The organism is Streptomyces sp. NPDC055239 (assembly GCF_053606205.1).
Map to the genome: position 1 here is coordinate 55301 of NZ_JBSGRD010000023.1, position 56803 is coordinate 112103.

A 56803-nucleotide genomic window follows, 5' to 3' on the forward strand; every position below is an offset into this window, starting at 1 on the left:
GGAACGAATCGGCTACCCCACTGCCACGGCATTCAGCGTGCGTGATGCCCCATGTCTGAGTACAGAAAGACGGTATCCAATAGTGACCATCCGCACTGCAGATACCCCTCACACACAAGGCCGGACGCCGAGCCGTTGGGGCCCGTCCACCAGCGGCTGACCTATCCGATCCCAGGTGCTCGCCCCCGCTGCCTGCCGCTTTTCAGCACATCGATTTCCCATGTGGTTTTAACCGGTAATTTCTCGTTTCCATGAAATTGGATTCGACTACCGAAATCCAGCACGTCACTGCACTCGCCGACCCCATGAAAGGTGTGTGCCATGTCCACCCCCACTACTGTCACGTGCGACACCTGCGGCACCGAACTGACCCGAACCAAGCAGTCCCGAACCTCGCAGCCCCGGGTTCGCTACTGTTCCAACGCCTGCCGTCAGCGCTCGTACCGGCTGCGGCAGAAGTCCGGCGGTGTGGAGGCTGGGCTGAGCAGCGAACTCCTGACCCAACTGAGCAGCTTCGTCGGCCGCACCGAGGAGCTCGTCGAGCTGACCCGCCTGCTGCACGAAGTACGGCTGCTGACGCTGACCGGGCCCGCTGGCGTGGGAAAGTCCCGGCTGGCGCTGGAAGTGGCCGGCCAGGAGGCGCGCGGCCGCCGGAGCGAGATCTCGGTGGTGCGGCTCAGTACGGTCACCGACGCCGGCGAGGTGCGCCGCCGCATCCTCGACGCGCTCGGCGATGAAACCGAAGAGGGCCCGGCGGCCTCCGTCCAGGACAGGCTGCTCGTCCTGGACGACTGCGACCATGTGCTGTACGCGTGCGGAACCCTGCTGACCGAGCTGCTCCCCGGACGGCCGCGGCTGAGTGTGCTCGCCACCAGCAGGGAGCCGCTGCGGCTGCCCGGCGAGTCGGTGTTCTCCGTGACGGGTCTGGCGCTGAGCGACCCGGAGTCCGTCAACTCGCTCGCCGACGGTCTGCGTTCCGACGCCGTCGCTCTCTTCATGGACCGGGCCCGTGCGGTCGCCCCGGACTCCCGGCTCACCCGGGACAACGCCGCAGACGTGGCCGAGATCTGCGTACGCCTGGACGGGCTACCGCTGCCCATCGAGATGGCCGCCCGGCTGATCCGCGTCTTCCCGCCGGCCGAGATCCGCTCGCGGCTCCACGACCGGTTGACACTCCTGACGAACGGCTGGCGGCTCGCCGACGACCGCCACCAGAGTCTGCGCGCCTCGCTGGAGTGGGGGTACGCGCTGCTGGGCCCGGTGGAACAGGCTCTGCTGCGCAGGCTGTCGATCCTGCCGGGCGGGTTCGGGCCGGACGCGGTCTCGGCGGTCACGGCGGACGTGCCGGAGGCGGCGGTGGTGCTGCCGGAGCTCTTGGTCGCCCTGGAGTCGAAGTCCGTCATCACCCCGCCGGCGGACAGGGACGGCGGCGCCTCGCGCTTCCGGATGCTGGAGTCCACGCAGTGTTTCGGGCAGGAGCGACTCGTTGCCGAGGGCGAGGACACGGCGACGTACGAACGGCTGGTCGCCTGGCTGACAACGATGTCCCTGCCGTTGCGGAGCGAGGCCGTGGTGCCGGTCGCGACGCTGGACCGGCTGGCCGAAGAGCGTGTCAATCTCGCGCACGCGGTCCGGCGACTGGGAGAAGGATCCGACGAACGGCAGTTGCTCCTGGTCGCGGGGTTGGCCACGGTGGAGGCGGCACAGGGGCGGGACGCCGAGGTGGCCGGACTCGTGGAGCACGCCCTGGAGCAGACCTCGCCGCACTCCGACTACCGCGCCCTCGCGCTGGAAGCGGCGGCTCTGGTCGGCAGGGGCGACGGGGCGGCACGGTTGATCGACCAGGCAGTGCGGGAGGAGCGACAGCGGGGCCGTTCACCATTGCTGGGGCGGCTGCTGCTGGGCCGCGGGATCCTGTACCAGGCACGAGACGAGTGCCGGGCGTCGGTCGACGACCTGCAGGAAACCCTGGACATCGGGCTGCGGGCGCAGCACGACACCCTCGTGGCGCTGAGCCGGGGCGCCCTCGCCCGGAACCGGCTGGAGGACGGTGATCCGGCAGGTGCGGAGCATGAGCTCGAACGAGCCCTCCCCGTACTCCGTGGTGGGGTGCCCCCGCAGTGGCTGAGCTCCGTCCTGTCCACCGCCGGCGCGCTGGCGGTGGAAAAGGGCGACTTGAAACGGGCGGAGGAGCACTTCGCCGAGGCCCTGCGCTGCCGCGCCCATCATCACGCGGACGCCGCACGGGCGTTGGAAGGCCTGGCACTGGTCGCGGCCCGCGGCTACCGGTTCGACCGGGGATTACGGCTGCTGGGCGTGGCGGAAGGGGTGCGTGGCGGCGGACTCGGGGAGAGCGGCTGGTGGCGGCAGCGTGTCCAGGAGGCGCGTGACACCGCGCTGCGGGCACTGCCCGTGGGCCGGGCCGAGTCCTGGCTGGAGGCCGGTCGTACGATGCCGTGGCGGCAGGCGCTGGCTCTGGCGCTCGGCGACGAAGCGACGGAGCCCCGGAGCGAGGGGCCCGCACATCCACTGAGCAGGCGGGAGCGGGACGTGGCCGCGCTGATCGTGGAGGGCCTGACGAACCGTCAGATAGCGGCGCGGATCCACGTGTCCGTGCGTACCGTCGAGACGCACATCCGCCATATCCGCACCACGCTGGGGCTGCGGTCCCGAGCACACATCGCGGCCTGGGAGGCGCAGCAGCAGGCAGGTGCCCCGACGGCGCCTGCGGTGATGTCCCCCTCTGCGTCCCCGTCGACGGCTGCGGTGGGGCTGCGACGCCTACCCGATACCCGGGAGGCACTGCGAGGTGTGCGGATCGGGGGCGGTGCCGTCCGGCCGGAGCTGCGGGGCGCGTAGCCGCCGTACGGCGGGTCGCCGTGGCATGACCGTCGCGCGAGCGGTGGCCATGCCACGGCGCCCCGCCACGGACGTGGCGGGCGCGGGCCATGGGGTACCGGTCTGCGCCCGTGCCGCGCCGGCCCAGCAGGGGCAGTCCGGCGGATCGTGCCTCAGAGGCGGGCTCCGGCACGTCCTCCTCACTGCCCTGGAAAGCGTGGGAGTCCCCCAGCGGCGTTGCCGACGCTCGCCGGGGCTCCGCCCTGCCGCCTTCCTCCGCCGTGCGGCCGCACGCTCCCCCACGCGGCCAAGCCCGCGGGACACGCCCATCACCCCGTCCGCCGGCACGAAGACGTACCACGGCTTCCCCGCGAAGTGATCCGCCGGACAGGCCGTTGCAGCAGCCCCTCCCCTGGCGCACCTCGCGGCGTCCGGGTCCGGGGCTTCGGGGCCGGGACGGGCGGCGTGCTTCACGACCGGTCGGCGGCGAGTCCTCAGGGCTCCCGGACGGTCTCCACACGCATCAGTGCCGTCGCGGTCTCCAGGGAGGTCTCGACCTCCTGCGGTGTGGCTCCGACGGCGATGACATGGCCCAGGCGGTCGTAGGCGTCCTGGGGCGGGTGGACCGTGCGGCCGAGGACTCCGGTGGTGACGACGGATTCGACGCCGGGGACGCGGAGAGCCTCCGCGGCACCGGCGATGCCGGTCAGCCGGCCGGTCTCCGTCGCGGTCAGAAACCGCAGTCCGGCGTGCCGCGCACGGTCCGCGGTCAGCGCGAGGGGGCGCCCGGTGGCGGCGCGGAGCTGTCCATCCAGCAGGTCGATGCCGGTCGCGGCGCGGACCAGTTCGGGAATCATGCCGCCGGCCAGGCGTCCGTTGATCTCGATGACGACGGGTCCCGCCGGGGTGAGCCTGACCTCGACGTGGGCGGGGCCGAGTTCGAAGCCGACCGCCTTGAGCGCCTGCCGGGCGCACTGCGCGATCTCCGCCCCCACCGCGGTGGACAGTGCGGCCGGGAAGACGTGCCCGGTCTCGACGAAGTACGGCAGTGCGGTGGTCGTCCGCCCGGTGACCCCCACGCACAAGGCCTCGCCGTCGGCGCAGAACATCTCCGCGCTGTACTCGGGAGCGTCCACGAACTCCTCGACGAGTACCCTGCCGACGCGCGCCTGTCCCCGGACGTTCTCGGTGGCGGCGAGGATGTGCGCGGCCTGCGTGAGGGCGCTCGCCTCGTCGGCGCACCAACGCACGTCCTGCGAGCCGGAGCCGTCCGCCGGTTTGACCACGCAGGGCAGTCCGACGCGGGCGACCGCGGCCGCGACATCCTCTGCGGATCCGACGACGACGTGGGCGGGCTGTGGTATCCCCGCTTCGCTCAGGGCGGCGCGGGTCAGGGACTTGTCACGGCAGAGTGCGGCGGTGCCGGGAGCGTGCCCGGGCCGTTCGAACGCCCGGGCCAGGGCCGCCGCGTGGACGAGGTAGAAGTCGCTGGTGGTAGTGACTCCCGCGACGGTGCGTCCCGCCGCGGCCGAGTCGGCGGCGGCGCGGACGGCCGCCTCGTCCTCGGTGTCGCACAGGACGGTGGAACAGCCCGTCTCGTCCATTCCCGGGTAGCGGGCGGGGTCTTTGGTGAGGAGGACCGGGTCCAGGCCGAGCCGGGTCGCGGTGCGCAGGGCCAGCATGCCGGTGCCCGTGGTGTTGGACTCGACGAAAAGGAGGACAGGGCGGTCCCTGCGCGGAAGCGCCGCACAGGACCAGGTGTGGACGGTCGTGCCGAAGGCCACCTCGGTGGGGGCGGCGGCGATCGGGCCCGCGGCCTCGTGCCGGTAGACGGTGTCGGCGTATCGGTCCCCGCGGTCCGGCATGATGCCCACGAGCCGGGTCCCCGGGGCGGCACGGGCAGCGAGGTGGGTGAGGACGCGGTAGACCGAGCCGGAGCTGTTGCCGGCGAAGATCTTCTGTTCCCGTGCGAGCCTCTTGGTCGCGTCGAAGGCCTCGTCGTCGGAGAGCCAGTGGACCTCGTCGACGAGCCGGTAGTCGATGTTGTCGGGGTGGAGGCTGTTGCCGAGGCCGCTCTGTTTACGGGTGGCGACGTCGGGCTGGCCGAACAGCACGCTGCCGACGCAGTCGACGCCGACCACCTTCAGGTCGGGCAGGTGTTCCAGGAGCGCGGCGGAGGTGCCGCAGAGCGAGCCGCCGCTGCCGACCGAGCCGACCAGGACGTTCACGGTGCCCAGGTCATCGAGGAGTTCGGCGGCGAGAGTGCGGTAGGCGGCCGGGTTGTCCGGGTTGCTGTACTGCTGCGGCCACCAGGAGCCCGGCAGCTCACGCATCAGGTCGGCGAGGCGTTCGAGGCGGGCGCTCTGCCAGCCCTGCGCGGTCATGGCCTTCACGATGTGCACACTGCAGCCCATCGCCTCGAGCTTGGCGAGGGTGACGGGGTCGATGCGGGGGTCGGTGACGATGTGCACGGGGTGCCCGAGGTAAGTGCCGACGAGGGCGACTCCGAGGGCCATGGTGCCGGAGGAGCTCTCCACGATGGGGGCGCCCTCTCGCAGCGCACCGGTGCGGCGTGCCTCGAGGATGACGCGGCGGGCGACGCGGTCCTTCATGGCGTAAGGGTTGAGCAGTTCGAGTTTGCCGTAGACCTCGACGCCGTCGGGAGCGTCCACCCGCAGCCGGACGACCGGGGTGTTTCCGATGGCGTCGACGAGGGTGTCGTGTCGCATGCGCGCTCCTCGGGGGTGTGCCGCGGTCAGCCTTCCATGGCCTCGATCAGGCTCCTGGGCCGAAGGTCGGTCCAGTTCTTCTCGATGTAGTTCATGCACGCCTCGCGGCTGTCCTCGTCGTGCGCGACCCACCAGCCGTCGGGGACCTCCACGAACGCGGGCCACAACGAGTGCTGTCCCTCGTCGTTGACGAGGACCTGGAAGGTGGCGTCCGGGTCGTCGAACGGGTTCACCTGTCCCACCGCCCTTTCCCATGTCGTCGCGCGATGGCCGGTCCACCGCAGCGCCGCCATCCTCACGGCGCGCGTCGGGCCGGTCCTCGGTGGGATCCACCGTTACGGCGACTCAGGGGCCGCCGACGCTCAACACCCCTGCTAGGACTGGGTTCTGCGTTCCGGGAGTTCACCCCCGTGGGGACTGCCGGACACGAGTTGGGTACGTACAGCGACGCGACACCCCTGTTCAGCTCCTGGGAGGAGCGGATTCGGCCACCGGGCGAAGTCCGCGTTCCCCCTCCCCCACCGCACCGCCGTCCCCCGGTGCCGCCGTCCGCGGACAGGCCGGTCGCCGTGCACGACCTGGAAGAGAACATGCGCCTGTTACCACCAACCTGAGGACACGATGTATAGGGAACTGCCGTCCCGCCCCGTACACGGCCGCACCTTCACCCAGGACGCACGGAGGACACAGATCGTCGAGGCGACGATCGAGACGCTGGCCGAGAACGGCTACACGAAGACGTCGTTCACGGCGATCTGCAGACATGCCCATCTGAGCAGCACCGGTCTGATCTCCTACCATTTCGCGGGAAAACCTCAACTATTGCGAGAAGTCACGCGGACCATCCTGGAGAAGGCGGGAACGCTGCGGACCAGCCGGCTCGCGCAGGAGACGACGTATCGCGGGAGACTGGGCGCCTACATCTCCTCTCACTTCGAGTTCATGGCCACGCATCCGGCGCACGCCCGGGCGCTCACCGAGATCGCCGAACTCGTCCGCGAACAGCCGGCCCTGGGACTGGACGACGTCGCGCGCAGCGCCCTGTCGGTGGAGCCCCTGGTCGCGCTGCTCGAAGAGGGCTGCCGTGCGGGCGAGTTCCGCATTCCGGACCCGCCGGTGCTGGCGCTGGCGGTGCAGGGCGCCCTCGACAACATGGTCCGCCATCACGAGTTGTTCGCCGTGACCGACCTGGGCCGCCAGGCGCGGGAGCTGACGGACATCTTCACCCGTTGCGTCCTGGCCACGTAGTGGACCGGCCCGGTACGCGAGCCCTCTGTCCGACTAGTGCCTACTGGAATCCGGGCCGGTGGCGGGCCGGGTGATGTCCCGGCGCTCGGCAGCCCGAAGCTGGGTAGGAATACGTACGGCGACGGCCGCCGAGGGTCGCACGGGAACAGGACCGCACTGGTGCTACTGGAACGCGAGGCCGAACTGACGCTGGCAGCTGCCTGTCTGCGACGGGCCGCGGCAGGACACGGATCTCTGCTCCTGGTCGAGGGGCCGCTCGGCACGGGCAGATCATCGTTCCTGGAGGCCCTCTCGCAGCGGGCGTGGGACGAGCGGTTCTTGGTGCTCCGGGCCCAGGCGTCCCGCTCGGATCGATGGCTGGCGGGTGGTGTGGTGGACCAGTTGATGGGGTCCACGGGCTGCGACCACGCGGCGGAGTCCGGCGAGGGGCGAGGGGCCTGCGGCGACTCGCACCCCGGACCGGCCGGTGGACGGGTGCCGTCGGCGTCCGTCCTGGAGGGTCTGCCCATCGACGACCCGGTGCTCGTCGTCGTCGATGACCTGCAATGGTCCGACGCGGAGTCGCTGACGGAGCTCTCGAAGTGCCTGGCCGGCCGACATGGCCGCCGTATGGTGTTCGCCCTCTCACTGCCGTCCGGTGTCGTGCCGGGTACGGGCTCCGTCCTGCACAGGCTGGTGGACGCGGCGGACCACAGGATCCGGCTGGGTGCTCTCGGCCCCGAGTCCGTGCGCCGGTGGGTCGACGCGGCGTTGGGCGGTGCCGCGGACGCGGAGTTCGTGGCGGCCGTGCAGGTGCGTTCCGCCGGCAGTCCGCTGCTGCTGCGGTCCCTGTTGGACGAGGCGTACTCCCGCGGTCTGAGACCCCGGGCCGAGCACGCCGAACTCGCGCGTACGCTCCGCTCGGACGTTCTCTGCCAGTACCTGTCGGCGTTCCTGCGTCCCCAGCCCGACCCGGTCCGCCGCGTCGTGCACGCGCTGTGCGTCCTGGGCGGCGACGCGCACCAGCAGGTCGTGGCACAGCTGGCGGGCCTGGACGCGCCCGGGTACGCAAAGGCGGTCGGCGCACTGGACCTCTGGGACCTGGGCCGGCCGGGGGCCGGGGAACACGGCACGCTGCTGTGGGACGCACTGGCGGACGGCATCCCGGCGGACGAGCTCACCGTCATGCGCAACCGCGCCGCGGTGCTGCTGCACCGGGCGGGGCACTCGGTGGAGGCAGCGGCCGGGCACCTCATGTCGGTGCACACCCTGCAAGATCCCCAGGCCGTGAGGATTCTGCGTGCCGCGGCCGACAGCGCGCTGGCGCGGGGGGCTTCGCGCGACGCGGCCCGTTATCTGCGCAAGGCCCTGCTGGACGACTCGTGCACGGGACTTCTCCGAGCCCGGATACTGACCGATCTGGCCACGGCGGAACGAGGATTCGCGACGCGCGCCGCGCTGCGGCACGTGGTCGAGGCGCTGCCGTTGTTCGACTCCCCCCTGGACCGTGCCGCCGCCGCGGTCCAGCTGGGCCCGCTGCTCTACCAGCCGTCGGAGTCCGGTATCGCCGTCCTGACCCATGACCTGGCCGCGGAGCTGCGAGCCCTGGGCTCGGCCGATGCCGCCGCGGCCGAGCTCGCGCTGCGCCTGGAGGCCCGCCACTACGTCCTGGGCGACCAGGACCCCGCGATCCACCCGTCCGCTCTGCGCAGGCTCGAAGAGCTGGGCCCCCGGCCGCCCGTGGGGACGGTGGGGGAACGGGAACTGCTCGCCGCGCTGATCCACATCGCGTTCGTCACCAACACCGCACCGGCGAAGCGCGTGGCAGACCTCGGGGCGCCCCTGCTGGCCCTGGAACCGCCGGATCCGCGACACGCCCACACCCCGCTGCCGCTGGCGGTGAACGCCCTGGCCGCCGCGGAGCACACCGAGGAGACCGTCCCCTGGCTGGACGCGGTCGGCCGACTCGTCGACCACCGGGGTACGGACGCGGAGGCGGCGGTGCTGCGGGCCGAGCGCACCGTGGTGGCCCTCTCCCACGGCCGGATCGCCGAGGCCAGGCAGACGATCGTACGGACCGATGCCGTGGTGGACCCCGAGGCCAATGCCCTTTCGGCCATCCGCTCCGCCGTCCTGGCCATCGTCACCCTGCACAGCGGAGAGCCCGAGCTGGCCGAGGAGTATCTCACCGGCGACCTGCCCCACCACCAGGACCAGTACCACGCCGCCCTCCTGCACATGGCGCGCGGCCTGCTCGCTGCCCGCCGCCGGCAGGACCTCATCGCCCTCCACCACTTCCGTACGGCGGGCGAGCGGCTGGAGCGGATCGGCTGGTCGAATCCGGCCGTGCTGCCGTGGTCGTCCCGCGCCGCCCTGATGCACCACCGGCTCGGGGATCAGGACCGGGCGCTGGCCGTGGGACGACGTGAGGTGGAACAGGCCCGAAAGTGGGGGGCGCCGTCCGTGGAGGGGCGGGCATTGGTGGCGCTCGGGCGCGTCACGCCCGGCCGCCGGGGAACGGAGCTGTTGGCGGAGGCGGTGTCCGTACTGGAGGGATCCACGAATCTCGACGAGCTGTGCCGGGCGCTCTACGCGTACGGCAGCCGGGAGGGCGTCGACGGACTGCGGGCCGATAAAGCCCTGGAACGGGCCCGAGCGTTGTCCGTCGACTGCGGTGCGGAGCGCCTGACTCAGCAGATCGAGGCGCAGATCGGCCGGCTCCCCGCCGCCCAGGAGCAGCGGTCCGAGCTCACCCCGTCCGAGGTACGGGTCGCCCGCCTTGCGGCGTCAGGTCTGCGCAACGCGGACATCGCGCAGCGGCTCCAGGTGTCGAAGCGGATGATCGAGCGGAACCTGACCAACGCGTACCGCAAGCTGGACATCAGCGGGCGTGATGCCCTGCCGTCGAGCATCGAGACGAAATGACCGGCACACCGAACCCCGGACCACAACGCCCTCGCACCGAACAGAGGTTTGCTTGACCGCACAGGATTCCGCTTCCTAAGGTCGAAAATGCTTTTTGGTGGTGCGATCGGGGCCGGGAGCACGCCCCAGGGAGGCGGTCGGTATCGCTACGTCGGGCGCCCACGACCAAGAGCCGGCGGCCGGGCAGGACTTGCCGCGGCTAGTCGAACGCGAGCGTGAGACGGCGGTCCTGCGCGACCTCGTCCGGCGGACCGCCGCGGGGCGCTCCGGTCTCGTCATGATCAAGGGGCCGGGCGGCATCGGCAAGACGGCCCTCCTGCGGGCCCTGGCCCAAACGGCACAGCGACGTGGCCTGCGCGTCGTGGAGATGGCGGGGGCCGGTAAACGGATACTCCGCTTCGGCGCTCCGGGGGCCCCGTCGGACCCCACGGCCGTCGGCGGTCACGCATTCGAGGGGGCAGGCTGGTCCCGGGCCACGGCCGGGCAGGCACGTGTTCCGTTCTCCTGGCCCGACGTCGCCGCGCCGACCCTGCACGGTCCGCTCCTGTCGTATCGGCAAGTGGTGGGTTCCGCTACGGCGACGCGTCCCACGCTTCTGTCGATCGACGACGCCGACCGGGCCGACCTCGAGTCGATCCGGGCGCTCGTGCGTCTCCTGCGCACCCGGCACGATCTGCCGGTCCTGCTGGCCCTCGGCTGGCGTGACAGCGAGGAGCCGGCCGCGCCCATGGAATGGGTGACCCGCTCGATGCTCGAGGCCGTCAGGCCCCGGCCCTTGACCGAGCCTGGCATAGGTACAGTCGTGGGCCGGCTGACGGGGAGCGCCGTCGAGGCCGGGTTCCGGGCGGACTGCCTGGCTGCGACCGGCGGCAACCCCGCATTGGTGACGGGGCTGGTCGCCGGGTTGCGCAGGCTGGGCCGGCCGCTGACGAGCGCAGGACTGGCGGCCGCGAGCGAAGGCGACATCCCGGTGTTCGGTCGGCGGGTGAGACGTCTCCTGCACGGGCAGTCCCCCGTCTCCGTACGTGCCGCGCGGGCCGTGGCCGTTCTGGGCGAGCGGACACCGACCACGACCGGGGCCGGTCTGGCGCAGGTGGAGACGACCGCGTTCACCCGTTCCCTTCGCCGGCTGGAGGCGGTCGGGCTGGCACAGGCGTCCGCCGCGGACGCCTGGTCCCTCGCGCACCGCGCCGTCCGGAACGCGGTCCTGACGGGCACCCCACCCCGGATCCGCGCGGACCTGCACGGCCGCGCCGCCCGGCTGTTGCACGACAGCGGAGCACCGGCCGCCGGCATCGCCGAGCACCTGCTCGAGTCCCCGGCCGCAACACGAGAGCCGTGGGCGCGGACCGTACTGCGGGAGGAGGCCCGCACGGCGATGCTCCAGGGGGCGGCGGACCGCGCGGTGGAACTACTGAGGTCCTGTGTCCCGCACGGCCACGAGGACACCTGCGACCCGACCCTGGTGATGGAACTGGGCGTCGCCGAGGGCCGGGTGGACGCGCAAGCCTGTATCGGTCACCTGACGTCCGTACTGGACCGCCCGACCGATCCCGACCTGCGTCTGACGGCGCTCAGCACACTCGTCGGCGCCTTGACCCGCACGGGCCGGATGGGACGCGCGGCAGAGCTGCTGGCGATGCAGGACACCGGTTCGCCCTCCGGACGGGCGCGTCTCCAACTGCTGGAGGCGGACATGCTCATAGCCGCGACCGACAACCTCGACGCCTGCACGAGCCTCCTCGAAACGGCCTCCCCGCGCCTGGACCTGCCCGGCGCGACCCCGGAGGAGCGAGCCCTCCTCGCGGGCCGTGCCTTCATCGCGATGAACCGGACGGAGCACCTTCCGCAGGCCCTGGCCGCGGCGAACCGGGTGGTGCAGGCCGCCACTCCCCTCACCGACTCCGCCCTCACCCTGGCCGCTGCGGCCGCCACGCTGACGTACGCGGACCGGCCCGCCGACGGCGCCCACATCTACCAGCAGCTTCTGGAAGGCGCCGACACCGTGCCCGACCGACTGCGCGCCGGGCTGCTCGCCCTCGACGGTGAGGCCGCCCAGCGGCTGGGGCGACTCGACCGCGCGCTCCGATCCACGGCCGAAGCCCTGGAGTCGACGCCCGGCGCGCAGGTCACCCACCACCAGGCGCTGGCGCTGGCGATCCGGCTGCACGCGCTGCTCGACCGGGGTGACGTAGCGGCGGCCGACGCCCTGGCCGGCACGGTGCCGCCGGACACGGTCGACGACGCCTGGCAGTGGAGCGAGTTCCTTGGTGCCCGCGGGCGCCTTCGGCTGGTCCAGGACGATCCCTGGGCCGCAGTGGCGGATCTTACGGAGTGCGGCCGCCGACAGGACCTGTGGCAGCGGACGAACCCGGCCGCTTCCCCATGGTGGTACTGGGCCGGACACGCCCACCTGGCGGTCGGCGACCGTGCCGAGGCCCGGCGTCTCGCCACCAGGGCTGTGGATCTGGCACACGCCGCCGACTTCCCCGTCGCCCTGGGCACGGCACTGGAGTTGCTGGCCTCCGCGGGCGACGAGCAGGGGCGGCTGCAGTTGTTCGCGGACGCGGAGAGCGTGCTGGCTCGCAGCGGCGCCGCGCTGTCGCTGGCGCGGACCCGTGTGGCCCGCGGTCGTGCACTGCTGCGGGCCGGGCATACGAACCAGGCCCGGACGGTGCTGCGCCGGGGGTGGGAGGAGTCCCACGCGCTCGGGGCCCGCAGTCTCCACGACGAGGCGCACGGTCTTCTGCTCAGCGCGGGGGCGCGGCCCAGGAGCGCGGCGTCCCGCAGGTCGGGCGAACTCACCCGCAGCGAGAAGCAGGTGGCGCGGCTGGCGGCGACGGGGCGGACCAACCTGCAGATCGCGGAGGTGCTCTTCGTGACGCGCCGCACGGTGGAGCTACACCTCACCTCCGTCTATCGCAAGCTCGGCCTGTCGGGGCGCAAGGAGTTGAGGAGCGCGCTGAGTCGGCTGCAGACCGCCGCCCGCAGCGAGACGAGGGCCTGAGGGCCGACGAGCGAGACGAAGGCCTGAGGGCCGACGCCGGTGTGAACGCCCGCCGTCACGGACCGTAACTTCCTGCCCGCCGGACTGCCCGAACGCAGCGAACGGTGTCTACTTTTCCAGGAGTCGCGGAGCCAGGCCGTTCGCCTGCTGCCCTCCGGGTCCGCCCCCGCACAGGAGTCGGGACCCCGCTCTCCCCCACCCCAGGCGCCGGTTCGGCTCCCCGTCGCACGGAGCGCTGAGCGCCTTCGACCGGAAGGAAACGGCATGACCGCTTTCGAGGTGGAGCAGATCGCCGAACGGGTCCACCGCTACTACGCGTTGGTGGACGACGGAGACGTACAGGGAGTCGTCGGGCTCTTCGCCGAGCGTGCGGTGTACGAGCGGCCGGGTTACGACCCCATCGTCGGCCGGGAGGAGCTCGACGCCTTCTACAGAGGTCAGCGGGTCATCGACAGCGGGAGTCACACGGTGGTCAAGCTCGTGGTCGGCCCTCACGACGCCGCTGTCGAGGGCGGGTTCCGCGGAACGCTGAAGGACGGCAGCGAGGTGGATCTCAGGTTCGCCGACTTCTTCCGGCTGGACGACGACCTGCTCTTCGAGGTCCGCAACACGTACTTCTTCTCGCCGATGGTGTGAGCGCGGGGCGCCCCGCGTAACGGTGGCTCACACCGATGCTCCACCGGTGACGGCCCGCGAGGCTTCCGTGCGGACGACCTCGTAGTGGTCGCCGCCGGCCGTTCACGTCGGCCGGTTCCCCTCGGTCGGAAGGCCCCCCTATGAGCAGTACCGGCGATTCGGAATCGGCAGAGTCGTTCGATGTGATCGTCGTCGGAGGCGGCCCCGCCGGGTCGTCGGCCGCGACGTTCGTGGCCATGCAGGGCCACCGGGTCCTGCTTCTGGAGAAGGAGAGTTTCCCCCGGCACCAGATCGGCGAGTCCCTGCTGCCGTCCACGGTGCACGGGATATGCGCCCTCCTCGGTGTCTCCGATGAGCTGCACAGTGCCGGGTTCACGAAGAAGCGTGGCGGCACGTTCCGTTGGGGCTCCAACACCGAACCGTGGTCCTTCGACTTCGCGCTCTCCGAGAAGTTCGCGGGCCCCACCTCGTTCGCCTACCAGGTCGAGCGCATGAAGTTCGACCAGTTGCTCCTCGACAACGCCCGGCGCAAGGGCGTCGTGGTCCGTGAGCGCTGCGCGGTCCGCGACGTCCTAGAAGACGACGGCCGGGTGTCCGGGGTCCGTTACCAGGGCGAGGACGGCGTCGAACGTGAGACGCGCGCCCTGTTCGTCGTCGACGCCTCCGGCAACCAGAGCCGGCTGCAGGGGCGCATCGGCGGCCAGCGACGCTACTCGGATTTCTTCCAGAACATCGCGCTCTACGGCTACTTCGAGGGCGGCAAGCGGTCCCCCGGGCCGAACAAGGGCAACATCACGTGCGTCGCCTTCGAGTCGGGATGGTTCTGGTACATCCCGCTGACCGAGACGCTCACCTCGGTGGGCGCGGTGGTGCGCAAGGAGTGCGCGGACCGGGTCCGGGGCGATGGCGGCGAGGCGCTGGCCGCGATGATCGCCGACTGTCCTCTCGTCGCCGACTACCTGTCCGAGGCCGAGCGCGTGACCGAGGGGCCCTACGGCGAGGTCCGCGTGCGCAAGGACTACTCGTACCTGCACGAGACCTTCTGGCGCCCGGGCATGACGCTGGTGGGCGACTCGGTGGGCTTCATCGACCCCCTGTTCTCCTCGGGCGTGCACATGGCCACCTTCAGCGCGCTGCTGGCCGCGCGTTCGATCAACACCGTGCTCCGTGGCGAACTGGAAGAGGAGGAGTGCTTTGGAGAGTACGAGGCCAGGTACCGCGCGGAGTACCAGACCTTCCACGACTTCCTCGTCAGCTTCTACGACGTCACCCGCGACGAGCAGCAGTACTTCAGCGATGCCCGGCGCGTCACCCACGACCCCGCGCCCGGTGCCGGGGCATTCGTCGGTCTGGTCGGCGGCGGCGCCTCGGACGACACGGCGCTGACCTCCAGCTCCTACCGGGACCAGCGCAAGAAGGACCTGCGCCAGCAGTCACGCGACGTCCACTGGGAGGGACACCGCATCCAGATGCAGGCCGCCTTCGGCGAGCCGGCCGACGACGCTCCAGCCGTCAAGGACGGTCTTGTCGTCTCCCAGGACGGCATGCACTGGACGAAGAGCGCGGAGTCCGCTCCGGTGTGACCGGTCCGGTCCCCCCTCTCCGTCTACCGGTCCGCGGCGGCCGACCGGTAGACGGAGAGGGTTCCGGGGAGCGCGGCGCAGGCGGAGCGCGCCGCTTCGAGCCTCTCCTGGTGCCCTTCGTCCGTGGCGTCCAGCAGGAGGCCGAGCATGGTGCCGCTGTGCGTGCAGACCACGCCGGGCGCGCCCAGGCGTTCGGCGATGCTGGTCATGGCGTCGAGATTGCGCTTGGGCAGCCGGCGCTGGTTGAGTACCGCGCTGCGTGTGGTGACGGCGCCGACGGCGCGCAGGTCCGCGGCGCGGACGGCGTCGGCGAGCTCGCCGACGAGCCGCGCGTATTCGTGCCCCAGCGCGGAAGGAACGTGCCAGGGGCGCCGGTTGTGGGCAACGGTGTCGAGATGTCCGCCCTCGTCGACGGCGACGACGGTGACGGGCGGCAGCACACCGAGGCGCGCGCGGAGCCGAACGGCCCGGTGTTCGAAGACGACGACGCCCGAGTGCATGACCCCGTCAGTGGGTTCGACGGGGCGCAGCCAGTCCTCGACGGCGGCCGGCGAGGTGTCGAGGCCGAGTACGGCGCCGACACTGCGGGCCGTCGCGACAAGGTCGGCGGAGGAGCTGGCGAGGCCCTTGCCGACGAGCAGGTCGCTGTCCAGGAGGAGGGTCCCTCCTCCGCCGGCTCCGTGCGTGTCGAGCATGGCCCGCGCCAGCGTGAGCGACTTGGTCTTGTGCGCGGGGTAGACGTGCAGCGGGCCGTGCCGGTCGTAGCGGAACCGGGCGCGGCTGCCGAGGCTGATGGGGAGGGTGACGAGGAAGGCCGTGCCGTCGGGCAGGACACCCTGGAGGAGTTCCCCGAAGGTGCCGGGGGCGGATCCGGCGTCCTCGTCGATGTCCACGGCCACCCGGCGGGCGACCGCCTGCGGCCCGGTCATACGGGGCTCCGCGCGGTCATGGGGGTGTCGAGCAGCCCTGCCGCCGCGTTCCGGCGCGCGGTCCGGCGCGCCCACTCGGCGTCGAGCCGGTCGAGTTCGCGCTCCTCGTCGGCGAGGAGTTCCCCGACCCGGTCGGGGTGGGTGGAGCCCGCCGATTTCTTGGCGTGCAGTCCGCGGTCGACGTCGAAGGACTCGGCGAGCAGTTCGGCGGCCGGTTCCGCCTCGTACCCGGACTCGGCGGCGCAGGCGCGCAGCAGGTCGGCGTCGGGCCGGTCGGCGCGCAGCCCCTGTTCGACGGCGCGCTTGACGTAGCGTCCGGCGACGATCTGGGCGGTGCGCCAGGGGATGCGGCAGTCCAGGGTGAGGCGGTTGGCGAGGGTGAAGCCTCCGAGGTGGTCCTCGGCGCAGGCGGTGCGCATCCGGTCGGTGTGGTAGGTGACGCCGGTGACGACGGCGTGGGTCAGGCGCAGCAGGGAGCGCATGGCTGCGGCTTGGGTGTGCAGGTGGGCGCCGGTCTCCTTGGACACCTCGACGGTGTTGCTGTAGGGGGTGTTGCGCTGTCCGGCGACGAGGTCGGCGGCCCGGCCGACGACGTGGGCGCAGCGTCCGCGGATGCGTTCGAGTACGGGGAAGTTACGTTTCTGCGGCATGGCGGCGGAGATGCCGGCGAGGTCGTCGGGCAGGTCGAGGAATCCGAGGCCGCTGCCGCTCCAGGTCATGAGGTCGGTGGTGAAGCGGCTCAGGACGGCGGCGTAGCCGGCGAGGTCCGTGGCCATGGCTGTGGTCCAGGTGCGGGAGGCGACGCCGACCAGCGCGTGCGGCTGGGCGCGGGCGAAGCCGAGGTGGGCGGCGAGTCGGGCGCGGTCCCAGGGCAGTTCCTGCCCGGCCATGGCACCGGATCCCAGGGGGCAGGAGTCCGTCTCGTCGTAGGTGTGCAGCATGCGGCGCAGTGCGGCGTTGGTCTCGGCGGCGAGGGCGGCGAGGTGGTAGCCGGGGGTGATGATCTGTGCGGCCTGGCCGTGGGTGTAGCCGGGCATGGGTGTGTCGGTGTGGCGGGCGGCGAGGGCGGTGACGGCCCGTCCGAGTTCCAGGAGGTCCGCCGCGATGGCGGTTAAGTTGGTGCGGGCGGCCATGAGTTGGGCGCATACCTGGGCGTCGTTGCGGCTGCGGTCGACGTGCCAGGCGGCGAACGGCGGGGTGGGGCCGGACTGGACGTGGTGTTCCAGCGCGAAGGAGATGTCGGACATGTTCTGCCGGGGGTCGGCGCGTACCGCGTCGGCGTCGAGCGAGCCGAGGCGGGCGTCGAGGGCTGCCGCGCCGGGGGTGTCGACCAGTCCCATCCGCAGGTACTCGCGCAGGAGGGCTCGTTCGACGGCGACGTAGTGGGGCAGCAGGTGTTCGGCTTCGTAGGCGAACTGCGGGGCGAGCACCTCCTCGTGCCACACGTCGCTCGGTGTGCCGTCGATCCGGCCGGTCACCGCCATGCTGTCCTCCCGGGAAGGGTGCGTTTCAGGGCGGTGGCGAGTCCGGCCACCGTCGGGTCGGCGAAGAAGGTCCGCAGCGTGATGCCGCTTTCCTGTTCCGGGGCGAGGCGGGCGAGCAGGCGCAGGGCCTGGAGCGAGTGGCCGCCTGCGGTGAAGAAGTCCTCGTGGACGTCTACGGCGCCGGTGCCGAGCAGGGTCCGCCAGACGGCCGCCACCCGTTCTTCGAACGCGTCGCGAGGATCCGTCCCCGCGGGCGGCGGAATGTCCGCGGGGCGGGGGGTGTACCGCGGGGGCGTGCCGGAGAGCAGCGCGGAGAGGCGGGTGCCGGGCGCGTCCAGGAGGGTGGCGAGCAGCCGGAGGTAGTCGGCGAGCAGGGTGTCGGCGGTGGAACGGTCGAAGAGGGCGGCGTCGTAGACGAGGCGGACGCCGGTGCCGGCGACGTCGAGAAGGAGGTCCTCCTCGCAGGAGGAGACGGGCGGGCCGAGAGCGCCGTCCGGTGTGTGGTTGAACGCCAGCTGGTAGAGGGGCGGTACGCCGGGCAGGCGCGGCGCCGCGAGGAGCTCGACGAGGCTCTGGAAGGCGATGTCGTACGGTTCGTCGGCCCGGACGGCGGTGGTGGTGCGGCGGACGAGTTCGGTGCCGTCGGGGTCGCCGGAGAGGTCGGTCCGCAGGACGCGCATGTTGACGAAGGTGCCGACCATCGAGCGGGTCGCGGGGTCGTCGCGCCCTGCGACAGGCAGGCCCACAGCGACGTCGTCGCTGGCGGAGTGGTGGTGGAGCAGGGCGGTCCAGGCGGCGAGGAACAGCATCACGGGCCGGGTGCCGTGGTGACGGGCGACGCCGGTCAGGGCGGCGGCGGTGCCGACCGGCAGGGCGGTGCGTACCTCGGCGCCTCGGAAGGTGCGGGAGGACGGGCGCGGTCTGTCCAGCGGCACGGTGTGCACGGGCGGCAGTCCGTGCAGCCGGGCCCGCCAGTGGTCGGCGGGCGCGTCGGCTCCGGTCCGCCCGCGTTCGCGCCGTGCGTAGGCGCCGTAACCGAAAGGGAGCCGGGGCAGGCGGGGGTCGCGTCCTTCCTCGGCGGCGGCGCAGAGTTCGGTGAGTTCGGCGTGGACGTGGAACCCGGAGGCGGTGTCGTACACCGTGTGGTGGGCGGCGAACACCACCGACCAGGCTCCCTCCCCCAGGTCGAGGACGGCCGCGCGCCACTGGGGTGCCCGGTGCGGGTCGAACGGGCCGCGGGCCAACCGGGCGCGCAGGGAGCACCGTTCCTCGGCCTGTGCGGCGTGGTCGTACCCGCTCAGGTCGATCAGCTCGATCTGCGGCTCCGGGCAGGGGTGCACCTCCTGGCAGAGCCGTCCGTCCACGGTGCGCAGGACGGTGCGCAGGGGCTCGTGGCGGTTCATGACCACGTGGAGGGCGTGCACGAGGTCGTTCCCGGTCACGGCCGCGTGCAGGGGAAACTCGTCGACGGCGCAGTAGGTGGGCGGGTCGTGGGCCAGGCGGGAGGCCAGCCAGGCGCGTTCCTGGGCGTACGTCGCCGGCAGGACGACCGGCCCGGCCGGGTCGCCGGGTGCGGACCGGTCGTCGCGGACGGCGGGGCCGGGACGCGTCACGACGCTCCGCCGTCGCCGAGCGGCAGGACGTGGCCGGGCAGTTGTACCGGGTCGCCGAGGACGACGGCGATCTCTCGGTCGCCCTCGTACGGTTCCCGGGCGTGGGCGGTGCGGATGTTGTCGACGAGGAGGACGTCGCCCTCCTGCCAGGGCTCCCCCACGGTGAACCGGTCGTATACGGCGTTGATCTTCTCGATCGTGTCGTCGGTGACGGGGGTGCTGTCGCCCGCGGCGGTGTCGAAGGGCAGTCCGTCGGGGCCGTACACGTCGGTGAGGTACTCCCGGATCGCGGGTTCCAGGGTGCGGCCGTTGAGGAAGGCGATCTGGTTGAACCAGCCGGGCACCCCTGTGCGGGGATGGGCCACCACGGCGGTGCGGCGCTGGCGGGTGACCAGGCGGCCGTCAGGGAGCCAGGTGTTGTCGACGGCAGCTTCGGCGCAGTAGGCGTCGACCGACGTCCGGTCGGTGCTGCCGAACGCCTCGGGCCAGGAAAGCCCGACGTCGTGGTAGGCGCGGCGCAGCAGCCAGCCGTGCTCGGCGAAGGGGGCGGTGAGGTCGGTCGGGAGCGCGGTGAGGACCTGCTGGGAGTCGGCGACGGTGGTGCGGCCGCCGCTGTCGGGTGCGGTGAGGCACGCGAAGAGCAGGGTGCCGGGGACGGTGGCGGCGTGGCTCAGCTCGTGGTGCATGCACATCGGATCCTCGGCGGGCCAGTGGCTGCCGGAGTACACGCCGGGTGCGAGGGCGGTGCGGGGCGCGAAGCCCTCCCGCTCCGTCAGTGGTTCGATGCCGAGCGCGGTGGCGACGCGTACGACGTCGGCGGGGGTGCGGGCGCCGACGCCGCGGAGCATGACGGCGCCAGAGGCGGCGAGGGCGTCCAGGGCAGCGGCGCGGTGCACGGCGGCGCGCGCGGCGGGGTCGGGGTCGGCGGTGCGGGCGTCGAGGACGGGCAGCGGGGCAGGACCCTCGGCGGGGCGGGCCAGGGCGGGGGCGGACTTGCTGTCCAGCAGGGCAGCGACGTCGGCGACCGTGGGGGTGTCACGAAGTTCGGCGACGGTGACCCGGCGTTCGAGCTCGATGGCGAGGCGGATCGCGGAGAGCGAGGTGCCGCCGAGGTCGGTGAAGCGGCTGTCGCGTCCGATGCGCTCCTTAGGCACGCGCAGCAGCCGTGCCCATACGTCCGCGACCCGCCGTTCGGTGGCGGTGTCGAGCTTCGGCGCGCCGGTACCGCCGCTCCCCCGGGCATGCGCACTGTCGCGGGCGCGGGCGGTGAGGGCCTTCTTGTCGATCTTCCCGTTGCCGGACAGCGGGAGTTCGCGGAGGTGGTGGAGCCTGGACGGCACCATGTAGTGGGGCAGGGAGGTGCCGAGGACCCGTGCGGTCTCTTCGCCGTCGGGGGCCTCCTCGCCCGTGTAGTAGGCGACGAGTTGGGGGTCGTCGTCGGTGCCGGCGACGACGACGGCGCCGTCGCGGACGCCGGGGGCCTGGAGCAGGCGGTCCTCGATCTCGCCGATCTCTATGCGGAAACCGCTGATCTTCACCTGGTCGTCGCGCCGCCCGAGGTACTCCAGTTCGCCGGACGGGACCCTGCGGCCGAAGTCGCCGGACCGGTAGAGGCGTTCGGCGGGACGCAGGGGGTCCTGGCGGTAGACGGCGGCAGTGCGGTCGGGGTCGTTGACGTAGCCGCGGCCGACGCAGACGCCGGCGATGACGATCTCGCCCGGGGCGCCGTCGGGGACGAGGTGGAGCTGCTCGTCCATGACGTAGACGCGGCAGTTGCGGATGGTGTCGCCGAGCGGCACGGAGGGGTGGTCCGGCACACTGCGCATGACGCCGTGGTGGGAGTCGTCGCTCACCTCGGTGAGGCCGTAGCAGTTGACGAGGGGAACGCCGGGGGCCCTCTCGAACCAGCGGCGGACCAACTCCTTCTTGAGCGCCTCCCCGGTCACGGCCATGACCCGCAGGTACGGGAGAAAGGCACGGTCCCGGGCGACCTCGGCGAGCACGAGTTCGAGGTAGGTGGGCACGAGTTGGAGCACCTGGACACCGTGGTGGTCGACGAGGTCCACGAACCGGCCGACGTCGAGCACGACCTCCTGCTCGACCAGCAGCACGCGGCCGCCGACGAGGAGGGGCGAGACGAGCTGCCACAGGGAGATGTCGAAGCACTGCGGTGCCGTCTGCCCGACGGTGTCGCCCTCCTGGATTCCGAGGTCCTCGATCTTGGCGTACAGGTGGTTGAGGAAGCCGTCGTGCTCGCACATGGCGCCCTTGGGCTCGCCGGTGGACCCCGAGGTGAAGTACACGTAGGCCAGGTGGTCACCCGCCACGGCCACTCCGGGGTCGTGCGTGGGTCCGTCGCCTCGGGCGAGATCCTCGACGCTCATCCGGCAGACCACCGTGTCGCGGCCGCTCAGTGCCTCGTCGAGGGACGGCACGCCGGAGTCGGCGAGCACCCAGCGGCACCCGCTGCGGTCGAGGGTCCTCGCGATGCGCGAGGCGGGGAATCCCGGTTCGAGCGGCAGGTAACAGCCACCTGCCTTGAACACGGCGAGCACCGCGGCGGGCCACTGCGCGTGGCGTTCGGTGACGACGGCCACCACGTCCTGCGGGGCCAGTCCCTCCCGCAGCAGCGCCCAGGCGATCCGGTTGGCCTCGTCGTTGAGTTCGCGGTAGGTGCGGGTGGTGGTCCCGTGCACGACGGCCACGGCGTCGGGATGCTGCCGGACGCGCTCCTCGAAGAGTTCGTGGAAGCGGCGTCCGGGCAGCGGCCGTACGGGGCCCGCGCCGCGTGCGACGACGGCCTCGGTCTCCTCGGGCGAGAGGAGTCCGTGCCGGGTGTGCGGCTGGTCGGGATCCGCCGCCATCAGGTACAGCGCGCGCGTTTCGTACCGGCCGAGGCGCTCCGCGGTCGTACCGGCCGTCGCCGACGCGTTCGCCCAGGCCTCCTCCGCCTCCGCACGTCCCGCGTCGGTGCCCACGTGGCGCACCAGGTCGCGCCAGGAGGCGTCGGGGACCGGCGAGGCCATGCCCAGCAGCACCGAGGCGACCTTCAGGCGTACAGCGAGCCGTACCGAGGCACCGTCCGCCGCGCACGCGTGGGCGAGAGCCGCGACGGCATCCTCCGGCCGGGCGGGCGGCGCCGGCTGCCCGGCGACCGGGTCGGGTGCTGTTTCCTGCATCGGGACGCTCCTGCTGATCGATGAACCGGTACACGGACGGGGCGGCATGCTCAGGCCAGGTAGTCCTCGGCGCCGCCGGTGCGCACCGTGTCGAGGGTGAAGCAGTGGAAGCCGCCGCCGAACAGACGCCGGTGCCGGTGGCGGACGGGGACGACGGTGAAGCCGTGCTTCTCCAGGGTGGCCATGAGGGTCTTGCAGGCGTCGTTGACCATGACGGTGTCCTCGTCGACGGAGAGCACGTTCAGGTCGATGTAGGGGCTTGCCGGGATCGGGTCGTCGTTGGCGTACTGGGGGTAGTCGTCGGTGCCGGGCGGCGGCGGGACCACGACGTCCCAGCCGCGCAGGGCCTCGGGCAGGTAGTCGACGACGCCCGGGTCGCGCAGCAGCAGAGTGCCGGGACGCAGCGGGACCACGACGGAGTCGATGTGGCTCTGGGTCAGTTGGTCCATGCGGTGCACGCGGAACCGTCCTTCGAGGTGGCGTCGGAGCCAGTCGAAGGCGAGGGCGTGGTTGGCGTTGGAGACGTTGACGATCAGGTCGCGCCCCAGCCGCAGGCAGTTGGCCCCGTCGATCATCGGCTCGAGGCCGACGTCGTACGGCGACGGCTTCGGGTCGAGGGGGACTTCGATGTTCGGGGCGGCGTGGGCGACGTTGGCCGGGTCGAAGGAGTGGTCGGTCATCATCGGGCGCGGCATGACCGTCCAGCGGGCGCCGCCGCGGAAATACTCCAGGAAGACCGGTTTGAGGAACTGGGTCTCGAAGTAGCGGTCGTGCAGCATGGGCGGGGTCTCGATGATCTCGTCGCCCATGATCAGGGTGTTGTCGCGCAGGTTGAGCGGGGGTGTGACAGCGGCCTCGAAGGCGGGGGTGGCGACCCGGGTCGCCTCCGGGGCGGGCGGCAGCGGCCGGTGCACCGTGACGCCGAGCGCGGTGAGTTGTGCGGCGATGCCTTCGACGTCCTCGACGAGTTCGCCGAGGAAGTGCTCCTTCTGCGCGAGACGGTGGGGGCTGTTGCGGTCGCGGCGTTCCTTGCTGTCGCGCCAGGTGGAGATGGAGGGGTAGTAGCCGCGGGCTCCGGAGAGGTTGTCGCTGATGAACATGTCGAACGACATGTCGCGCACCCGGTCGAGGTAGCCGTCCGCCGAGCCCAGGACGACCTCCTTCAGCGGGGTGAAGTCGTCGTAACTGTTCAGGCGCATCGGCGGGGGCCTTTCGTGGGGCGTTGGGGGGTGACGGCCCGCGTGCGGTGACCGCCCGTCATCCTGCGGCCTCCTTGGTCAGGAAGCCCGCGAGGCGCCGCACGCCGGTCTCGATCCGGTCGGGCTCCAGGTAGCTGCACGACAGCCGGATCTGCCGGTCGCCGCTGTCGGTGAGGGAGAACTGCCGCATCGGCGTCCACAGCACGCCGTACTGGGCCGCAGAAACCTCCAGGAGCGCATGGTCGGCGGGCACGGGCAGGTCGACGCGGACGAAGAAGCCGCCGGGCGGCCGGTGCCAGGAGACTCCCGGCGGCATGCCGTCGGCCAGGTGGCGTTCCAGGGCGTCGGTCAGCCGGGCGAGGTTGGCCCGGTAGCGTTCGGCCTTGCGCCGGGCCAGCGCCCGCAGGGAGCGCCCGTGTTCCAGGAGCAGGCCGCCGACGACGGCCTGGGAAAGCGGTGAGGTGTTGACGGTGACCATCGTCTTGAGGTCGGCGAGTTCCTGTGCGAGTGACCGTTCGCCGGTGTGGTGGCAGACCCGCTGGTCGGCGACGGCGTAGCCGACGCGTGCGCCGGGGAACCCGACCTTGGCGAACGTGCCCACGTGTACGACGCGGCGCCGGGTGTCGAGAGCCTTGAGGGCGGGCAGGACGTGGTCCTCGCGAGCGGTGAAGGCGTAGGCGTTGTCCTCGATCAGGAAGAGGTCCTCGCGCTCGGCCAGGTCGAGCAGGGCGAGCCGGGCGGCGAGGGGCATGCGGGCGCCGCCGGGGTTGGAGAAGTCGGGGGCGACGTAGCAGGCGCGGACGCGGCGGCCTTGGGCGCGGGCCTGGCTGCAGCGCGCGGCGAGGTGGTCCACGTCGAGTCCGGCGGCACCTTCGCGGACGTCGGTCACGGGGATCTCGAGGAGCCGTGCGGCGCCGACAACGCCCGGGTAGCACGGGTCGGCCACGGCGAGCAGGTCGTCGGCGCCCCGGTACAGCGCCCGCAGGGTGAGCAGAATGGCCTCCTGGGCGCCCACGGTGATCACAACGTCGCCCGGTGCGGCGTCGATGTCCTGGTCGGTGCGCAGCGCCTCGGTCACGAGGTCGTTGATGAGGCCTTGGGCGGGCCCGTACTCGTAAAGCATCCGCTCGGCGCGGGAGGGGTCGAGGCCGCGGTCGGTGCGCAGGTGGGAGAGGAAGCGGTCGGTCAGGGCACGCAGGTCCAGGCCCTGGGCGAAGTCGGGGTGGGGGGCGCCGGGTGCGAAGGAGATGGCGTCGGGGTGACGGCCCATCACCTCGTTGAGGAAGCCGATGGCGCCGAGCACCGGGTCCTCGAGGGAGCCGTGCAGGTCCGCCTCGTAGAGGTCGGGGGCGCCTGTCATGTCCGGCTCCCTCGTGCGGCGCGCCGCCGTTCACGCTCCTGCCAGCGCCGTTCGACCTTGTCGAGGACGTCGGGGGCGTAGGCGCGGTCCGCCTGGGCGAAGGCGAACTCGGCGAGGTACGTGCGGAAGTGGTCGAGGGGTTCCTCGGCGAGGGTGAGCATGCGCCGGTTGGCGGCGACCGCAGGGGCGCAAAGGCCCGCCACGGCACGTTCGACCGCCTCGTCCATGCGGTCGGCGGGCACGACCTCGTCGTAGACCGTGGCGGCCTCCGGGTCGGTGGTGGCGATCCTGCGTCCGCCGAGCACGATCTGCCGGGCGAGGCGGGCTCCCGTCTGCCGGGTGAGGCGGAGGTTGCCCACGCCGGGCACGATGCCCTCCTCGGCGGCGGGCAGGCTGACGTAGGCGCCTTCCTCGGCGACGACGTGGTCGAGGGCGAGCAGAAGTTGCATGCCGCCGCCGATGGCGAAGGTGTCGACGGCCCCGATCCACGGTTTGGTGACGCCCCGTTCGCTCCCGGCGCCGGGGGCCGGGTCGGTCAGAAGGCCGTGGAGGAGCTTGTTGACGTAGCCGAGTTCGCGGCCGAGGAGGAAGTCGACCAACGGGATCCGGCCGTCGCGCAGGTCGGTGAGGTCGACGCCGGCGCTGAAGACGCGCCGCCCGCGGTAGGCGGGGTGGTCGACGATGCCGCCGCGCAGGACGCCGACACGGACCGTGTCGTCGAGCAGGACGAGGTCGACGGCGGTGTCGAGGTCGGCGATGAGCCGGGCGTTCTCGGCGTTGAGCCGGCGGGGGTTGCGGAACTCGACGTGGGCGGCGGTGCCGCGGCGTTCGACGTGGACGGTGTCCAGTTCGGCTCGGCCCTCGGCGCGGAAGCCGTCCAGGAGCTCCAGGGCGCGGGGGGTGGGTCCGAGCATCGTCTCCACGAGGTGCCTGCCGGCGGTGGGCGAGCGCAGTACGGCACTGCAGAACCGGCCCTGGTCGATCTCGCGGCCTTCCTTCTCCGCCTGGGCGAAGCGGCGTTCGACGGCCATCTGCTCACGGGTCGGCACCAGTCCGGGCACCCGGCCGGCGGCGGCGTCCACGAGCTCCGGCAGCCTGCGTCGGCGAGTCAGGCCGTCGGTGAGCAGGTCGTAGACGGTCTCGGAGTGCCGGGAGAGGAAGTCGCGGCGGACGCGGCGCACCTCGGCGTGGACGGTTGCGGCGCGGGCCCGCTCGCCGGTGGACCGCCTCGGTACCGACGGCAGTGCCGCGAGGGCCTGTTCGGCTTCGGCGGCGCACTCGGCGAGCTGTCGTGCGTCGTCGTCGAAAACGCCGGTGAGACCGGCGGGAGTGCCGGTGGAGGCGCGGTGGGAGGCCTGGGTGGTCATTCCGCCGCCTCCGTGCGCTCAGGGCCGTCATGGCCACTGCCGGACAAGCGCCGCAACTCGCGGTCGCAGGCGGCCAGATGGATGCCGAGCGCGTCGTCGTACTCGGCGGTGGCGGCCTCCTCCAGGAGTCGCCGACGGATGCGGGTCTCCCGGTCGGAGAGCCGGCCGCGCAGCACGGCCGCGGTGTGGACGGCTTCGTCGAGGTCCTCGCTGACCTGGTCGACGATGCCGAGTTCCGTGGCGTCGTGGAGTTCGATGGCGGAGTCCCACAGCACGATGCGGCGGGCGCGGGCCAGCCCGATGTGCTGCACGAGCCGGTACAGGGTCATGCCGGGCCAGAAGTGCCCCTCGTTCACCGGCAGCATCAACCGCAGGTCGGGGCCCGCGATCCGGTAGTCCGCAGCCAGCAGCAGGTCGAGCACCGGTCCGCCGCACGTGCCCTCGACGACGGCGATGTTGACGTGGTCGAGCTGCTCCAGCCTGCGCAGGGCGCGCTCCCAGCGTTTGACCTCCTGGATGGAGGCTGCGCCGGGCCACTCGCGGGGCTGGAGGGGCGACGGCGTGTACCGCACGACCACAACCGCCCGTTCGCGCTGTTCCGCTGCCTGTTCGCAGACCGCGTCCAGTGCCGCGGTCAGCTCGGGCAGCGCACTGCCGCCGTCAAGACGGACCAGGATGCCCAGTTCCTCGGGCAGTCCCGTCCGGTCGCGTCCCGTCTTCATGGTCGCAACAGCTCCTTTCCTCACCAGCGCACCAGGGCCGTCTCGATGGTCGAGCCCGGCCCCATCGTCATCAGGACACCGAGGTCGCCCGCAGCGGCGGCCTTCTCGTCGCGCAGCCGCTCGTAGGAGAACAGGAACGATCCGCTGGAAAGGTTGCCGTGGTCGCGCAGCACCCCGGTGGTGTGCCGCACGTCGTGCCGGGACAGTTCGAGGTTCACCCGGATCGCGTCGATGACCTTCTTGCCGCCGGAGTGCACCACCCAGTGGGCGATGTCCCCGGTGCGCAGTCCGGTGCCGTCGAGGAGGCGGGAGACCGCGGTCTCGGCGTGGGCGCCGACGACGTAGGGCACGTCGGCGTCGAGGTAGAAGCTGAACTTGCCGTGCGCGTCGTCCCAGTCGTAGCGCATCGCGGCGACGGCCTCGGGAATGATGTGGCTGGTGAACCTCAGCAGTTCCGGGCCGGGCGGCGGCGCCTCGTCGTCGGGGCACGCGGGTGCGCGGACGGCGACGGCGGCCGCACCGTCCCCGAACAGGCTGTTGACCACCGAGGAGCGCATCGTGCCGTCGAAGACGTAGGCGGCGGAGCATGCCTCGACGCAGACCATGAGGGCGAGTTCACCGGGGTGTCCGCCGGTCCAGCCCGCGACGGCGTTGAGCGCGTTGAGCCCGGCGTTGCAGCCCATGCCGACGACGTCGAGGCGCTGGCAGGACGGATGGATGCCGAGGTCCCTGATGAGCAGCGCGGACAGGCCGGGCGTCAGCAGTCCGGTGGAGGTGACGCAGCACAGGTAGCGGATGTCGGCGAGCTCCGCGCCGGAGTCGGCCAGGCAGCGTTCGACGGCCTCCCGGCCCATTCTCAGCCCTGTCTCGGTGTGTTTGCGCAGCAGGTCGCCCTGGGACTCCTCGACAGGCCTCCCGTCGGGGCCGATCGGCGGCAGGGTGAGGTTGCGGCGCTCGATGTTGCCGCCGAGGAAGACGGAGCGGATGCGGCGGTCGGTGATGCCGAAGGTGTCGAGGACCTCCCGCTGGGTGTACGAGACGGGCGGCACGGCGGTACCGACACCGACCAGTCCCGGTGTTCCGGCCGCTGCTCGCCCCGGCGGCTGCCGGGGTGCCCGGTCGACCGGTTGTTGGGTTCCGCGCACGTCTTCCTCCGTGGGGCGGGTGGGCTGGTGGCGATGGCCGAGAGGGCTCGCTCAGTAGCCGACCTTGGCGTTGATGCGGCGCGGGTAGTAGCGCTCGTCGCCGTTGCGCCGGTACTCGGGCCGGCGCTGGGCGTTGCTCGACGGCAGGTCCCCGTTGACCGTGACGCGCTGGCCGCGGCGGTGTTCCTGGTAGTCGTTGATGGCGATGTGCTGGGTGACGCGGTTGTCCCAGAGGGCCACGGTGTGCGGGTTCCAGCGGTACCGGAGGGTGAAGGCCGGCTGCTCGGAGTGCTCGAACAGGTGCTGCAGGACGGTGTCGCTCTCCTGCCGGGTGAGTTGCGGGATGTGCGAGGTCCACATCCGGGTGACGTAGAGCGACTTGCGTCCGGTCACCGGGTGGACGCGCACGACGGGATGCTCGGCGGACATCTCGACGACCGGCGGGATCTTCAGGACGTGGACGGCGGTGAGGCCTTCGAGCAGCTCGCGGAACGGCTCGGAGAGCGTCTCGTACGCCCGGTACTGGTTGCTCCACATGGTGTCGCCGCCCGCGGAGGGGGTGTCGATGAGGTGCAGGATCGACGCGATCGGCGGGCTGGGGCTGAAGCTGACGTCGATGTGCCACTCGTCGGCCTTGCCGCCCTTGTCGGGCTGGATGACCGTGATCTCGGGGTGATCCTCGAGCTTGGGCAGGAAGGGGTGGACCTCCACCTCGCCGAAGCGCCGGCCGAACGCCACGTGCCCCTTGGGGGTCAGCTTCTCCTGGTCCGGGAAGAACAGCACGAGGTGTTCGAGCATGAGCTCGTGGATGCGGTCGAACTGGGCGTCGGTGAGGTCGTTGAGCTCGATGCCGCGGACCTCGGCGCCGAGGGCGCCGGCGACGCGGCGGATGTCGAGGTCGGTGGCGGGCTGCGGTGCTGCGGACGAGGGCACAGCGGGGGTCTCCTTCGAGCGGTGACGGGGGCGGCGGGGCGACGCGTCGGCGGGGAGCCGTCGGGGGCTCACGGGCGGGCGCCCGCCGCTGCGCCGTGCAGCCAGTCCAGGAACGGCTTCGGGGCGAGGGCGCCGACGCGCTCGTGGTAGGCGTCGAGGTCGTCCTCGGTCAGGACGTCGCGGGCGCCGCCGGATTGTCCGGCCCGGAAGAACTGCACGGGGTCCGCGAGGATCTCCTTGTCCGGCGCCAGGTGGGCGGCCTTCCCCTTCATCTCGTCGAAGGTCGCCGCCCGTACCAGCTCGGGCCGGGCGGACTCGTCCACGGTGATGCCCAGCCACTCGGCAAGGGCCGACATCTGGCCCTCCAGGTCGGCGCACAGGTCGTCGTAGTGCAGCAGCCTGACGTTCGGCTCCTCGCGCCGGTTCCAGGCGTCGAGCGGGTGGTGGAGTTCGGCGGCGGCCACGTCCTGTTCCCAGGCGTCGGATTCGCCGGCGCGGCACCAGTTGAGCAGGTACTCGCGGGCCGGCGGGAGCGTGAGGGAGGCCGGGCCGGAGTACTCGGTGGAGTCCTGGTCGCTGTTGAAGGCGTGCAGCCACTCGGCGCGGACGTTGGCGGCCTGGTGGTACATGGACAGGGCCCGGTCGAGGGGGTGCCGGGCGACGACGAGGTAGCTGACGCGCGGGTCGAGCGGGAGCCCGTCGAGCGGGACGTGCGTCTTGAGGACGCGGCGGTGCTCCTGCTCGGCGAGCTGCGCGTACATCTGGTCCTGCGGGGTGAAGAGCTGGTCCAGCCACGGCGACAGGGTCGACAGCGGCTTGGGGAGTTCGGGGGTCTGGAAGATGAGAAGCGCGCAGATCATCTGCACCCAGGTCGTGCCGGACTTCGCCGGGCTGCTGACGACGATGTCTCCCTCGCGCAGCGGGAAGTCGTTCCAGCGGGCACTGTCCTGTTGCGGCGACTTGTACCGGAGCGGCACTTGAGTCTGAGTTTGATCACCCATGGCGACATCCCTCACAAGGGAACGGAGAGGCAGCGGATTCGGTCACAATCTGCCGTGGCGGGCCGTCGAACGGCATCCACGTTCACCACAGTTACGCGTCCCAGGTGACGGGGAGGCTCTTCACGCCGTAGACGTCCGCGATCTCCGCCTCGGGGCGCAGGGCGATCTCTTCGGCGGGTACGGCGAGCCGGAGCGTGGGAAAGCGCTCGACCAGTGCGGGGAACGCCACCCGCATCTGGACGCGGGCCAGTTGCTGGCCCAGGCACTGGTGGATGCCGTGTCCGAAGGCGATGTGGACGCCCTCCCGGCGGCGCAGGTCCAGGACGTGGGGGTCGGTGAAGCGGTCGGGGTCCCGGTTGGCGGTGTTGTAGGACAGGATCAGCGAGGTGCCTGCCTTGATGGTGTGCCCGCCGAGGTCCACGTCCTGCAGTGCCGTCCGCATGAAGGTCTTGCCGACGCTCAGGTAGCGCAGCAGTTCCTCCACCGCCAGGTCGGCGAGTGCGGGCTCGGCGCGCAACGCGTCGAACTGCTCGGGGTGGCGCAGCAGTGCGAAGGTGCCGAGACCGATCATGTGCATGGTGGTGTCGAGCCCCGCGGCGAGCAGGAAGAGGGACATCCCGATCAGTTCCTCGTCGGTGAGGTCGCTGTCGGTCAGTTCGCTGAGCACGTCGTCGGTGGGGCGGGATCGTTTGGCGGCGATCAGTGCGCCGAGGTGGACGCGGGTCGCGTGGTAGGCCGCGATGAGGTCGTCGCGGTCGGACTCCAGGTCCCGGAAGGCGTCGACCTGTTTCTGGAAGGAGTCGCGTTCGTCGTGCGGAACGCCAAGGAGTTCGCAGATGGTGACCGCGGGGATGGGTTTGGCGTACGCGGTCACCAGGTCGGTGGGCGGTCCGGCCAGTTCCATGGCGTCGAGGTGCCTGGCGGTGATCTCCTTGATGCCTTCGGTGAGCAGCCGCATGCGCCGTACGGTGAACTTGCCCATCAGCGGCTTGCGGTAGCGGCCGTGGCGGGGCTCGTCCATGAAGAGGAACTCGCCCGGGGGCGCCGGTTCCAGTTCGACGTCTCCGTGGTCGACGGTCGGGTGGCGCAGGAGTTCCCACCGTGAGCTGAACCGCGGGTCGGCCAGTACCGACCTGATGAGGTCGTATCCGGTGACCAGCCAGCCGTCCACCCCACCGGGGAAGACGTAACGGCTGATGGGGCCATGGCGGCGGGCTTCGAGCAGTTCGGCCGGCGGGTCGAACGGCCGGTCGGGCCGGCGCCGCGTCGGCATGGTGGTGACGGTGTACAGGGGGTCGCCCACGGCCATCCTCGTCTCACAGGGGCTGCTGTCCGCCGGACCGGCCATCACGCCGGGTCCGGGTCGGTCTCGGTCGGTTCCAGTTCGCCCGCCGCGATGTCCCAGATCCGCCGGACGACGTCCGGGTTCAGGAGCATCTCGCGGTGGGCGCAGTCGAGCGTGTGCTCCCGCACCTCGCCGGAGACCAAGGGGCGCCAGAGTGCGGCCTTCGCCTGGGAGTCGGCGGAGATCAGCAGCAGGGTGCCGGACGTCTTGCGGGTCCGGTGCGCCAGGAGGATGCGGGTGTTGTTGCGGACGACGCGGAGGTACGCCTCGTGCTCCTCGCCGGTGAGTGCGCCGGCCACCGTCTCCTCCTGTTCGGCGAAGCCCGCCCGCTGCTCGGCGGTGACGGGGCCGTCCACGGGGCTGGAGTCAAGGAGGATCAGAGCGGCCACCTCTTCTCCCTCGTCCTGGAGTTGGGCCGCCATCTCCTGGACGACGTTGCCGCCGAAGGACCAACCGAGCAGGTGGTAGGGACCGGTGGGCTGCACGCCACGGATCTGCGCGACGTAGTCGGCGGCCATCCGGGACAGCGAGTCGGGCAGTTCCGCCGCGCCGGTGTCCATGCCGCGGGGGCGCAGGGCGTAGAGCGGCTGCTCCCCGGGGGCGGCGTCGGCGAGCCAGCCGTACTCCCAGCCGAGGCCAAGGACGGTGTGGGCGCAGAAGAGCGGAGGCCGACCGCCGGAGGACCGCATCGGCACCAGCACGTCCGTGGTCCCCTGCCGTCCCTCGCGGGAGATCCAGGCCAGCAGGCCGACGACGGTGGGTGCCTCGAACACGGCGCGGACGGGAACGTCGGCGCCGATCACCACCTTGATGCGGTTGACGAGCCGTACGGCGAGCAGGGAGTGGCCGCCGAGGTCGAAGAAGCTCACGTCGACGCCGACGGGCGAGACGCCGAGCACCTGCTCGAAGACGGAGCACAGCAGTTGTTCGCGGAGCGTGCCGGGCCGCCGGCCGCCGGTCGCGAGGGCGGTGTGGTCGGGGGCGGGCAGGGCGGCCCGGTCCAGCTTTCCGTTGAGGGTGAGCGGCAGCGTGTCCAGCGGCATCAGGACGGGCGGCACCAGGTGTTCCGGGAGCCGGTCGGTCAGGTACTCCCTGACCTGCGTCACGAGGTCCGCGCCGTCGTCGACGGCGGTGTCCGCCGGGACCAGGTAGCCGGCCAGGGCGGGTTCGCCGCCGGGGTCCTCGCGGGTGACGACGGCCGCCTGGGCGACCTTGGGGTGTGCGGCCAGTGTCGCCTCGATCTCGCCCGGTTCGATGCGGAAGCCGCGGATCTTCACCTGGTCGTCCGCGCGATCGAGGAATTCCAGCTGCCCTCCGGCCGTCCACCGCACGATGTCGCCGGTGCGGTACATCCGTTCGCCCGCCTGCCCGTACGGGCAGGCCACGAAGCGCTCGGAGGTGAGCATCGGCCGGCCCAGGTAGCCGCGGGCCAGGCCGTCGCCGGCCACGTACAGCTCGCCGGCCGTGCCGGGGGGCACGGGCAGCAGGCCGTCGTCGAGGACGTACGCCCGGATGTTGCGCAGGGGGCGTCCGATGGGCACCGTGTCGCCGTCCTGGGCCGCGTCGCAGGGCCAGGAGGTGACGGCGATGGACGCCTCGGTGGGGCCGTAGAGGTTGTGCAGCGGCACGCCCAGGGCCTCACGGAAGCGGTCGCGCACGGCGGCCGGGAGCGCCTCGCCGAGGCAGAGGACCATCCGCAGGCCGGTACACCGCTCGGTGGCGCCGCCGTCGAGGAACGTCCGCAGCACGGAGGGGACGAACTGGGCGACGGTCACCCGTTCCCGGTCGATGAGTTCGGCGAGGTACGCGGGGTCCGCGTGCGCGCCGGGTCCGCTCAGCACCACCGACGCGCCGTTCAGCAGCGGCCAGAAGATCTCCCACACCGAGGCGTCGAATCCGAACGACGCCCGCTGCAGCATGCGGTCGGTCGGTTCGAGGCGGTACTCCTCCTGCATCCACGCCAGTTGGTTGACCACGCCGTGGTGCGGGACACAGACGCCCTTGGGGGTGCCCGTGGAGCCGGAGGTGTACATCACGTAGGCCGGGTGGTGCGGCAGCAGCGGCGTCCCGCGGTCGGCGTCGGTCACCGGCGCGGGCGCCGGAGCGTCCTGGAGGCCCCTCACCGCGGGACCGTCGAGGTCGATCCACCGTGCCGGCGTCGCCGCCTCCGTGCCGCCGAGCCGGGCGGTGGTCTCCGCGCTGCTCAGCACCAGGACCGGGGAGGCGTCGGCGAGCACGAGGTCGGTGCGCCGCCGCGGCTGGCCGGGGTCGACGGGCAGGTAGGCGGCGCCGGTCTTGACGACGGCCAGGAGCGCGACGATCTGTTCCACGGACCGGTCGAGGGCCACGCCCACCAGGGTCTCCGGCGCGGCTCCGAGGCCGATCAGGTGCCGGGCGAGCCGGTCGGACCGCTCGTCGAGTTCGGCGTAGGTGACCTGCGCGCCGTCGGACACCAGGGCGACGCCGTCGGGGGTGCGGGCGGCCTGGCGGCCGAAGAGTCCGGCGAGGGTGCCGTCCGGGAGGGGGCCGACGGTGTCGTTCCACTCCTCGAGCACGCGCCGCCGTTCGGCGTCGTCCAGGAGGTCGACGCGCGCCACCGGCAGGGTGGGGTCGGCGGCCACCTCTTCCAGGACCCTGACGAGCCGGGCCGCGAGCGTCTCCACGGTGGCGCGGTCGAAGAGTTCGGCCGCGAAGACGACCTCGCCGTCGAGTCCGCCGGGCGCACCGGTCTCGTCGAAGCTCTCCCGGACCTCGAAGTCCAGGTCGAACCGGGCCGTCAGGGCACCGGCCGGCTCCTCGCTCACGTGCACGCCGGGCAGGCTGAGCGTGCCCCTGTGGTTGTTCTGTACGGCGAGCATCACCTGGAACAGCGGATTACGAGCCATGGAACGGGCCGGGGCCAGCTCCTCCACCAGGCGCTCGAAGGGCACGTCCTGGTGCTCGAACGCGTCGAGTCCGGCCTTGCGTACCCGGTCGAGCAGTTCCAGGAAGTCGGGGTCGCCCGACAGATCGGTGCGCAGCACCAGGGTGCCCGCGAAAAAGCCGACGAGGTCGTCGAGGGCCTGGTCCGTGCGTCCGGCGACGGGGCTGCCCATCACGATGTCCCGTCCGGCGCCGCTCTTCGACAGCAGGACCGCGACAGCCGCGTGCAGCAGCATGAACATGGTCACGCCCTGTCCGAGCGCCAGCTCGGCAAGCCGTGCGTGCAAAGGTGCCGGGACGTTCAGCGGCACCAGTCCGGCCCGGTGGCCCGGCACGGCCGGACGGGTCCGGTCCACCGGGAGGCTGAGCTCCTGGGGTGCGCCCCGGAGCCGGTCCTTCCAGTGGGCGACCTGGGTGGCGAGCACGCTGTCCGGGTCGTTCACGTCGCCGAGGAAGTCCCGCTGCCACAGGGTGTGGTCGGCGTACTGCACGGAGAGCGGCCCCCACTCCGGGGCCCGCCCGCCGGCGCGGGCCCGGTAGGCCTGCGACAGGTCCCTCCAGAGCGGGCCCATCGACCACCCGTCGCCGGCGATGTGGTGGACGGTCAGCGAGAACACCCACTCGCCGGGGCGCAGCGAGAACAGCGCGGTCCTCAGCGGCAGTTCCGAAGCCAGGTCGAAGGGGTGGGCGGCGAGCACGCCGAGTCCTTCCGCCAGTTCCTCTTCGGTGACGGCGGTGACGGGCAGGTCCACGGCCGCCTCGTCGACGGGCAGGACGTGCTGGCTCGGCTCGTCGTCGACCAGGGGGAAGGTGGTGCGCAGGCTCTCGTGCCGGGCGACCACGTCGGCAAGGGCCGTGCGCAGGATCTCCGGGTCCAGGTCTCCGTTGAGCCGCAGGGCGAGGCAGATGTTGTAGAGGTGGTTGGGTCCTTCGATGCGGTCCACGAACCAGAGGCGGCTCTGGCCGTAGGACAGAGGCAACACGGGCGGCCGCGGCATCGGCACGACGACCGGCCGGGCGCGGCCCCCGTCCCGGGTCAGCTGCCGTGCCAGGCCGGAGACGGTCGGGTTCTCGAAGACGGCGGCCACGGAGGTCTCGGCGCCCAGTACGGAACGGATGCGGCTGACCAGCCGTACCGCGAGCAGGGAGTGCCCGCCCAGGGCGAAGAAGTCGTCGTCGATGCCGACGCGGGGCAGGCGCAGCACGTCGGCGAAGACGACTCCGAGCAACTCCTCGTACGGCGATGCGGGGCCGCGTCCGACGCTGACGGCGGCCATCGGGTCGGGGGTGGGCAGGCCGGCCCGGTCGACCTTGCCGTTCTCGGTGAGCGGCAGTCGGTCCAGGACGGTCACGAAGGGCGGCACCAGGTGGTCCGGCAGCCGGTCGGCGACGAACTCCCTTATCCGGTATGCCAGTTCACGGCCGGACACGGCGGGGTCCGCAGGTACCGCGTAGGCGGCGAGGCGCTTGTCGCCGGGGGTGTCCTCCCGGACCACGACCACGGCCTGGGCCACGTCGGGGTGGGCACAGACGGTGGCCTCCACCTCTCCGGGTTCGACGCGGAAGCCGCCGATCTTGGCCTGGTCGTCGGCCCTGCCGACGAACTCCAGCACGCCGTCGGACCGCCACCGCACCAGGTCGCCGGTGCGGTACATCCGGGCGCCGCCGTCCTCGAACGGGCAGGCCGTGAACCGCTCGGCGCTCAGGCCAGGACGGTGCGTGTAGCCGCGGGCGAGACCGTCGCCTGCGATGTACAGCTCGCCGGGCACGCCCACGGGGACAGGCTGCAGGGCGGTGTCGAGGACGTAGGCGCGGGTGCGGGCCAGCGGACGGCCGAGCGGGATCGCCCGGCCGCTGTCGACGTCCTCGCGGGTGACGGCGTGGGTGTGGGTGTAGGTGACGCTCTCGGTGGGTCCGTAGCCGTTCATCAGCCGCGTGCCGGGCAGGGCGTCGAGCAAGGTGCGGCAGTGTTCGACGGAGAGCGCTTCGCCCCCGGTCAGCACGGAGCGGACACCGCGCAGCGCCTCGACGTCGAGGTCAATCACCTGATGCAGCAGTCCGGTGGGCAGCAGCGCGACGGTGACCCGGTGCTGGGCGAGGAAGTCGCGGATCCCCGCGACGGAAGGGGAGCCCGCGGGTCCTACGGCGAGGGTGGCGCCGTTGAGCAGGGTGGCCCAGATGTCGAAGGTGGTGGAGTCGAAGGAGACCGACCCCAGGTGGGAGACCACGTCCTCGGCGCGCACGTCGGCGTAGTCGGCGGGGCGCACGAGGCGGTCGACGGCACGGTGGGTGGCGACGACGCCCTTGGGAGTGCCGGTGGAGCCGGAGGTGTAGATGGTGTAGGCGGCGGAGTCCAGGTGCGGCGGTGTGGCCGTGAGCACGGCGTTCTCCGCGGCCACCGCGTCCCGGGTCCGCGGGTCGTCGAGGACGATACGGGGCGGGCCCTCGCTCGTCCCGGGCAGCCGGTCCGCGATGTCGCCGGTGGTGAGGAGGGCGATGGGGGCGGCGTCGCGCAGCATCAGTTCGATGCGGGCGGTGGGGTAGCCGACGTCGACGGGGAGGTAGGCGCCGCCGGTCTTCAGGACGGCGAGGAGGGCGACGATCGTCTCCGGCGAGCGTTCCATGGCGACGGCGACGAGGTGCCCGGGGCCGGCGCCGTGCCGGGTCAGGTACTGGGCCAGCCGGTCGGATGCGGCGTCGAGTTCGGCGTACGTCATGCGTGCCCCGTCGGCGACCAGGGCGGGGGTGTGCGGAGTGCGGGCGGCCTGGGCCCGGAAGTGGTCGGGCACGGTGGCCGCCGGTGCGGCCCGTTCGGTGCTGTTCCACTCGGTGAGGACGCGGTGGCGTGCGGCGGTGTCGAGCAGCGCGACGTCACGGACGCGCACGGCGGGGTCGGCGACGACAGCGTGCAGAACGAGCAGGAGGCGGTCGATGAGGGACTCGACGGTCGTGCGGTCGAAGAGGTCGGCGGCGTAGGTGATCCCGCCGTCGATGCCTGCGGGTCGCCCCTCGTCGTCGAACTGTTCGGCGACGTGGATGTCGAGGTCGAACTTGGCGCGGCCCAGTTCGGTCGGGAGGGCCTCGACGTGCAGGCCCGGCAGGTCGACGGAGGCGCTGGGCACGTTCTGCACGGCGAGCAGGATCTGGAAGAGGGGGTGGCGGGCGCGGGACCGTGTCGGTGCCAACTCCTCCACCAGTCGCTCGAACGGTACGTCCTGGTGTCCCAGGGCTCCCAGCGCCGACCTGCGGACCCTGCCGAGCACCTCGGTGAAGGTGGGATCGCCGGAGAGGTCGGTCCGCAGCACGAGGGTGTTGACGAAGAAGCCGATCAGATCCTCGGCGGCCTCGTCGGTGCGGCCCGCGACGGGGCTGCCGACGGGGATGTCCTGGCCCGCGCCGAGGCGGGAGAGCAGGACGGCGAGCGCCGCCTGCCACACCATGAAGGTGGTGGCTCCCTGGGCGACGGCGAGTTCCGTCAGGCGTGCGTGCAGGTCGGCCGGTGTGGCCATCGGTACCCAGCCGCCCTCGCGGCTCGCCACGGCGGGCCGCTGCCGGTCGGTGGGCAGGGTCAGCTCCTCGGGGCTGTCGCTCAGCGCGTCCCGCCAGAAGGCGACCTGCCTGCCGAGGATGCTGTCGGGGTCGTCGCCGTCGCCGAGCAGGTCGCGCTGCCACAGGGTGTGGTCGGCGTACTGCACGGGCAGCGGTTCCCAGGCGGGTGCGCGGCCTGCCCGGCGGGCGGTGTAGGCGGTGGAGAGGTCGCGCAGCAACGGGACCATCGACCAGCCGTCGGCGACGATGTGGTGGGTGACCAGGACGAGGACCGTTTCGTCGGTGTCCTCTCCGTCCACGTCGAGAAGGGTGGCCCGGACGGGCGGCCCGGCGGTGAGGTCGAAGACGTGGCCGGCGGCCTCGTTGATCCTGGCGTCCAGTTCCTCGCGGCCCACGGACTCGACGGCGAAGTACGGGGGGAAGTCGTCGAGGGAGACGATGTCCTGGTAGGGGTCGCCGTCGGCGTGCAGGAACCGGGTGCGCAGGCTCTCGTGGCGGGTCAGCAGGTCGGTCCAGGCCGCACGGAGCGCACCGGTGTCCAGCGTGCCGGTCAGCCGCAGCGCGAGCGGAATGTTGTAGAGGGGCCCGGCGGCCTCGAGCCGGTCCACGAACCACAGGCGGCGCTGGGCGTACGAGAGCGGCACCCGCCGGGGCCGGACGCCGGGGGCGAGGGCGGGCCGCAGGGTGCCGGTGGAGCCCGCGTCCTCGACGGCGACAGCGAGACCGGCGACGGTGGACGTCTCGAAGACCGCCTGCAGGGGGATCTCGACGCCGAGGACGGAGCGGATCCGGCTGACGAGGCGCACGGCCAGCAGCGAGTGACCCCCGAGCGCGAAGAAGTCGTCGTCCACACCGACCCGGGGCACGTCCAGGACCTGCGCGAAGACGGAGCACAGGAGTTCCTCGCGCAGGGACGGCGGCCGGCGCAGCGCACCGGCGCTCACCGCCTCGGGGGCGGGCAGGGCCGCGCGGTCCACCTTGCCGTTGGCGGTCAGCGGCAGCCGGTCCAGTACGACAACGGCGTCCGGCACCAGGTACTCGGGCATGCGTCCGGCGACGAACTCGCGGACGTCGGGGAGGGATTCACCGGGCGTTTGCGTCACGTGGGCCACGAGGCGCTTGTCCCCCGGGGTGTCCTCGCGGACGGTGACGACGGCCTGGGCGACGGCGGGGTGAGCGGCCAGGAGCTTCTCGACCTCGCCGGGCTCGACCCGGAAGCCGCGGATCTTCACCTGGTCGTCGGCCCGCGACACGAACTCCAGTGCGCCGTCGGCCCGTCGGCGCACGATGTCGCCGGTGCGGTACATGCGGGCGCCGGCTACGTCGAACGGGCAGGCCACGAACCGTTCGGCGGTGAGTCCCGCGCGGGCGACGTAGCCGCGGGCCAGTCCGGCACCGGCGATGTACGCCTCGCCGGCGATGCCCGCCGGGACAGGTTCCAGGCTGTCGTCGAGCACGTACACGCTGGTGTTGTCCATGGGGCGGCCGATCGACACGACGTCGCCCAGGGTGTCGGGGTCGGTGAGCGCGATCTGCGTGGAGATGACGGTCGACTCGGTCGGTCCGTAGCTGCTGCGGACGACGATGCCGGGGACTGCTTCGAGGACTCGGCGGACCGCCTCCTTGGGGACGATGTCGGCGCCGGTGAGCACGTCGTGGACGCCGGTGAAGGCGGCGGGGTCCTCCTCGGCGATGACCCGGAACAGGCCTGCGGTCAGGTGGGCGTGGGTGAGTCCGTGATCGGCGACGAGTCCGCGCAGGCGGGCGGCGTCGGTCCGCCCGGGCGGGGTGACGACGAGGGCGCCGCCGGTGAGCAGCCGCACCCACACCTCGACCGTGGAGCCGTCGAAGGTGTGCGGCGCGGCGAACATGCCGCGGGCGGTGCCGGAGAACTGCCAGCAGCGGTCGCCGGCGAGGTCCACGATGTCGCGGTGGGTGATGCCGATGCCCTTGGGTTCGCCGGTGGAGCCGGAGGTGAACATGATGTAGGCGAGCTGGTCGGGCAGGCTGCGTCCGGCGACGGTGCCGGCCGGCCGGTCGGCCCATTCGGCGTCTCCCGCGTCGGCGACGACGACGGTGGCGAACATGCCGCGTGCCTCATCGGCGTACCGCCCGTCGGCCAGGCACACCTCGGCCCCGGCGCGGGCGACCATCTCGGCGGTGCGGGCGGCCGGTTGGGCGGGGTCGAGCGTGAGGTAGGCGCCGCCCGCCTTGAGGACCGCAAGGAGGGTGGTGACCACGTCCGGGGAACGGTCCATGACGACGGCGACCACGGTCTCCGGGCCTACGCCGAGATCCATGAGGTGGTGGGCGAGCCGGTTGGAGCGGGCCTCCACCTGTCCGTAGGTGATCTGTTCGGCGCCGGTATCGAGGGCGATCGCCTTCGGGGCGCGGGAGGCCCGGATGGTGAACACCTCGGGCACTGTGAGCGCCAGGATGTCGCTGCGGGCGCCGTTCGACTCGGTGAGCAGGCGGCGCCGTTCGGCGGGATCGAAGACGTCGATGCGCGAGATCCGCCGGGCGGGGTCGGTGGTGGCGGCGTCCAGGACGCGCAGCAGCCGGGCGACGAGGGTCTCGGCGGTGGAGTGGTCGAAGAGATCGGTGGCGTAGGTGAGGCCACCGGTCATGCCGCTCGGCGCGCCGTCCTCGTCGTGGAGTTCGACGACCTGGACGTCGAGGTCGACCTTGGCCGTGGTGGGTTTTCCGGGTCCGGCGTCCGATTCGAGACCGGGAAGCGCGACGTGGGCCTGCGGCATGTTCTGTACCGCGACCAGGACCTGGAAGAAGGGGACGCGGTCGGTGTAGCGGGCGGGCGCCAGCTTCTCCACGAGCCGGTCGAAGGGGACGTCCTGGTGGTCGAGGGCGTCCAGCGCCGTCGTCCGCACCCGGGCGAGCACGTCGGTGAAGGCGGGGTCGCCGGACACGTCGGTGCGCAGGACGAGGGTGTTGAGGAAGAACCCGACCAGGTCTTCCAGCGACTCGTCGGTGCGTCCCGCGACGGGGCTGCCCAGCGGGATGTCCTCCCCCGCGCCCAGCCGCGACAACAGCACGGCCACCGCCGCCTGCCACACCATGAACATGGTCACGCCCTCGGACCGCGCCAACTCCTGTATCCGCGCGTGCAGTTCGGCGGGCACATCGATGTCGGCCCAGCCGCCGCCGCGTCCGGGCATCGCCGGGCGGGGTCGGTCGAACGGCAGGGCCAGTTCGTGGGGGACGCCGTCGAGGGTGGCCCGCCAGTGCTCGATCTGTGCGGTGAGCCGGCCGTCGGAGGCGTCCTCGTCCCCGAACATCCGCTGCTGCCACAGGGTGTAGTCGGCGTACTGCACCGGCAGCGGCGCGAAGTCCGGGACCTTCCCCGAACGGCGCGCCGCGTACGCCGCCGACACGTCCCGCCACAAGGGCGCCAGGGACCACCCGTCTCCGGCAATGTGATGCACGACCAAAACCAGGACGGAACTCTCCTCGTCCACGGTCAGGAGCGTGGCACGTACGGGAAGTTCACCGGCCAGATCAAACACATACCCCGAGAACTCCTCGATCCGCGCCTCCAGCTCATCCGCCGACACAGACACCACCGGCAGCTCCACCAGCACACCGTCCACCGGCACGATCTCCTGATACGGCTCACCCTCCACCTGCGGAAAACGCGTCCGCAACGCCTCATGCCGCACCACCACATCACCCAAAGCAGCACGCAGAGCCACCACATCCACCCGCCCCGACAACCGCACCACCAACGGAATGTTGTACAGAGCGCTCGCACCCTCCAACCGATCCACGAACCACAACCGACGCTGCGCAAACGACAACGGCAACCGCTCCGGCCGCTCCCCCACCACCACCCCAGGACGCACATCCACCCCCGCCAACTCGTCCAGCCGGGCGGCCAGTCCGGCCACGGTCGATGCTTCGAAGAGGTCCCGCACGCGCAGTTCGACACCGAGGACGGCGCGGATGCGGCTGACCAGGCGCACGGCCTGGAGGGAATGTCCGCCGAGGACGAAGAAGTCGTCGTCCGTGCGGACCTCCTCCACGCCCAGTACGTGGGCGAAGGCGGTGCGGAGCAGCTCCTCGCGCACCCCTGTTCCGCGCCGGACGGAGGCGATGGCGGACGGCCGGACGGCCGTCTCCGGTGATGTTCCGGTGTCGGGCGCAATCATGCGCACACGGCCCTCGTCGTCCCAGCGGGCATGTGCGCCGGTGGGTCGCATGGCGGACTCCTCCTCCGTGAACGGACAGGCGACCGCCTCGTCCGCGGACTCGTCGCAGGTGGTGTAGAGCCGTCCGGGTACGCCGGGCGGAACCGGCATGAGGCGGTCGTCGAGGATGTAGACCCGGGCGTCCGGGCCACCGGTCTCCGGCTGTTGACCGGACCAGTCCCGTACCAGCCGCCGCCGCTCGGCCTCGTCGAGTACGTCGACGGTGTGCACGGGTCGTCCCGGAGCAGTGGCCACGGCGTCGAGGACGCGCAGCAGCCGGGCGACGAGGGTCTCGGCGGTGGTGCGGTCGAAGAGGTCGGCGGCATAGACGAGTTCGCCCTCCATGCCGGTGGGACGTCCCTCGGCGTCGAAGCGCTCGGCGACCTGCAGGTCCAGGTCGAACTTGGCGTCGCGGACCGCGTGGGGCAGCACTTCCACGTCCGCTCCGTCCAGTTCCGGGACGAGGAGGGGCGTGGACTGCACTTCCAGGACGGTCTGGAAGAGGGGGTGACGGCCCATCGAGCGGGGCGGCGCCAGCTCCTCCACCAGTCGCTCGAAGGGGACTTCCTGATGGTGCAGTGCACTCAGTGCGTCCCGGCGGACCTGGGCGAGCACCTCGGTGAAGGCGGGGTCGCCGGACAGATCGGTGCGCAGCACCAGTGTGTTGACGAAGAGCCCGACCAGGTCCTCCAGCGACTCGTCGGTGCGTCCCGCGACCGGGCTGCCCAGCGGGATGTCCTCCCCCGCGCCCAGCCGCGACAACAGCACGGCCACCGCCGCCTGCCACACCATGAACATGGTCACGCCCTCGGACCGCGCCAACTCCACCAGACGGCTGTGCAGTTCGGCAGGCACACGGACGGGGACCGCCGCGCCCCGGTGGCTCTCGGCGGACGGGCGCGGCCGGTCAGTGGGAAGCGCGAGTTCCTCGGGGACACCCTCCAGCACCTCGCGCCAGTGGGAGAACTGCCCCGCCAGCACGCTCTTGGGGTCTCCGGCGTCACCGAGCAGGTCCCGCTGCCACAGGGTGTAGTCGGCGTACTGCACCGGCAGCGGCGCGAAGTCCGGGGCCTTCCCCGAGCGGCGTGCCGCGTACGCCGTCGACACGTCCCGCCACAAGGGCGCAAGCGACCACCCGTCTCCAGCGATGTGATGCACCACCAGAACCAGGACAGAACTCTCCTCGTCCACGGTCAAAAGTGTGGCGCGCACGGGAAGTTCACCGGCCAGATCGAACACATACCCCGAAAACTCATCGATCCGCGCCTCCAGCTCATCGGCCGACACAGACACCACCGGCAGCTCCACCAGCACACCGTCCACCGGCACGATCTCCTGATACGGCTCACCCTCCACCTGCGGAAAACGCGTCCGCAACGCCTCATGCCGCACCACCACATCACCCAAAGCAGCACGCAGAGCCACCACATCCACCCGCCCCGACAACCGCACCACCAACGGAATGTTGTACAGCGCGCTCGCACCCTCCAACCGATCCACGAACCACAACCGACGCTGCGCAAACGACAACGGCAACCGCTCCGGCCGCTCCCCCACCGACACCCCAGGACGCACATCCATCCCGGTCCATTCCCCCAGCCGCGCCGCGAGTCGCGCCGCCGTCGGCGCCTCGAAGACCGCGTGCACGGGGATCTCGACGCCCAGGACGGCGCGGACCCGGCCCACCAGGCGGACGGCGAGCAGCGAGTGGCCGCCGAGCGCGAAGAAGTCGTCGTCCACACCGACGCGCGGCACGCCAAGGACCTGCGCGATGGCGGCGCACAGGAGTTCGTCGTACGTACCCGTGGGACGCGCGACGCCGGCACCGGCGGCGGGGTCCGGGGCGGGCAGTGCGGCCCGGTCGAGCTTGCCGTTGACCGACAGCGGCAGCCGGTCCAGGGCCACGAACGCGGCCGGCACCAGGTGGGCCGGGAGCCGGGCCGCGAGGTACTCGCGCAGCAGGGCGGGCAGACCGGTGGCGCCGGGGTCGACCGGCACGACGTAGGCGACGAGGCGCCTGTCGCTCAGGGCGCCGGGGACGTCGTCGCGCACGACGACGGCGGCGTGGGCGACGCCTTCGTGCTCGGTCAGCCGGGTCTCGATCTCGCCCGGTTCGATGCGGAAGCCGCGGATCTTGACCTGATCGTCGGCGCGTCCGGTGTACAGCAGGCGGCCGTCGGAGGTGCGGCGGACCGTGTCGCCGGTGCGGTACATACGGGTGCCGGACGCTCCGTGGGGGTCGGCCACAAAGCGTTCGGCGCTGAGCCCGGGCCGGTCGAGGTAGCCGCGGGCCACTCCGGCGCCCGCGACGTACAGGTCGCCGTCGACACCGTCCGGGACGGGCCGGAGGCGGGCGTCGAGGACGTACAGGCGGACGCCGGGCAGGGGGCGGCCGATGGTGGGAGCGTCACCGGGGCGCAGGGGGCCGTCGGCGGCGGCGATGACCGTGATCTCGGTCGGGCCGTAGGCGTTGCCGAACCAGCGGTCGGCGCCCCAACGGTCCACCAGCGCCTGGCCGAGGGCCTCGCCCGCGACCAACAGGGTGCGTACGCAGGTCAGTCGTTGGTCGTCCTCGACCATGCCGAGCACGGTGGGCGGGAGTTGCAGGTGGGTGACGGCATGCCGTTCGACGAGGTCCTCGAGGCCGGCGCGGGGCAGCAGTCGGGCGGCGGGCGCCACGACCAGGCAGGCTCCGGCGGCGAAGGCCGTCATGATCTCCCAGGTCGCGACGTCGAAGCCGATCGAGGCGAACTGCAGCAGGCGACTGTCGGCGGTCAGGCCGGGCCAGCGATACGCGAGGAGGTTGACCGCTCCGGAGTGCGGGACGACGACGCCCTTGGGGGTGCCGGTCGACCCGGAGGTGTAGATGACGTACGCCGGGTGGGCGGGGCGGAGCGGGGTGGAGCGCTCGTCCTGGGTGACCGGATCCGCGGCCTGTGCCGCGACGGCGGAGCGGACGGTGGGATCGTCCACGACGATCGGCGCCGGGGCGGACCCGGGCACGGCCTTGGCGTGTGCGGTGCGGGTGAGGACGGCCGCGGGTGCGGCGTCGCCGCACAGGTGGGCGATGCGTTCGACGGGCTGGTCCGGGTCGACGGGGACGTACGCGGCGCCGGCCTTGAGGACCGCGAGGAGTGCGACGACGAGGTCGGGCGAGCGGTCCATGAGAAGCAGGACCCGGTCCTCGGGGCCGACGCCGCGACCGATCAGGTGGCGGGCGAGCCGGTTGGCGCGGACGTCGAGCTCGGCGTAGTCGAGGTGTTCGGCTCCGCCGTGCTCATGTCCATGTTCATCCTGGTGGTCTCCGGACGTGTCCTCGTGGTCGAAGGTGAGTGCCGGGGCATGCGGGGTGGCGGCTGCCCGGTCGGCGAAGAGGTCGGCGAGGGTGGGGGCCAGGTCGGGTTCGCCGGTGTCGTTCCACTCGGTGAGGATGCGGTGCCGCTCGGCGGCCGGCAGTACGTCGAGGTCGGCCAGCGGAGTGTCCGGGGCCTGTTCGAGGGCGTCGACGACGCGCTCGGTGGTGGCGTGCAGCAGCCGGGTGACGAGGTCCGGGTCGAGCGAGGCCGCGGCCTGGACGTCGAACGCGAGCGCCCTGCCGTCGTCGTCGACGGAGACGATCAGCGGGTAGTTGGTGCGTTCCCGGAAGGCGAGGAGCTCCGTGCCGGGCGGCAGGACCGCGCCGGGGCCGCCCTCGGAGTTGTGCCGGTAGTTGAGTACGGCGGTGAACAGCGGCGCGGGTGCCCGAACGCCGCCGGCGCGCTGGGCGACGGCGAGCGAGGCGTGCTCGTGCTCCAGGAGCTCTGCGAGCTGGTGATGCATGGCGTGGACCGCTCCGGCCACGTCGGTGGCGGCGGTGCGGGCGCGTACCGGGAGGGTGTTGATGAACATGCCGGGCACATCGCCCGCTCCGTCGCCCGCCTGCATGCGTCCCAGGAGGAGGGTGCCGAAGACGACGTCGTCCCGTCCGGACACGGATGCGAGGACTCGGGACCACACGACGTGCAGGAGCGTCGCGGCGCTCACTCCGGCGCGCCGGGCCTGGTCGCGCAGGCGGGCCGTCACCGGGGCGTCGAGGACGGTACGGCGTTCGGTGACGTCGGTGCCGCTGCCCCGCACCTCCCATACGCCGAAGGGGGCGGTGGGTTCGGTGACGTCGCCGAGGAGCCGGCCGAAGTAGGCGCTGTGTTCCTCTGCGGGGGTGCTCAGCAGGGCCTGGCCGACGAAGGCACGGTAGGGGCGCGGGGCGGGCAGGTCGGCGCCGCGGCCGGCGAGTACGGCGGTCGCTTCGCGCAGCACCAGGTCGAGCGTGGTGTGGTCCTGGGTGATGTGGTGCATGCGGACGGCGAGGAGCCGGCGGCCGGTGCCGGGTTCGGTGGCGGTCCGGGCGTCCATCAGCGGGGCGCTGCGCAGATCCAGCGGCTCGTCGCCGCAGGCCAGCAGGCGTTCGACGGGGTCCGGGCCCTCTCCCAGGTCGATTTCGGTGACGGGCAGTTCCGCGTGCCGGTGCACGACCTGCACGGGGTGCGGCAGGCCCGTCCAGGCGAGGGAGGTGCGCAGGACGTCGTGCCGGTCGATCACCTGGGACAGGGCAGCGAGGAAGGAGTCGAGGAGCTGCGCGGTGTCGAAGCCCAGGACGTAGCGGACGACATAGGGGTCTTGGTCGTCGGCGCCCGTGTGGGCGCCGGCTGGGGTGCTGCTCGCGGTGCTCGCTTCGGCGTGGAGCCGGTGGTGGAAGAAGAGGCCCTCCTGGAGCGGCCCCAGGGGGTAGATGTCGGCGACACCGGCCGCGCCGTCGGGCAGGGCGTCGGTGAGGGTGCGCAGTTCGTCCTCGGTGAGACCGGCGAGGGGGACCATCGCCGGGGTGAGGTGTGCGGCGCCGGGCGGCACGGTGCCCTCGGGAACCCGGACGGGTTCGGGACCCGCGGCGGTGGCAAGACGCGCAGGTGTCGGGGCGGTGAACAAGGTCCGCATGTCGATGCGGACTCCCTGGGCACGGAGGTGGTCGAGGAGGCGCACGGCGAGCATGGAGTGGCCGCCGAGCGCGAAGAAGTCGTCGTCGGCTCCGACCTCGGGCACGTCCAGAACGTCGGCGAAGGCCGTGCAGAGGATGTGCTCGCGCGCGGTCGCGGGGCCTCGCCCGCGGCCCGCGATGCTCTCCCGGTCGGGGGCGGGCAGCGCGGCGCGGTCGAGTTTGCCGTTGGCGGTGAGCGGGAGACGCGCCAGCGGTACGCAGACGGAGGGCACCATGTGGGCGGGCAGCACGGCGGCGGCGTGCTCCCGCACCCGGCGTGCCAGCTCCGCACCGTCCTCGCCGCTGGCACCGTCCGGGTCACGGGGGACGACGTAGCCGACGAGGCGACGGTCGCCGGGAGTGTCGGTACGGATGACGACGGCAGCCTGACCTACCTGCGCGTGGCCGAGCAGGGCGGCCTCCACCTCGCCGGGCTCGATGCGGAAGCCGCGCAGTTTCAGCTGCTCGTCGGTGCGGCCCAGGTAGATGAGGGTTCCGTCGGTGGTGCGGCGGGCCCGGTCGCCCGTGCGGTACATCCGCGTGCCCGGCTCGTAGGGGCAGGCCACGAAGCGTGCGGCAGTCGTTCCGGGCCGGTCCAGGTAGCCGCGGGCCACTCCGGAGCCGGTCACGTACATCTCACCGGGCACGCCGGGCGGTACGGGCCTGAGCGCATCGTCGAGGACGTACACGCGGGTGTGGTCCAGGGGGCGCCCTACGGGGCTGCCGCCGTGCGTGCCGGGTACGCCGCAGGTGTCGGGGTCCAGGTCGAGGTGGGTGACGTGGACGGTCGTCTCGGTGATGCCGTACATGTTCACCAGGCGCGGGCCGTCGGCGCCGTGACGGGCGTGCCAGTCCGTGAGCCGTGCGGGGTCCAGGGCCTCGCCGCCGAACACGACGAGCCGCAGCCGGGCGTCGAGCGCGGCGGCGTCCTGTCGGGCGTCGGCCTGGGTGAGTTGCTGGAAGGCGGAGGGGGTCTGGCTCAGGACGGTGACGCCTTCGCGGACCAGGAGGTCGTGGAAGTCGGCCGGGGACCGGGAGGTGTCGTGGCCGACGACGACGAGCCGGCCGCCGGTGAGGAGGGCGCCCCACAGCTCCCACACCGAGAAGTCGAAGGCGTAGGAGTGGAACCAGGTCCAGACGTCGTCGGTGCCGAAGCCGTACCGGTCGGCGGCGGACCGCAGGAGCGCGGTCACCTGGGCGTGGGCGACCACGACTCCCTTGGGCGTTCCGGTGGAGCCCGAGGTGTGGATGACGTAGGCCGGGTGGCCGGGCCGCAGGGAGGCGCGGAGTTCGTCCTGGGCGAGCGGACCGGCGTCCCGGGCGTCGACGGCGGCGCGGACGTCCTGGTCGTCGAGCAGGACGCGGCGGAGACCGGAGGGGGCGACGGCGTGTGCGGCGGTGTCGGCCGTGGTGAGCAGGAGGGCGGGGGCGGCGTCGGTGAGCAGGGCGTCGATCCGGGCGGCCGGGTATGCCGGGTCGAGCGGGAGGTACGCGGCGCCCGCCTTCATGACTGCGAGCAAGACGACGACCAGGCCGGGAGCACGGTCCAGCGACACCGCGACCCGGGTCTCGGGTCCGGCGCCGCACGCGACGAGGTGGCGGGCGAGGCGGTTGGACTCGGCGTCCAGCTCGGCGTAGGTCAGGCTGTTCTCGTCGTCGGTGACGGCTGTCGCGTCGGGGTGGGCGGCGGCCCGGGCGGCGAAGAGGTCGGGCACGGTCGCCCCGGGCTGCGGGGCCGTGATGTCGCCCGCGGCGGCGAGCAGTGCCTCGTGTTCGGCGCGCGAGAGGACGTCGACGGCGTGCAGCGCGAGGTGCGGGGTGCGCGCGGCCTGCCACAGGACGCGCAGGAGCCGGTCGGCGAGGGTTTCGGCGGTGGTGCGGTCGAACAGGTCGGCGGAGTAGTGGAGTTCGAAGCGCTGGCCGGCGGGCCGGCCCTGTTCGTCGAAGTGTTCCAGGACCTGGAAGTCGAGGTCGTACTTGGCCAGCGCCAGTTCCGCGAAGTCCGCGACGGCCGTCAGGCCGGGCAGGTCGACCCGCACCTGTGGGGTGTTGTGCAGGGTGAGGTTGACCTGGAAGAGGGGGTGCCGGGTCAGTGCCCTGGCCGGGGCGAGTTCCTCCACGAGCCGCTCGAAGGGCACGTCCTGGTGGTTCATGGCACCGGCTGTCGCAGCGCGCACCCGCCGGACGACCTCGGTGAAGGCGGGGTCGCCGGTCACGTCGGTGCGCAGGACGAGGGTGTTCACGAAGGATCCGACGAGGTCTTCGAGGTCGGCCTCGTCGCGTCCGGCGAACGGACTGCCGATGGGGATGTCGTCGCCGGCGCCGAGCTTGGAGAGCAGTACGGCGACCGCGGCGTGCCAGACCATGAACATGGTGGCGTTCTCGGCGGCCGCGACGTCGGCGAGAAGGGCGTGCAGGTCGGCCGGGACGTCGAGGCGTACGACGCCTCCCTCGTGGGCGGAGGCGGCGGGCCGCGGCCGGTCGGTGGGCAGTGCGAGTTCCTCGGGGGCGCCGGCCAGCGCCGCACGCCAGTGGGCGAGTTGCTCGGCGAGCAGGCTTCCGGGGTCATCGGCGTCGCCGAGCAACTCGCGCTGCCACAGGGTGTAGTCGGCGTACTGCACGGGCAGCGGCGCGAGGCCGGGCTCGGCCCCGGCCAGGCGCGCGGTGTAGGCGGCGCAGAGGTCACGCCAGAGCGGGGCGGCGGACCAGCCGTCGGCGGCGATGTGGTGCAGGGCTATCACGAGCGCCGACGTCCGGTCGTCGACGGTGAGCAGCCGGGCGTGGAAGGGGATACCGCCCGTGAGGTCGAAGACGTGACGGCCGGTGCGGCCGATCTCGGCCTCCAACTCGTCGGCCCCCACGCCGTCAACGGTCAGCAGGTCGGGAAGCGCGACGGCGGGCACGATCTCCTGCACAGGTTCGCCGTCGACCTGGGGGAACCGGGTGCGCAGCGCCTCGTGGCGGGTCACCACGTCGTGCAGCGCCGCCCGCAGGGCCGTCACGTCCGGCCGCCCGGAGAGCCGCAGGACCAGCGGGACGGTGTAGAGGGCGCTCGGGCCTTCCAGCCGTTCCACGAGCCACAGCCGGCGTTGCGCATACGACGCAGGAATCACGTGCACTCCTCAATGCTGGCTGTGCTGTCCTTTGCATCCGCGCGGGCCGCCGTCCACGCGGACGTGTCGCAACCCTGTGCGGGCAGTAGAGATGGTGCTGAGGAGCGGGGGTCCCCAGCATCGGTGGGAGCCACAGTTACGAGCGGCGGCGGCGTGCGGCACCCCGGCGGCGGCGCCGCTCGTCCGCGCGGGGGCGTCCCTGTGTCCGTAACGGCGGGGATCGTCGTTGTCGCTCGGTTTTCGCCCGCCTAGCGTGCCGGGACCACCGTGGCGTGCCGGCCGACGCCTTTCCTTCCCGGGAGAACGATGAACAACGCCGCCCAGAAAGACGATCCGGTCCTCGAACGCTTCCACTTCCTCGTCAACGCTCCGGCGTTGTTCAACGCCGTCACCACCGCGGCCGAGTTGAGGATCTTCGCTTTCCTGTCGGGGAGTCCCGGCGCGAGTGCGGCGCAGATCCGGTCGTTCTGCGGTCTGCCCGCGCACCAGCTGCGGGTGTTGCTCCAGGCGGTCTGTACGACCGGGCTCCTTGAGCGTCGGAACGGCGCCTACCACAATTCGTCCGTCGCTGAGGACCTGCTGGCAGCGGACGAGGAGCCGGACAGCTGGAGTCACATCCTGACCGGCTGGAAGGAGGTCTACTATCCCGCGTTCGCGGACATGACGACGGCGCTGCGGGCGGGCACCAACACCGCCTTGGCCGCCCATCCCGGTGACGAGCCGACCCTGTACGGACGGCTGTCCCGCAATCCTCCTCTGGAGGAGGTCTTCCACCGGGCCATGACCGCCTTCACGCTCCGTTCGGTCGACGCCCTGATCGAGCAGCCGGTCTTCGGGGACGTACGGCACGTCCTGGACGTGGGCGGCGGTGACGGCAGCACCTCGGCACGGCTGGTCGCTCGCCATCCGAAGCTCAGGACAACGGTGTTCGACATGCCGAGCGTCTCGCGGCTCGCCTCCGACGCGGAGGCGCGGCCCGACCGGGTGAGTGTGACGCCCGGTGACATCTTCACCGATCCGTTCCCCGAGGGGCCGGATGCCGTGCTGTTCAGCCATGTGCTGGAGATCTTCGACGAGGACTCGATCCTGCTCCTCATGAAGAAGGCGTACGACGCACTGCCCACGGGCGGCAGAGTCGTGGTGTACGGCTACAACGTCTCCGACGACGAGACGGACGGAGTCTTCGGCGCGCGTCTTGGGCTGTACTTCAATGTGCTGGCCAGCGGCCAGGGCATGGCCTATCCGGCGCGCGACTACGAACGGTGGTTGCGCGAGGCCGGGTTCGAGGAGGTCGGCACCGTTGCGGGGCTGCCGTACGAGCACGGGCTGAGTCTGGGCGTCAAACGCTGACCGTCCGGGACGAAGAAGCGGGGCCGGCCTTCGGGCCGGCCCCGCTTCCGTCTCGGTCCCGGTGGCGTGTCGAAATCGGTGGGCGTCAGTCGCGGTTTCGGGGGCGCAGTCGGGGGCGCGGCCGGGTGCGTGGGCTCGTACAGAGTTCGAGCAGGTGGTCGGCCAGGGTGTCCGGGGTGGGGCAGTCGAGGACGGTGGCGGCGCTGATGTGCAGGCCCGTCGCGGCGCCGAGCCGGTTGCGCAGACGGGTCGCGGTGAGCGAGTCGAAGCCCATCTCGACGAAGCTGCGGTCCGGGGCCACCACGTCATCGGTGTCGTGGCCCAGCACCAGGGCGGCCTGGGTGCGCACCAGCCGTAGCATTTCGCCGCTCCGTTCCTCGACGGGCAGCGCCGCCAGGCCGCGCAGGAACTCGTCCGGGTCCTGGGCGTACGGGTCCTCGCGCACGGTGCCGGCACCGCTTACCGCGTCGCGCAGCGCCGGAACGGCGTCGAACAGCCTGGCCAGCGGCCGGGCTTCGGGGGTGGCGGCGACGTGGGTCGCCAGACGCTGCCAGTCCGCGTCGAAGACGGCGATCCCGGTCTCCTGGGCACGGGCGGCACGGTCGAGGGCTCGCAGCGCGAGGGCGGGGCCCATCGGCACCAGGCCGTCGTCACGGGCCCCGGTGTCCTCCGCGTCACCGGCCCAGGGCCCGCGGGCCACGCAGATCACGGGCAGTCCTGCGGCTCGGCGCTCCACGGCCAGGGCGTCCAGGAGGGCGTCGGACAGGGCCTGTCCGGCCTGTCGGGGGGCGCCGACGGCGGCGGTGAGGGTGGGCAGGAGGACGAAGACGGCCGGCTCGGCCCGGTCGCGGGTGAGGTCGTGCAGGTTCCGGGCCGCCCGGGCGTCGGTTCGCAGTGCCTCCTGGAGCCCGGTGACAGTCTGTCGGGCGAGCGTGCCGCTGTCGGATGCGGCGCAGGTGGGTACGACCACGGTCAGCGGGCCGGTCGTGGGAATGCCTTCCAGCAGGGCGGCTGCCTCGGCACGGTCGCCGAGGTCGCGGACGACGATGTCGGCGCGCGCGCCGAGGGCCGTGAGTTCGGCGCGCAGGCCATCGGTCGCGTCCGTGGGCTCCGGGTTCTCCGGGTCGGGGTGGCGGACGAGCAGAAGGTGTTCGGCGCCGCCGCGGGCGAGGTGCAGGGCGACCTCTCGGGCGAGGGGTCCGGCCCCGTCGGTGACGAGGACCGTGCCCGTGGGCGGCCAAGAGGTGGCGGGGCTGGCCGGTGTGGTGCCCGCGTGTGTGGTGCCGGGTGCCTGGACGATGCGGCGGGCGAAGAGACCGGCGCCACGGACCGCGATGTCCTTCTCGCCTTCCTCGCCACTCCCATTCCCGCCGCCGACCGCGCTCTGCGCCAGGACTGCGGCGAGCCGACTGCCGGTCCAGCCGTCGATCCGCTCGGGCAGGTCGACCGTGCCCCTCCAGTGCCCTGAAGACTCCAGGACGGCGACGCGTCCGAGCGCCTGTACTGCGAGTTGTTCCGGGTGAAGGACATGCTCGGCAGCGCCGACCGCCGCCGCGGAGCGGGTGACGTGCCATACGGGCAGACGGCTGCCGCTTTCCTCCAGGGCACGCAGGAGCGCCAGAGTGAGCGCGGCCCCCAACGGCACCGCGTCGTGGGCAGGGTGCCGCCCGGGGGCAAGGGGCAGCAGGGACAGGACGCCGGAGACGGGACCGACGTCGTCCGCCGCGGCGCGGAGTTGCGCGGCCAGTGAGTCGTCGCCTCCGGTGACGGGCACGAGGGCCGGTTCCGTGCCTTCGGCGGAGAGTGCCGCGGCCAGGCCGGTGACCCACGGGTCGGAGGCCTGCTCCGCGGGGACGGGCAGGATCCAGGTGCCGGCCGGTGCGGACGGAGGGACGGTGATCGTCGCCCAGGCGGCGCGGTGGCGCCAGCCGTCGACGCGGGTTTCCTCGTCGCGTCGACGCCGGTAGGCCGCCAGGATCGGCAGCAGCGCGGTCGTCGACTCGGCGTCTCCCAGGCCGAGTTCGGCAGCGAGCGTCGCATCGTCGGCCTCGTGGAGAAAGGCGCCCGTCCGGCCGGGCGGGCACGGCCGATCGCCGTTCGTGGACAGGCCGTCCGAGGGCAGCCAGTAGTCGGCCCGCTGGAAGGCGTACGTAGGCAGCTCCACCGCGCGAGGCGCACCGTTCGGGACGGCGAGTGCGGCACTCCAGTCGATGTCGGCGCCGCGTGCGAAGAGTTGCGCGGCCGCTCGGGTCACGGCGGCGGCCTCGCCCTCATCTACGCGCAGCGTCGGGACGAACTCGGCTTCGGGCGCGCTGTCCTGGCCCATCGCGGACAGCACGGCGTCGGGACCGATCTCGAGGAAGGTGGTCACGCCTTGGGCCGCCAGCGCGGCGACTCCGTCGGCGAAGCGGACCGGCTCCCGCACGTGCCGCACCCAGTGCTCCGGCTCCACCGGACGGTCCATGGGCAGGAACTGGCCCGTCAGATGGGACATGACCGGGATCTCGGGCACGGTGCAGGCGAGGTCGGCAAGGCCGGCGCGCAGGGGGGCCAGGACGGGTTCCATGAGCGGTGAGTGGAAGGCGTGCGACACCGTCAGCCGACGGGTCCGCACACCGCGCTCTTCGAGCTCGGCGACGATCTCGGCGACGGCGTCCTCGGCACCGGAGAGGACGACCGAGTCGGGGCCGTTGACGGCGGCCAGGCCGACCTCGTGGGCATGGCCGACCAGCAGCGGCTCGACCTCGGCCTCGGGCAGCCGTACAGCGACCATCGAGCCGCCCTCGGGCAGGTCCCGCATGAGCCGGCCACGGGCGGCGACGAGCTTGCACGCGTCGGCGAGGGTGAGCGCACCGGCGACGTGGGCCGCGGTGATCTCGCCGATGGAGTGGCCCGCGACCATCCCGGGCCGCAGGCCCCAGGAGGCGAGGAGCCGGAACAGCGCGACTTCGACGGCGAACAGCGCGCACTGGGCGTGGAGCGTTCCGGTGAGGGTGTGTACGGCCGTCTCGCCCGTGTCGAAGACGACGTCCCGCAGGGAGGGTTCGTCGGGAAGCAGAGCGTCGAAGCGGGCACAGACGGTGTCGAAGGCAGCGGCGAAGACCGGATGGGTGCGGTGGAGCTCTGCGGCCATGCCCGCGCGCTGGCTGCCCTGCCCGGTGAACAGGACTGCCGTACGCCCGGTCGGTGCGCCGCCCGTCACCAGGTGGGGCGCGGGCCGGCCTGCGGCGAGCGCCTCCAGTCCCGATTCGAGCTCATCGTGGCGTTCGCCGGTGACGACGGCCCGGTGCGCGAAGAGCGATCGCCGGGTCACGAGCGCGACGGCCAGGTCGCGAGGGGCAGGCATGGCGTCGGCCGGTTGCTGCCGCAGGTGCGCGAGGAGGCGGCGCGCCTGGTCGCGCAACGCGCCCGGGGAACGTCCGGAGAGTACCCATGGCACGGTGCCGGCAGGCTCGGGGGCGTCGCGGGTGACGTCGGCGGCGGGGGCGGGCTCCTCCTGGGGAGCCTCCTCGATGATCACGTGGGCGTTGGTGCCGCTGATGCCGAAGGAGGACACGCCCGCGCGCCTGATCCGGTCGGTGGCGGGCCAGGGCGCGGGGTCACGCAGCAGCTCGACGGCGCCGCTCGTCCAGTCGACGTGGTCCGACGGCTTGTCGAGGTGCAGAGTGCGGGGCAGTACGCCGTGGTGGAGCGCGTGCACCATCTTGATGATGCCGGCCGCCCCGGCGGCGGCTTGGGTGTGACCGATGTTGGACTTCACCGAACCGAGCCGTACCGGAACCGCGCCGGCGTCGCGGTCGGCGCCATAGGTGGCGAGGACGGCCTGCGCTTCGATCGGGTCGCCGAGCTGGGTGCCGGTGCCGTGCGCCTCCACGGCGTCGATGTCGGAGGTCGTCAGGCGGGCGTCGGCGAGGGCGGCGCGGATGACGCGCTGCTGGGACGGTCCGTTGGGCGCGGAGAGCCCGTTGGAGGCGCCGTCCTGGTTGGTGGCCGTACCGCGTACCAGGGCCAGGACGTGGTGTCCGCCCCGGCGGGCGTCCGAGAGCCGTTCCACCAGCAGGACGCCCGCGCCCTCGGCGAGCGAGGTCCCGTCCGCCGCGTCGGCGAACGGCTTGCAGCGCCCGTCCGGCGCCAGGCCGCGCTGGCGGCTGAAGCCCATGAGAGCGCCCGGTCCCGGCATCACCGCGACTCCCCCGGCCAGGGCGAGGTCGCACTCGCCCGCCCGCAGCGCCTGCACGGCCATGTGCAGGGCGACGAGGGACGACGAGCAGGCGGTGTCCACGGTGACGGCCGGGCCCTCGAGGCCCAGGACGTACGCGATCCGCCCGGACACCACGCTGCCGGCGGTGCCGGTGATGAGGTGGCCTTCGATGCCCTGTCCGGCCTGGTGCAGGCGGGGGCCGTACTCCTGGTAGTGCGAGCCGACGAACACCCCGGTCCGGCTGCCGCGCAGGGTCGCCGGGACGATGCCGGCCCGCTCGACGGCCTCCCAGCCCGTTTCGAGGAGCAGCCGATGCTGGGGGTCGGTGGCCAGGGCCTCCACCGGCGAGATGCCGAAGAACTCCGCGTCGAAGCGCCCGGCGTCGTGCAGGAAGCCGCCCTCACGGACATAGGCACGGCCGGGTGTGTCGGGGTCGGGGTCGTACAGGGCGTCGAGGTCCCAGCCCCGGTTGGCGGGCAGCGGGCCGATGGCGTCGCCGCCGGAGTCGACGAGCCGCCACAGGTCCTCCGGGGTGGCGACTCCTCCGGGGTAGCGGCACGCCATGCCGACAATGGCGATCGGGTCGTCGGCCGTGGACGTTCCGGACACCTCGTGGCCGTCCGAGCCGGGGCCGGCGGCTGTCTGCCCCGCTCCGAGGATTTCGGCGAGGAGGTGTCCGGCGAGGGCGGAGCAGCTGGGGTGGTCGAAGGCCAGCGTCGCGGGCAGCCGCAGCCCCGTGGCGGTGCCGAGCCGGTTGCGCAGGTCGACGGCGGTGAGCGAGTCGAGACCGAGGTCCTTGAACGCCCGGTCCGGCACGATCGCGTCGGCGTCCGCGTGCCCGAGGACCGTGGTCACCTGGGTGCGGACCATGTCAAGCAGTGTGGCCCGGCGTCCGGCGGGTTGCTGTCCGAGCAGAGAGTTCCGCAGCTCCGTGGCCCGGTCCGCGGTGCCGGTGGTGTCGGTGGTGCCGCGGGCGGCCTCGGTCAGGCTGCGGCGCCGGGGCGCGGCCAGTTTGCGGGCCAGGCTGCGCAGCACGGGGTGGTCGGCGGCGTCACCGGCCGCCAGGGAGCGGGCGTCGAGGCGGGCGGCCACGACCAGGCTGTCTGCCGACCGTTCGGCGGCGTCGAGGAGTCGTAGTCCGTCCTCGTTGGACATCGGCAGCACACCCATCCGACGCATCCGCGCCAGATCCGCCCGCTCCAAACCCCCCGTCATCACACTCCGCTCCTCCCA

At 72.3% G+C, this 56803-nt stretch carries 22 protein-coding genes and 1 pseudogene; 7 read left to right on the forward strand and 16 right to left on the reverse strand.

Going from position 1 to position 56803, the window contains the following annotated elements; genetic code table 11:
* Positions 1 to 321: 321 nt before the first annotated feature.
* On the forward strand, positions 322 to 2859 hold the full coding sequence (locus ACWFRJ_RS42630) for an ATP-binding protein (RefSeq protein ID WP_453544115.1): 2538 nt from the start codon (positions 322 to 324) through the stop codon (positions 2857 to 2859).
* Positions 2860 to 3332: 473 nt separating this feature from the next.
* Here the strand turns inward: ACWFRJ_RS42630 and ACWFRJ_RS42635 are convergent, their stop codons facing one another.
* Together ACWFRJ_RS42635 and ACWFRJ_RS42640 are read right to left on the reverse strand one after the other, a co-directional pair.
* Positions 3333 to 5567, reverse strand: a complete 2235-nt coding sequence (locus tag ACWFRJ_RS42635; RefSeq protein WP_453544117.1) for a pyridoxal-phosphate dependent enzyme — start codon at positions 5565 to 5567, stop codon at positions 3333 to 3335.
* Between the two features lie 26 nt (positions 5568 to 5593).
* A complete protein-coding gene (locus ACWFRJ_RS42640) occupies positions 5594 to 5800 on the reverse strand; it encodes an MbtH family protein (RefSeq protein WP_453544169.1) in 207 nt (68 codons plus the stop codon).
* Between the two features lie 388 nt (positions 5801 to 6188).
* Here ACWFRJ_RS42640 and ACWFRJ_RS42645 point away from each other — a divergent pair, with 388 nt between their 5' ends.
* From ACWFRJ_RS42645 to ACWFRJ_RS42665, 5 genes are all read left to right on the forward strand, one after another.
* A complete protein-coding gene (locus ACWFRJ_RS42645; RefSeq protein ID WP_453544119.1) occupies positions 6189 to 6815 on the forward strand; it encodes a TetR/AcrR family transcriptional regulator in 627 nt (208 codons plus the stop codon).
* A 159-nt stretch (positions 6816 to 6974) separates the two neighbouring features.
* Positions 6975 to 9719, forward strand: coding sequence for an AAA family ATPase (locus tag ACWFRJ_RS42650; protein WP_453544121.1), 2745 nt, complete (start codon positions 6975 to 6977; stop codon positions 9717 to 9719).
* Positions 9720 to 9909: 190 nt separating this feature from the next.
* The gene (locus ACWFRJ_RS42655) at positions 9910 to 12726 is read left to right on the forward strand and encodes an AAA family ATPase (RefSeq protein ID WP_453544123.1); all 2817 of its coding nucleotides are present in this window, start codon (positions 9910 to 9912) and stop codon (positions 12724 to 12726) included.
* A gap of 264 nt (positions 12727 to 12990) precedes the next feature.
* On the forward strand, positions 12991 to 13362 hold the full coding sequence (locus ACWFRJ_RS42660) for a nuclear transport factor 2 family protein (protein ID WP_453544125.1): 372 nt from the start codon (positions 12991 to 12993) through the stop codon (positions 13360 to 13362).
* A 140-nt stretch (positions 13363 to 13502) separates the two neighbouring features.
* Positions 13503 to 14945 (forward strand): tryptophan 7-halogenase, encoded by a 1443-nt coding sequence (locus ACWFRJ_RS42665; protein WP_453544127.1) that lies wholly within the window; start codon positions 13503 to 13505, stop codon positions 14943 to 14945.
* 23 nt (positions 14946 to 14968) lie between these two features.
* Here ACWFRJ_RS42665 and ACWFRJ_RS42670 read toward each other — a convergent pair whose 3' ends face one another.
* The 13 genes from ACWFRJ_RS42670 to ACWFRJ_RS42730 form a co-directional block, all read right to left on the reverse strand.
* Positions 14969 to 15874 carry a GHMP family kinase ATP-binding protein gene (locus ACWFRJ_RS42670; protein WP_453544129.1) on the reverse strand — a complete coding sequence of 302 codons (906 nt, stop codon included), beginning with the start codon at positions 15872 to 15874 and terminating at the stop codon, positions 14969 to 14971.
* Positions 15871 to 17358, reverse strand: a complete 1488-nt coding sequence (locus ACWFRJ_RS42675; RefSeq protein ID WP_453544131.1) for a lyase family protein — start codon at positions 17356 to 17358, stop codon at positions 15871 to 15873. The genes ACWFRJ_RS42670 and ACWFRJ_RS42675 overlap by 4 nt, the downstream gene beginning before the upstream one ends.
* Positions 17349 to 18971 carry a condensation domain-containing protein gene (locus ACWFRJ_RS42680; RefSeq protein WP_453544133.1) on the reverse strand — a complete coding sequence of 541 codons (1623 nt, stop codon included), beginning with the start codon at positions 18969 to 18971 and terminating at the stop codon, positions 17349 to 17351. Before ACWFRJ_RS42680 ends, ACWFRJ_RS42675 begins: the two co-directional genes overlap by 10 nt.
* Entirely contained in the window at positions 18968 to 22150 is a 3183-nt protein-coding gene (locus ACWFRJ_RS42685) for a non-ribosomal peptide synthetase (RefSeq protein WP_453544135.1), read from the reverse strand. The genes ACWFRJ_RS42680 and ACWFRJ_RS42685 overlap by 4 nt, the downstream gene beginning before the upstream one ends.
* Before the next feature lie 50 nt (positions 22151 to 22200).
* The gene (locus tag ACWFRJ_RS42690; RefSeq protein ID WP_453544137.1) at positions 22201 to 23349 is read right to left on the reverse strand and encodes a glycine amidinotransferase; all 1149 of its coding nucleotides are present in this window, start codon (positions 23347 to 23349) and stop codon (positions 22201 to 22203) included.
* Between the two features lie 58 nt (positions 23350 to 23407).
* Positions 23408 to 24709, reverse strand: a complete 1302-nt coding sequence (locus tag ACWFRJ_RS42695; RefSeq protein WP_453544139.1) for an aminotransferase-like domain-containing protein — start codon at positions 24707 to 24709, stop codon at positions 23408 to 23410.
* On the reverse strand, positions 24706 to 26076 hold the full coding sequence (dpgC, locus tag ACWFRJ_RS42700) for a (3,5-dihydroxyphenyl)acetyl-CoA 1,2-dioxygenase DpgC (protein ID WP_453544141.1): 1371 nt from the start codon (positions 26074 to 26076) through the stop codon (positions 24706 to 24708). The genes ACWFRJ_RS42695 and dpgC overlap by 4 nt, the downstream gene beginning before the upstream one ends.
* Entirely contained in the window at positions 26073 to 26798 is a 726-nt protein-coding gene (dpgB, locus tag ACWFRJ_RS42705) for an enoyl-CoA-hydratase DpgB (protein WP_453544143.1), read from the reverse strand. The genes dpgC and dpgB overlap by 4 nt, the downstream gene beginning before the upstream one ends.
* A 20-nt stretch (positions 26799 to 26818) precedes the next feature.
* A complete protein-coding gene (gene dpgA, locus ACWFRJ_RS42710) occupies positions 26819 to 27943 on the reverse strand; it encodes a 3,5-dihydroxyphenylacetyl-CoA synthase DpgA (RefSeq protein WP_453544145.1) in 1125 nt (374 codons plus the stop codon).
* A 51-nt stretch (positions 27944 to 27994) separates the two neighbouring features.
* Positions 27995 to 28876, reverse strand: a complete 882-nt coding sequence (locus tag ACWFRJ_RS42715) for a TauD/TfdA dioxygenase family protein (RefSeq protein WP_453544147.1) — start codon at positions 28874 to 28876, stop codon at positions 27995 to 27997.
* 68 nt (positions 28877 to 28944) lie between these two features.
* Positions 28945 to 29877 (reverse strand): sulfotransferase domain-containing protein, encoded by a 933-nt coding sequence (locus ACWFRJ_RS42720; RefSeq protein WP_453544149.1) that lies wholly within the window; start codon positions 29875 to 29877, stop codon positions 28945 to 28947.
* Between the two features lie 91 nt (positions 29878 to 29968).
* Complete coding sequence (locus tag ACWFRJ_RS42725; protein WP_453544151.1) at positions 29969 to 31186, reverse strand: cytochrome P450; 1218 nt, start codon at positions 31184 to 31186, stop codon at positions 29969 to 29971.
* Between the two features lie 38 nt (positions 31187 to 31224).
* Positions 31225 to 50019, reverse strand: a complete 18795-nt coding sequence (locus ACWFRJ_RS42730) for a non-ribosomal peptide synthase/polyketide synthase (RefSeq protein WP_453544153.1) — start codon at positions 50017 to 50019, stop codon at positions 31225 to 31227.
* 306 nt (positions 50020 to 50325) lie between these two features.
* On the opposite strand from ACWFRJ_RS42730, the gene ACWFRJ_RS42735 reads away from it, so the two are divergent.
* Positions 50326 to 51369 (forward strand): methyltransferase, encoded by a 1044-nt coding sequence (locus tag ACWFRJ_RS42735; RefSeq protein ID WP_453544155.1) that lies wholly within the window; start codon positions 50326 to 50328, stop codon positions 51367 to 51369.
* Positions 51370 to 51454: 85 nt separating this feature from the next.
* On the opposite strand, the pseudogene ACWFRJ_RS42740 reads toward ACWFRJ_RS42735, so the two are convergent.
* Positions 51455 to 56461, reverse strand: a pseudogene (locus ACWFRJ_RS42740) (type I polyketide synthase); the annotation flags it as partial.
* Positions 56462 to 56803 lie beyond the last annotated feature (342 nt).

Bases quoted from the DNA above. Each gene is read 5' to 3' on its own strand.
- ACWFRJ_RS42645 (WP_453544119.1), top strand. From the start codon at position 6,189: ATGTATAGGGAACTGCCGTCCCGCCCCGTACACGGCCGCACCTTCACC.
- ACWFRJ_RS42690 (WP_453544137.1), bottom strand. From the start codon at position 23,349: ATGCGCCTGAACAGTTACGACGACTTCACCCCGCTGAAGGAGGTCGTC.
- ACWFRJ_RS42695 (WP_453544139.1), bottom strand. From the start codon at position 24,709: ATGACAGGCGCCCCCGACCTCTACGAGGCGGACCTGCACGGCTCCCTC.
- ACWFRJ_RS42685 (WP_453544135.1), bottom strand. From the start codon at position 22,150: ATGCAGGAAACAGCACCCGACCCGGTCGCCGGGCAGCCGGCGCCGCCC.
- dpgC (WP_453544141.1), bottom strand. From the start codon at position 26,076: ATGACCACCCAGGCCTCCCACCGCGCCTCCACCGGCACTCCCGCCGGT.
- ACWFRJ_RS42720 (WP_453544149.1), bottom strand. From the start codon at position 29,877: ATGGGTGATCAAACTCAGACTCAAGTGCCGCTCCGGTACAAGTCGCCG.
- ACWFRJ_RS42735 (WP_453544155.1), top strand. From the start codon at position 50,326: ATGAACAACGCCGCCCAGAAAGACGATCCGGTCCTCGAACGCTTCCAC.
- ACWFRJ_RS42670 (WP_453544129.1), bottom strand. From the start codon at position 15,874: ATGACCGGGCCGCAGGCGGTCGCCCGCCGGGTGGCCGTGGACATCGAC.
- ACWFRJ_RS42665 (WP_453544127.1), top strand. From the start codon at position 13,503: ATGAGCAGTACCGGCGATTCGGAATCGGCAGAGTCGTTCGATGTGATC.
- ACWFRJ_RS42630 (WP_453544115.1), top strand. From the start codon at position 322: ATGTCCACCCCCACTACTGTCACGTGCGACACCTGCGGCACCGAACTG.
- ACWFRJ_RS42725 (WP_453544151.1), bottom strand. From the start codon at position 31,186: ATGGCCGTGGGCGACCCCCTGTACACCGTCACCACCATGCCGACGCGG.
- dpgB (WP_453544143.1), bottom strand. From the start codon at position 26,798: ATGAAGACGGGACGCGACCGGACGGGACTGCCCGAGGAACTGGGCATC.
- ACWFRJ_RS42660 (WP_453544125.1), top strand. From the start codon at position 12,991: ATGACCGCTTTCGAGGTGGAGCAGATCGCCGAACGGGTCCACCGCTAC.
- ACWFRJ_RS42675 (WP_453544131.1), bottom strand. From the start codon at position 17,358: ATGGCGGTGACCGGCCGGATCGACGGCACACCGAGCGACGTGTGGCAC.
- ACWFRJ_RS42635 (WP_453544117.1), bottom strand. From the start codon at position 5,567: ATGCGACACGACACCCTCGTCGACGCCATCGGAAACACCCCGGTCGTC.